Origin of the sequence: Halomonas maura, assembly GCF_030409305.1 — a bacterium.
In the GTDB taxonomy this organism is placed as follows: Bacteria; Pseudomonadota; Gammaproteobacteria; order Pseudomonadales; family Halomonadaceae; genus Halomonas; species Halomonas maura.
The window spans coordinates 57672-115342 of the sequence record NZ_JAUFPQ010000010.1 but is presented as its reverse complement, the minus strand read 5'-3'; the positions used below and the strand labels follow the sequence as shown (position 1 = coordinate 115342).

Annotated in this window: 45 protein-coding genes and 2 pseudogenes (2 of these 47 cut by a window edge); 40 read left to right on the top strand and 7 right to left on the bottom strand. The window is 65.6% G+C overall.

Annotated elements, in window-relative coordinates:
* Together QWY76_RS04900 and QWY76_RS04895 are read right to left on the bottom strand one after the other, a co-directional pair.
* Window positions 1-27: the start of a GGDEF domain-containing protein gene (locus QWY76_RS04900; RefSeq protein WP_290309990.1), read on the bottom strand. 909 nt of this gene lie to the left of the window's left edge; the window shows 27 of its 936 coding nt (coding positions 1-27); it begins with the start codon at window positions 25-27; the stop codon falls past the left edge of the window.
* The gene (locus QWY76_RS04895) at window positions 20-889 is read right to left on the bottom strand and encodes a hypothetical protein (RefSeq protein WP_290309989.1); all 870 of its coding nucleotides are present in this window, start codon (window positions 887-889) and stop codon (window positions 20-22) included. The genes QWY76_RS04900 and QWY76_RS04895 overlap by 8 nt, the downstream gene beginning before the upstream one ends.
* A gap of 93 nt (window positions 890-982) precedes the next feature.
* Between QWY76_RS04895 and QWY76_RS04890 the strand changes: the two genes are divergently transcribed.
* From QWY76_RS04890 to lipB, 11 genes are all read left to right on the top strand, one after another.
* On the top strand, window positions 983-2281 hold the full coding sequence (locus QWY76_RS04890) for a glutamate-5-semialdehyde dehydrogenase (RefSeq protein WP_290309988.1): 1299 nt from the start codon (window positions 983-985) through the stop codon (window positions 2279-2281).
* A gap of 29 nt (window positions 2282-2310) precedes the next feature.
* Window positions 2311-2937, top strand: coding sequence for a nicotinate-nucleotide adenylyltransferase (gene nadD / locus QWY76_RS04885; protein ID WP_290310049.1), 627 nt, complete (start codon window positions 2311-2313; stop codon window positions 2935-2937).
* 76 nt (window positions 2938-3013) lie between these two features.
* Window positions 3014-3382 (top strand): ribosome silencing factor, encoded by a 369-nt coding sequence (gene rsfS, locus QWY76_RS04880; RefSeq protein ID WP_290309987.1) that lies wholly within the window; start codon window positions 3014-3016, stop codon window positions 3380-3382.
* Complete coding sequence (rlmH, locus tag QWY76_RS04875; protein ID WP_290309986.1) at window positions 3379-3846, top strand: 23S rRNA (pseudouridine(1915)-N(3))-methyltransferase RlmH; 468 nt, start codon at window positions 3379-3381, stop codon at window positions 3844-3846. The genes rsfS and rlmH overlap by 4 nt, the downstream gene beginning before the upstream one ends.
* 33 nt (window positions 3847-3879) lie before the next feature.
* The gene (gene mrdA, locus QWY76_RS04870; protein WP_290309985.1) at window positions 3880-5805 is read left to right on the top strand and encodes a penicillin-binding protein 2; all 1926 of its coding nucleotides are present in this window, start codon (window positions 3880-3882) and stop codon (window positions 5803-5805) included.
* Window positions 5798-6952 (top strand): rod shape-determining protein RodA, encoded by a 1155-nt coding sequence (rodA, locus tag QWY76_RS04865; protein WP_435388951.1) that lies wholly within the window; start codon window positions 5798-5800, stop codon window positions 6950-6952. The genes mrdA and rodA overlap by 8 nt, the downstream gene beginning before the upstream one ends.
* Window positions 6953-6998: 46 nt before the next feature.
* Window positions 6999-8063 (top strand): lytic murein transglycosylase B, encoded by a 1065-nt coding sequence (mltB, locus tag QWY76_RS04860; protein WP_290309983.1) that lies wholly within the window; start codon window positions 6999-7001, stop codon window positions 8061-8063.
* On the top strand, window positions 8060-9076 hold the full coding sequence (locus tag QWY76_RS04855) for a septal ring lytic transglycosylase RlpA family protein (protein ID WP_290309982.1): 1017 nt from the start codon (window positions 8060-8062) through the stop codon (window positions 9074-9076). The genes mltB and QWY76_RS04855 overlap by 4 nt, the downstream gene beginning before the upstream one ends.
* Before the next feature lie 59 nt (window positions 9077-9135).
* Complete coding sequence (locus QWY76_RS04850) at window positions 9136-10353, top strand: D-alanyl-D-alanine carboxypeptidase family protein (RefSeq protein WP_290309981.1); 1218 nt, start codon at window positions 9136-9138, stop codon at window positions 10351-10353.
* Between the two features lie 83 nt (window positions 10354-10436).
* Complete coding sequence (locus QWY76_RS04845) at window positions 10437-10751, top strand: HP0495 family protein (RefSeq protein WP_290309980.1); 315 nt, start codon at window positions 10437-10439, stop codon at window positions 10749-10751.
* Window position 10752: 1 nt separating this feature from the next.
* On the top strand, window positions 10753-11388 hold the full coding sequence (gene lipB / locus QWY76_RS04840; RefSeq protein WP_290309979.1) for a lipoyl(octanoyl) transferase LipB: 636 nt from the start codon (window positions 10753-10755) through the stop codon (window positions 11386-11388).
* A 66-nt stretch (window positions 11389-11454) separates the two neighbouring features.
* On the opposite strand, the gene lipA is transcribed toward lipB, so the two are convergent.
* Both lipA and QWY76_RS04830 read right to left on the bottom strand, forming a co-directional pair.
* Window positions 11455-12513, bottom strand: coding sequence for a lipoyl synthase (lipA, locus tag QWY76_RS04835; RefSeq protein WP_290309978.1), 1059 nt, complete (start codon window positions 12511-12513; stop codon window positions 11455-11457).
* A gap of 155 nt (window positions 12514-12668) precedes the next feature.
* Entirely contained in the window at window positions 12669-13655 is a 987-nt protein-coding gene (locus QWY76_RS04830) for a LysR family transcriptional regulator (RefSeq protein WP_290309977.1), read from the bottom strand.
* A gap of 235 nt (window positions 13656-13890) precedes the next feature.
* On the opposite strand from QWY76_RS04830, the gene QWY76_RS04825 reads away from it, so the two are divergent.
* The 5 genes and pseudogenes from QWY76_RS04825 to QWY76_RS04805 all read left to right on the top strand — a co-directional run bounded on the left by QWY76_RS04825 (window position 13891) and on the right by QWY76_RS04805 (window position 23275).
* On the top strand, window positions 13891-14793 hold the full coding sequence (locus tag QWY76_RS04825; RefSeq protein ID WP_290309976.1) for a biotin carboxylase N-terminal domain-containing protein: 903 nt from the start codon (window positions 13891-13893) through the stop codon (window positions 14791-14793).
* Between the two features lie 126 nt (window positions 14794-14919).
* A pseudogene (locus QWY76_RS04820) lies at window positions 14920-17104 on the top strand (DUF3141 domain-containing protein); the annotation flags it as partial.
* Window positions 17105-18228: 1124 nt separating this feature from the next.
* Window positions 18229-20868 (top strand): type I DNA topoisomerase, encoded by a 2640-nt coding sequence (gene topA / locus QWY76_RS04815; protein WP_290309975.1) that lies wholly within the window; start codon window positions 18229-18231, stop codon window positions 20866-20868.
* A complete protein-coding gene (locus QWY76_RS04810; RefSeq protein ID WP_290309974.1) occupies window positions 20865-21329 on the top strand; it encodes a DUF6586 family protein in 465 nt (154 codons plus the stop codon). The genes topA and QWY76_RS04810 overlap by 4 nt, the downstream gene beginning before the upstream one ends.
* A gap of 353 nt (window positions 21330-21682) precedes the next feature.
* A complete protein-coding gene (locus tag QWY76_RS04805; protein ID WP_290309973.1) occupies window positions 21683-23275 on the top strand; it encodes an ABC-F family ATPase in 1593 nt (530 codons plus the stop codon).
* A gap of 40 nt (window positions 23276-23315) precedes the next feature.
* On the opposite strand, the gene QWY76_RS04800 is transcribed toward QWY76_RS04805, so the two are convergent.
* Window positions 23316-23768, bottom strand: coding sequence for an ion channel (locus QWY76_RS04800; protein ID WP_290309972.1), 453 nt, complete (start codon window positions 23766-23768; stop codon window positions 23316-23318).
* Between the two features lie 167 nt (window positions 23769-23935).
* Here QWY76_RS04800 and QWY76_RS04795 point away from each other — a divergent pair, with 167 nt between their 5' ends.
* From QWY76_RS04795 to QWY76_RS04785, 3 genes are all read left to right on the top strand, one after another.
* Window positions 23936-24400 (top strand): ferritin family protein, encoded by a 465-nt coding sequence (locus tag QWY76_RS04795; RefSeq protein ID WP_290309971.1) that lies wholly within the window; start codon window positions 23936-23938, stop codon window positions 24398-24400.
* Window positions 24401-25346: 946 nt separating this feature from the next.
* Window positions 25347-25961, top strand: a complete 615-nt coding sequence (locus QWY76_RS04790) for a L,D-transpeptidase family protein (protein WP_435388950.1) — start codon at window positions 25347-25349, stop codon at window positions 25959-25961.
* A 174-nt stretch (window positions 25962-26135) separates the two neighbouring features.
* The gene (locus QWY76_RS04785; RefSeq protein WP_263589292.1) at window positions 26136-26399 is read left to right on the top strand and encodes an Lpp/OprI family alanine-zipper lipoprotein; all 264 of its coding nucleotides are present in this window, start codon (window positions 26136-26138) and stop codon (window positions 26397-26399) included.
* Window positions 26400-26662: 263 nt separating this feature from the next.
* On the opposite strand, the gene QWY76_RS04780 is transcribed toward QWY76_RS04785, so the two are convergent.
* Both QWY76_RS04780 and mfd read right to left on the bottom strand, forming a co-directional pair.
* Window positions 26663-27730 carry a L,D-transpeptidase family protein gene (locus QWY76_RS04780; protein ID WP_290309969.1) on the bottom strand — a complete coding sequence of 356 codons (1068 nt, stop codon included), beginning with the start codon at window positions 27728-27730 and terminating at the stop codon, window positions 26663-26665.
* 183 nt (window positions 27731-27913) lie between these two features.
* Window positions 27914-31363 (bottom strand): transcription-repair coupling factor, encoded by a 3450-nt coding sequence (mfd, locus tag QWY76_RS04775; RefSeq protein ID WP_290309968.1) that lies wholly within the window; start codon window positions 31361-31363, stop codon window positions 27914-27916.
* Window positions 31364-31544: 181 nt separating this feature from the next.
* Here mfd and QWY76_RS04770 point away from each other — a divergent pair, with 181 nt between their 5' ends.
* From QWY76_RS04770 to QWY76_RS04670, 21 genes and pseudogenes are all read left to right on the top strand, one after another.
* Window positions 31545-33008 carry a glyceraldehyde-3-phosphate dehydrogenase gene (locus QWY76_RS04770; protein WP_290309967.1) on the top strand — a complete coding sequence of 488 codons (1464 nt, stop codon included), beginning with the start codon at window positions 31545-31547 and terminating at the stop codon, window positions 33006-33008.
* 294 nt (window positions 33009-33302) lie between these two features.
* Window positions 33303-34652 carry a Na(+)-translocating NADH-quinone reductase subunit A gene (locus tag QWY76_RS04765; protein WP_290309966.1) on the top strand — a complete coding sequence of 450 codons (1350 nt, stop codon included), beginning with the start codon at window positions 33303-33305 and terminating at the stop codon, window positions 34650-34652.
* Complete coding sequence (locus QWY76_RS04760) at window positions 34652-35878, top strand: NADH:ubiquinone reductase (Na(+)-transporting) subunit B (protein ID WP_290309965.1); 1227 nt, start codon at window positions 34652-34654, stop codon at window positions 35876-35878. The genes QWY76_RS04765 and QWY76_RS04760 overlap by 1 nt, the downstream gene beginning before the upstream one ends.
* Window positions 35878-36696: a Na(+)-translocating NADH-quinone reductase subunit C gene (locus tag QWY76_RS04755; protein WP_290309964.1), complete on the top strand. Its 819-nt coding sequence runs from the start codon at window positions 35878-35880 to the stop codon at window positions 36694-36696. Before QWY76_RS04760 ends, QWY76_RS04755 begins: the two co-directional genes overlap by 1 nt.
* A 2-nt stretch (window positions 36697-36698) precedes the next feature.
* Window positions 36699-37367, top strand: a complete 669-nt coding sequence (locus QWY76_RS04750) for an NADH:ubiquinone reductase (Na(+)-transporting) subunit D (protein WP_290309963.1) — start codon at window positions 36699-36701, stop codon at window positions 37365-37367.
* A gap of 1 nt (window position 37368) precedes the next feature.
* Entirely contained in the window at window positions 37369-37986 is a 618-nt protein-coding gene (gene nqrE, locus QWY76_RS04745) for an NADH:ubiquinone reductase (Na(+)-transporting) subunit E (RefSeq protein WP_290309962.1), read from the top strand.
* 64 nt (window positions 37987-38050) lie between these two features.
* A complete protein-coding gene (gene nqrF, locus QWY76_RS04740) occupies window positions 38051-39283 on the top strand; it encodes an NADH:ubiquinone reductase (Na(+)-transporting) subunit F (protein ID WP_290309961.1) in 1233 nt (410 codons plus the stop codon).
* Between the two features lie 184 nt (window positions 39284-39467).
* Window positions 39468-39725 (top strand): (Na+)-NQR maturation NqrM, encoded by a 258-nt coding sequence (gene nqrM / locus QWY76_RS04735; RefSeq protein ID WP_290309960.1) that lies wholly within the window; start codon window positions 39468-39470, stop codon window positions 39723-39725.
* A 432-nt stretch (window positions 39726-40157) separates the two neighbouring features.
* A pseudogene (locus QWY76_RS04730) lies at window positions 40158-40817 on the top strand (oxidoreductase dimerization domain-containing protein); the annotation flags it as partial.
* A gap of 707 nt (window positions 40818-41524) precedes the next feature.
* A complete protein-coding gene (locus QWY76_RS04725) occupies window positions 41525-43603 on the top strand; it encodes an acyltransferase family protein (RefSeq protein WP_290309959.1) in 2079 nt (692 codons plus the stop codon).
* A 30-nt stretch (window positions 43604-43633) separates the two neighbouring features.
* Window positions 43634-44680 (top strand): NAD-dependent epimerase/dehydratase family protein, encoded by a 1047-nt coding sequence (locus QWY76_RS04720; RefSeq protein ID WP_290309958.1) that lies wholly within the window; start codon window positions 43634-43636, stop codon window positions 44678-44680.
* Window positions 44681-44747: 67 nt separating this feature from the next.
* Window positions 44748-45524, top strand: coding sequence for a glucose-1-phosphate cytidylyltransferase (rfbF, locus tag QWY76_RS04715; protein WP_290309957.1), 777 nt, complete (start codon window positions 44748-44750; stop codon window positions 45522-45524).
* A 197-nt stretch (window positions 45525-45721) separates the two neighbouring features.
* A complete protein-coding gene (locus tag QWY76_RS04710) occupies window positions 45722-47047 on the top strand; it encodes an NAD(P)H-dependent oxidoreductase (protein WP_290309956.1) in 1326 nt (441 codons plus the stop codon).
* A gap of 13 nt (window positions 47048-47060) precedes the next feature.
* On the top strand, window positions 47061-47609 hold the full coding sequence (rfbC, locus tag QWY76_RS04705) for a dTDP-4-dehydrorhamnose 3,5-epimerase (protein ID WP_290309955.1): 549 nt from the start codon (window positions 47061-47063) through the stop codon (window positions 47607-47609).
* A 54-nt stretch (window positions 47610-47663) separates the two neighbouring features.
* A complete protein-coding gene (locus QWY76_RS04700) occupies window positions 47664-48683 on the top strand; it encodes a glycosyltransferase family 2 protein (RefSeq protein WP_290309954.1) in 1020 nt (339 codons plus the stop codon).
* 100 nt (window positions 48684-48783) lie between these two features.
* Complete coding sequence (locus tag QWY76_RS04695) at window positions 48784-49992, top strand: right-handed parallel beta-helix repeat-containing protein (RefSeq protein WP_290309953.1); 1209 nt, start codon at window positions 48784-48786, stop codon at window positions 49990-49992.
* Between the two features lie 570 nt (window positions 49993-50562).
* On the top strand, window positions 50563-51684 hold the full coding sequence (locus QWY76_RS04690) for a polysaccharide export protein (RefSeq protein WP_290309952.1): 1122 nt from the start codon (window positions 50563-50565) through the stop codon (window positions 51682-51684).
* 135 nt (window positions 51685-51819) lie between these two features.
* Complete coding sequence (locus tag QWY76_RS04685) at window positions 51820-54057, top strand: polysaccharide biosynthesis tyrosine autokinase (protein WP_353960390.1); 2238 nt, start codon at window positions 51820-51822, stop codon at window positions 54055-54057.
* A 120-nt stretch (window positions 54058-54177) separates the two neighbouring features.
* Window positions 54178-55500, top strand: coding sequence for a hypothetical protein (locus tag QWY76_RS04680; protein ID WP_290309951.1), 1323 nt, complete (start codon window positions 54178-54180; stop codon window positions 55498-55500).
* 62 nt (window positions 55501-55562) lie between these two features.
* Window positions 55563-56507 carry a glycosyltransferase family 2 protein gene (locus tag QWY76_RS04675; RefSeq protein WP_290309950.1) on the top strand — a complete coding sequence of 315 codons (945 nt, stop codon included), beginning with the start codon at window positions 55563-55565 and terminating at the stop codon, window positions 56505-56507.
* A 36-nt stretch (window positions 56508-56543) separates the two neighbouring features.
* Window positions 56544-57671: the 5' portion of a glycosyltransferase gene (locus QWY76_RS04670; RefSeq protein ID WP_290309949.1), read on the top strand. Its footprint extends 87 nt past the window's final position; the window shows 1128 of its 1215 coding nt (coding positions 1-1128); the start codon lies at window positions 56544-56546; its stop codon lies beyond the right edge, outside the window.

Genomic DNA, 57671 nt, shown 5'->3' with positions numbered 1-57671 from the left:
CGAGGCGTGGGGGCGACGCTCATCCATGCTGGGCGACCTCCTTGACCTCGAGGGGGGTGTCCTGGCACGCCAGGGCGCGCCGTTCCCGGATCAGCGAGCCCAGCCGGGGGAGGGCGACGACCCGGGCCGTGACCGGTTCCTCGATGGCGTCGAGCAACTGCTGGCGACGGGCCTCGGCTTGCTCGGTGTCGCGGTTGATCAACAGCACTCCCAGGGTGCGCCGGTCGAGCCGGTAGCAATGCTCGAAGCGCCGAGTCAGGCGACACAGGCGCTCGGCCAGCGGCCACAGGCGCCAGCGTGACGTCCTCAGCAGCAGCAGTTCGGCATGCACCCGTTCCTGGGTGGTGCGACGGCGCTCCCGCTGGAGGTCATGATGGAGCTGGTGGCCGGGCCAGATCGGCAGCCCCGGCACCAGGCGGGCGCGTTCGCGCATGCGGCGGCGCAGGGCCTGCAGCTCCAGCGAGCGCGACAGCCCCAGCAGCATGGTGCCGGCCAGCAACAGTCCCGTCAGGGCCCATTGTTCGGTGCCCAGCAGGTCGGGCAGCAGCGCCCAGCTCAGGATCGCCAGCAGGGCGTTGAACAGCAGCATCCAGCGGGGTTGGGGGAGCATCAACAGGATCGCCCAGGCCCACAGCCAGGTGAGGTGACGTTCAGGGGCCACCCACAGCAGGGCCGCCAGCAACAGGCCCGGCAGCAACTGCCAGGGCACGGTCGCCGGGTGTCGATGACTGAACTCGAGCTGGGTTGCGGTGACGCCGAGCCAGATCGTGGTCAGCCACAGCAGCAGCGCATCCTCGAGGGCGCCGGCACTGGCCGCCAGCATGGCCGTGAGGCCGGCCGCCGCCGCCAGGTTGATCCGCAACAGGCGGATTTTGTACTTGCTCTGCATGGTGACTTAGTATGGTCCCTTTCCCCGATTCGACTCGACCTTCGGTCGTGGCCGCCGATGCTGCGGCCCCCATTCCAGGAGACACTCTACGGCATGACAGCTCACGCCACCCACTCCGATCACGCCGAGGGCGTCGGCGACGTCGCCGCCTACATGCAGCGCCTGGGGCAGCAGGCCCGCGAGGCGGCCACCCGCATGCGGCGTGTCGACACCGCCGCCAAGAACGCCGCGCTGTTGGCCATGGCCGAGCGCCTGGGCGAGGCGCGGGCCGAGGTGCTGGCGGCCAACGCCCGCGACCTGGCGCGGGGCCGCGACAGCGGCCTGGATGACGCCCTGCTCGACCGCCTGGCCCTGGACGATGCGCGCCTGGACGCCATGATCGAGGGACTCGGCCAGGTAGCGGCCCTGCCCGACCCGGTGGGCGAGATCGATGGCCTGCACTCCCGGCCGAGCGGCATCCAGGTCGGCCAGATGCGCGTGCCCCTGGGGGTGATCGGCATCATCTACGAATCCCGGCCCAACGTCACCATGGAAGCGGCCAGCCTGTGCCTGAAGTCGGGCAACGCCTGTATCCTGCGCGGCGGCTCGGAGGCGCGGGAATCCAATGCCGCGATCGCCGCGTGCATCCGGGCCGGGCTCGAGCGGGCCGGGCTGCCCGAGGGCGCCGTCCAGGTGGTGGCCACCACCGATCGGGCCGCCGTGGGCAAGCTGATCAGCATGCCGGAGTTCGTCGACGTGATCATCCCCCGGGGCGGCAAGTCGCTGATCGAGCGTATCACCCGGGAGGCCAGCGTGCCGGTGATCAAGCACCTCGACGGCGTCTGTCACGTCTACCTCGACGCCACCGCGGACCCGGAGAAGGCGCTGGCCATCGCCGTCAACGCCAAGACCCAGCGCTACGGCACCTGCAACACCATGGAGACGCTGCTGGTGGATGCGCCCCTGGCCGAGTCGCTGTTGCCGCGCCTGGCGGCCGCCTATGGCGAGCTCGGCGTCGAGTTGCGCGGCTGCGAGCGCACCCGGGCGGTGCTCGAGACGGTCGCCGTGGCCACCGAGGACGACTGGGCGGCCGAGTACCTGGCGCCGGTGCTGGCGATTCGCGTGGTCGACGGCATCGACGCGGCCATGGCGCATATCGAGCGCTACAGCTCGCGGCATACCGATGCCATCGTCACCGAGAACTACACCCTGGCCCGTCGCTTCCTGGCCGAGGTGGACTCCAGCTCGGTGATGGTCAACGCCTCCACGCGCTTCGCCGACGGCTTCGAGTACGGGCTGGGCGCGGAGATCGGTATCTCCACCGATCGCCTGCATGCCCGCGGGCCGGTGGGGCTCGAGGGGCTGACCACCCGCAAGTACGTGGTGCTCGGCGACGGCCAGGTTCGGCAGTGACTGCGCTGTCCCATCCGCCCCGCATCGCCATGCTGGGGGGCACCTTCGATCCGGTCCACCTGGGCCACCTGCGCAGCGCCGTCGAGCTCCACGAGGCGCTGGGGCTGGATCGCGTGCACATGGTGCCGGCGGCCATGCCGCCGCTGCGCGACACCCCCCGGGTGGCCCCCGAGGAGCGCCTGAGCCTGCTGCGACTGGGGATCGGCGACACCCCGGGGCTGGTCGCCGACCCCCGGGAGTTGCGCCGCGAGGGGCCCTCCTACAGCGCCGATACCCTGGCCGAACTGCGCGCAGAGTACGGCCGCGAGGCCCGGCTGGTAATGGCACTGGGCCATGATGCCTTTCTGCGCCTGGCCGACTGGCATGCGCCCGAGCGGCTCTTCGCGCTGGCCCACGTAGTGGTGATCGATCGCCCCGACCACGAGGCGCGCCTGCCGGCGGCGCTGACGGCGCTGATCGGCCGGCGCGAGGTCGCGTCCTCGGCGGCGCTGATGGCCGCGCCCGCGGGGGGGCTGCTGCGCCTCTCGCTGCCCTCGCGGATGGCGATTTCCGCCACCGAGGTGCGTCACCGCCTGGCCACCGGCGCCAGCGTGCGTTACCTGCTGCCCGAGGCGGTGGAAGCGCATCTTCTGGCCCGGGGGCTGTATCGTCACTAGGCACTGCCACCTCGCGCTCAAGTCGGTACAATACAGTCATGACGACTTCCCGCTGAGAGGGGCTGACAAGAAGGGTATGCACATCGACGCACTCAAGACTCTGGTGGTAGACGCGCTGGAGGAACTCAAGGCCAGGGACATCGCGGTCCTGGACGTGTCCCGGCTGACCAGCGTGACCGACCTGATGGTGGTGGCCAGCGGCACGTCCAGCCGCCACCTGGCAGCACTTTCCGACAAGGTGATCCAGGCCGCCAAGGAGCAGGGCATGCCCCCGCTCGGCGTCGAGGGCGAGAGCGGAGCCGACTGGGTGCTGGTCGACCTCGGCGACGTGGTGGTCCACATCATGCTGCCCGAGACCCGCGACCTCTATGACCTCGAGCGTCTGTGGGCGGACCTGCCCAGTGACGGGGTCGCCCTGGAGGAAGAGGCGCACGGCACCCCATGAGGGTACGCCTGCTGGCGGTGGGCACGAAGATGCCCGACTGGGTGAGCCGCGGCGTCGAGGAGTATCGCAAGCGCCTGCCCCGGGACTTCGCCCTCGAACTCGAGGAGATCGCCCCCGGGGCGCGCGGCAAGAACGCCGATACCCGCCGCGCGGTGACCCAGGAGGCCGAGCGCCTGCGCGCCCGGCTGCGAGGCGACGAGCACCTGGTGGCCCTGGAGGTCGGTGGCCAGGCCTGGAGCACCGAGCAGCTGGCGCGCCAGGCCGAGGGCTGGCGCCTCGAGGGCCGTGACGTGGCCCTGCTGGTCGGCGGTCCCGACGGCCTCGACCCGGCGCTGTCGGCGGCCGCCGCTCAGCGCTGGTCGCTGTCCCCCCTGACCCTGCCCCATCCGCTGGTGCGCATCCTGCTCGCCGAGCAGCTCTATCGGGCCTGGACCCTGATGGTCGGCCACCCCTACCACCGCTGAACGGCCCTCGCGTCCCCAAGGATATCGTCCCGCATGCGTCAGCAACGCGACACCCTGAAGAACACCGAACAGGAGCTGCGCGTCTTCCGCTGGCGGGCGCTGCTGGCGGTCCTGGTGGTGATCATCCTGACGGGCCTGCTCGGCGGCCGGCTGTTCTACCTGCAGGTCGTGCAGCACGAGGTCTACAGCACCCGCTCGGAGAAGAACCGGGTCAGGGTGGAACCGTTGCCGCCGACCCGGGGCCTGATCTACGACCGCAACGGGGTGCTGCTGGCCGAGAACCGGCCCACCTACAACCTGACCCTGGTCCGCGAGCGGGTCGACGACCTGGACGAGACCCTGTCGCTGCTGGTCGAGCTGCTCGAGCTGCCCGAGGAAGAGGTCGAGGCCTTCCGCCTGCGCTCGCGCCAGCGCCAGCGGCCCTTCCAGCCGGCGCTGCTGATGAGCGACCTCGACGAGGCGCAGATCGCCCGGCTGGCGGTGAATCGCCACCGCCTGCCCGGCGTGGAGGTCGAGGCCCAGCTGCTGCGCTACTACCCCGATGCCGAGGACCTGTCCCACGTGCTGGGCTATGTGGGCCGCATCAATGCCGAGGAGCTGCAGACCCTCGACACCGGCGACTATGCCGGCACCCACTTCATCGGCAAGACCGGGGTCGAGCGCTTCTACGAGGACGAGCTGCACGGCCAGGCGGGCCTGCGCAAGGTGGAGACCAATGCCCGGGGGCGGGTGCTGCGGGAACTGGGCCGCACCGATCCGGTCCCCGGCGAGACGCTCACCCTGACCCTCGACAAGCCCCTCCAGCAGTTGGCCGTCGACCTGCTCGACGGTCGCCGCGGGGCCATCGTGGCGATCGCCCCCCAGAGCGGCGAGATCCTGGCCATGGCCTCGGTGCCCGGCTTCGACAGCAATCAGTTCGTTACCGGCATCGACGTGTCCTCTTATCGGGCCCTGCAGCAGGACCTCGACCTGCCGCTGTTCAACCGGGCGATTCGCGGCAGCTACCCGGCGGGGTCGACGATCAAGCCGTTCATGGCCATCACCGGCCTCAAGGAGGGCGTGATCACGCCCGACACGACCGTCTACGATCCCGGCTACTATCAGCTGCCCAACGACGACCGTCGCTATCGCAACTGGCTGCGCTGGGGGCACGGCCGGGTCGACCTGGAGCGGGCCCTGGCCGTCTCCAACAACACCTACTTCTATTCGCTGGCCCATGAGCTGGGCATCGACAGGATCCACGACAGCCTGGCGCAGTTCGGCTTCGGCCAGCGGGTCGCGGCGGACGTCGCCGGCGAGAGCCAGGCGCTGCTGCCGTCCCGGGACTGGAAGCAGGCGCGCTTCAACCAGCCCTGGTACCCCGGCGAGACGCTGTCGGTGGGCATCGGCCAGGGCTATCTGCAGATCACCCCCCTGCAACTCGCCACCGCCACGGCGGTACTGGCCAATCGCGGCGACTGGGTGCAACCCCGCCTGGCCCTGGAGATCGACAGCGAGCCGGTGCTCTCCGCGTTGTCGGAGACGCCCCCCGATATCGACCTGGCCAATCCGGCCTGGTGGGATCGCGTCTATTCGGGCATGGAGAAGGTGCTCTCGGGGCGTGAGGGCACCGCACGGCGCTCGGGGGCCGGCCTGGAATACCGCATGGCCGGCAAGTCCGGTACCGCCCAGGTGTTCTCGCTGGGGCAGGATCAGCGCTACAACGCCGCGGAGCTCAAGGAGCGACTGCGCGACCATGCCCTCTTCATGGCCTTCGCGCCGGTGGAGGACCCGCAGATCGCCGTCTCGGTGATCGTCGAGAATGCCGGGGGTGGCAGCAGCCACGCCGCGGGCCTGGCCCGCGAGATGACCGACTTCTGGCTGCTCGATCGCCAGGCGGGAAAGGCGCCGCTCGGCGCGGGTGAGGCCGGCGCCCCCGACGAATCCGCCACGGAGGGCGGCCGAGATGACGATGGTTGAGCTGACCCGGGGGCTGCGCGGGCGGCCCATCAAGCGCACCCTGAGCGGCATGTCGCGGCGGCGCAGCCTGTGGGAGCGCATCCACCTGGACCCCTGGCTGCTGGGCATGCTGCTGGTGCTGATGCTCTCCGGACTGGTGGTGCTCTACAGCGCCAGCGGCCAGCGGCTCGACGTGGTGATCGCCCAGGGCGTGCGCTTCGGGGTCGCCCTGGCGGGCATGGTGATCATCGCCCAGTTCACCCCCGCGACCCTGCTGCGCTGGGCCTTGCCGGCCTACCTGGCGGGGATGGCCATGCTGGTGGCGGTGGAGGTCATGGGCGACATGGGCATGGGGGCCCAGCGCTGGCTGGTGATCCCCGGGGTGGTGCGCTTCCAGCCCTCCGAGATGATGAAGCTCGCCATGCCGATGATGGTGGCGGCGTGGCTCAGCCGGCGGGCGCTGCCGCCCGGCTGGCAGGACCTGGCGGTCTGCGCCGTGCTGATCGGTGCCCCGGTGCTGCTGATCGCCCGCCAGCCCGATCTCGGTACCTCGCTGCTGGTGGCCCTGGCCGCGGTCTTCGTGATCCTGCTGGCGGGGCTGTCCTGGCGGGTCATCCTCGTGCTCGGTGGGCTGGCGGCCTCGGCGCTGCCGCTGCTGTGGATGAACATGCACGACTACCAGCGCCAGCGGGTGCTGACCTTCCTCGACCCCGAGAGCGACCCGCTGGGAGCCGGCTGGAACATCATCCAGTCGACCACCGCCATCGGCAGCGGCGGGCTCTGGGGCAAGGGCTGGCTGCAGGGCACCCAGTCCCAGCTGGAGTTCCTGCCGGAACGCCACACCGACTTCATCGTCGCCGTGCTCGGCGAGGAGTTCGGCCTGGTGGGCATGCTGGTCTTCCTGGCGCTGTACCTGATGATCGTCTGCCGGGGCCTGTGGCTGGCCGGCGCCGCTCAGGAGACCTTTGGCCGCCTGCTGGCGGGCAGCATCATCCTGACCTTCTTCATCTACGTGTTCGTCAATGTGGGGATGGTCAGCGGCATCCTGCCGGTGGTCGGCGTGCCGCTGCCGCTGGTCAGTTATGGCGGGACCTCCAGCGTGACCTTGCTGGCCGGTTTCGGTATTCTCATGGCCATCCATTCGCACCGCCGCCTGCTGCCGCGCTAGGCCGTTCCGAGCCGGTGGCAGGCAAGATGATTCAGGGAGAGATGGAATGACGGTGACGACGCTTTCACGGGGGCGCAGGACGCTGGCCCTGGCGCTGGGGGGGCTGCTGGCCCTGGCGGCCACGGGCGTGTCGGCGGGGGACTTCGATCCACGACGCGGCGAGGTCAAGGCGCTGGTGGACGAGGTGGCCGAGCGTGGCGTGGCCCGTGAGTGGCTCGAGACGGCGCTGGACCAGGCCGACTTCCGCCAGGAGGTGCTGGATGCCATGTCCAAGGCCGCCGAACACCACCTGGTCTGGCACGAGTATCGTGACATCTTCCTGGGCGAGGAGCGCATCGCCAAGGGCGTGGCCTTCCTCGAGGCCCATCGCGAGGCCTTCGCGCGTGCCGAGGCCGAGTACGGGGTGCCAGCGGAGATCATCACCGCCATCCTCGGCGTCGAGACTCGCTATGGGGAAGTGACCGGCGACCACCGGGTGCTGGACTCGCTAGCCACCCTGGCCTTTCATCACCCCCGACGCGGTGACTTCTTCCGCGGCGAGTTGGCCGCCTTCCTCGAGATCGCCTACCGGCAGGAGGTCGGCCCGGACAGCATCGAGGGCTCCTACGCCGGTGCCATGGGTTACCCCCAGTTCATTCCCAGCAGCTATCGCGCCTATGCGGTGGACTTCGACGGTGACGGCCAGCGCAACCTCTGGACCGACCCGGTGGATGCCATCGGCAGCATCGCCAACTACTTCGCCGAGCACCGCTGGCGACCCGGTGCGCCCGTCTATCACGAGGCCGAGGGACCGGCGACTCCGCCGGAGGGGATCGACTTCAACCAGGCGAAACCACCGTCGATGAGCGTGGCCGAACTGCGCGACCAGGGCATCACGCCCGGCGGCGAGCTGGCCGACGACACCCGCGTGGTACCGCTGGCGCTGGCCATGGCCGACGGCTCGACCCGCTACCGGCTCGGGCGCGACAACTTCTATGTCATCACCCGCTACAACCACAGTTACCTGTATGCCATGGCCGCGACCGAACTCGCCGAAGCGGTCGCCGAGGCCCGGGGCCGTCCGTCGGGCTGGTTCGAGTCGACCGTCGCCGATCGGGAGGCCAGCCAATGAGGGCCTGGTGGCTGGCCGCGCTGGCGGTCCTGTGGCTGGGTGGCTGTGCCGGGGGCGGCGGCAGCCGTCCCGCCGACGTCGATGGTGGCAGCGAGGCGTCGGCGACCACCGGCGACGGCGAGCGCTACGCCATGAGCAGCGATGCCTACCCCGAGGAGCCGCCGGACGTCAGCCGGGTGCCCGATGCGGTGCCGCGGATGGAGGCGCCCTCCCAGGCGGGCAATCGCTCCAGCTACGAGGTGTGGGGCAAGACCTATCACGTGCTGTCCGACGCCAGCGGCTACGAGCGACGGGGCACCGCTTCCTGGTACGGCAAGAAGTTCCACGGCTACGCGACCTCCAACGGCGAGATCTACGACATGTACAAGATGAGCGCCGCCCATCGCTCGCTGCCGTTGCCCACCTATGCGCGGGTCACCAACCTGGACAACGAGCGCTCGGTGATCGTGCGGGTCAACGATCGCGGGCCCTTCCACAGCGAGCGGGAGATCGACCTGTCCTATGCCGCCGCAGCGCGGCTGGACATCCTCGATCGCGGCACCGGCCGGGTGCGGGTCGAGGCCATCGATGCGCGCGACTGGCTGGCCCGCCACGGTGACGCCGCGGCCAGCCGCGACCAGCCGACGACGGCTGCCGCCGTACCGAGCGTCCGCGACCCCGCTGCCCCCGAGGCCCGTTCCGCCGATGCCGGGCGGGACGAGGGCGGCGGCGCGGTGAGTGCGGCCAGCGGGGCGGACGAGCCCGCCGCGCCCCAAGGCCCCGTGGACGGTGGCCCCGCGGGGGACCGCCCGATCTACCTGCAGGTGGCCGCCCTGGGCTCGGCCGACAATGCTCGCGCCCTCAAGGCCAAGCTCCAGGCCTCGCTGGATCGCCCGGTGCGCGTGGCCAGTGCGGCCGGCATGCACCGTGTCCAGGTCGGCCCCCTCGAGGGCTCGGCCCAACTCGATCCACTGCGCGGCGAGTTGCGCCGTGCCGGCTTCGACAAGGCCTTTGTCGTCGACGGTAACGAGTGAGCTCGGCGTTCCGTCATCGTCAATCGTTCACCCTGATGCACCCGAAGAGACCGCCATCCATGAAAGCCCTGCGTTCGTCCCGTTTCCGCCGGCTCGTGCCGGCCCTGTTGGCCTGCCTGTCGCTGGTGGCCTCACCGCTGTTGGCCCAGACGCCGCAGCCCCAGCAGCTTCCCAGGATCCAGACCATGATCCCGGCGGCGCCGCAACTGGCCGCGACCTCCTGGCTCCTGATGGATGCCGACAGCGGTCGCGTGCTCGCCCAGCACAACCCGGACGTGCGCCTGCCGCCGGCCAGCCTGACCAAGCTGATGACCGCCTACCTGGTGGAGCGCGAGCTTAACAGCGGCAATATCGCCCCCGATGACCCGGTGCCGGTCAGCGAGAATGCCTGGCGTACCGGTGGCTCGAAGATGTTCATCGAGGTCGGCGAGCAGGTGCCGGTCAGCGAGCTGCTGCACGGCATCGTCATCGTCTCCGGCAACGACGCCAGCGTCGCCATGGCCGAGTACCTGGCCGGGGGCACCGAACCCTTCGCCGACATCATGAACCAGCATGCCGCGCGACTGGGGATGACCAACACCCACTTCGTCAATCCGACCGGGTTGCCCGACGAGAACCATTATTCCTCGGCTCGCGACCTGGCGTTGCTGGCCCAGCACATCATCAACGACTACCCCCAGCATTACCGCATCTACCGCCAGAAGCAGTTCACCTACGGCGGGATCGAGCAGCCCAACCGCAATCGCCTGCTGTGGCGGGACGCCAGCGTCGACGGCTTGAAGACCGGCTGGACCGAGGAGGCCGGTTACTGCCTGGTGTCCTCCGCCGAGCGCGACGACATGCGCCTGATCTCGGTGGTCATGGGCACCGCCTCCGAGGAGGCCCGCGCCCGGGAGACCCAGAAGCTGCTGAGCTACGGGTTCCGCTACTACCAGACCCTCAAGCTGTATGACCAGGGCGCCGTGCTCAACACACCGCGCGTCTGGGGCGGCGACAAGAACGAGCTGCGCGTCGGCGTCGACCGCAATGTCTTCATGACCGTGCCTCGCAACCGCGATCAGGAGCTTGCCGCCAAGCTCGACCTCCAGGCGGACCTCACCGCGCCGATCGCCGCCGGCGAGACCGTCGGGCGCATGGAAGTGCGCCTGGGCGACGAAGTGGTCGGCGAGCGGGAGCTGCTGGCCCTGGAGGCCATCGAGGAGGGCGGTTTCTTCAAGCGCCTGTTCGACAAGCTGCAGCGCTTCTTCACCAACCTGCTGGGCGGTTTCTTCGACTGAGCCGGACCGGCGCCCACCCGCGCCCTTGGTGGCAGGGCGCGGGTTGAGTAGAATGGTCGGGTCTTCTTGCTGACGGGTGTGGAATGTCCGACAAGACCCTGCATGATCTTCGCCAGCCGTCCACCGGCCGTCGAGCCGGCAAGTCGCCGAAGATCACCTTTCCCTGCGATTATCCGATCAAGGTCGTGGGCGATGCCGCCGATGACTTCGCTGCCATGGTGTGTCAGGTGGTCACGCGTCACGCTCCCGACTTCGACCCGCGGTGCATCCAGGTGGTGCCGAGTCGCAACGGCCGCTTCCAGTCCGTGCGGCTGACCCTGCGGGCCACCGGCGAGGTGCAGCTGCAGGCGCTGTTCACCGAGCTCAAGGCCAGCGGTCGCGTGCACATGGTGGTCTGAGGTGGGGCCGCTGCAGGTGCATCGCCTGGGGCGCCGCCCCTACGAGCCCGTATGGCGGGCCATGCGCGACCTCACCGATGGCCGCGATCCCGGCACCCCCGATCAATTGTGGCTGGTCGAGCATGATCCGGTGTTCACCCAGGGGCAGGCCGGCAAGCCCGAGCACCTGCTGATGCCCGGCGACATTCCCGTCGTGCAGACCGACCGCGGCGGGCAGGTGACCTATCACGGGCCCGGCCAGCTGGTGCTCTACCCGCTGCTCGACGTGCGCCGCGCCCGGCTGGGCGTGCGCGACCTGGTGAGCGCTTTGGAGAACGCGGCCATCGCCCTGCTCGCCGGCTACGGGGTCGAGGCCCATGCCCGGCCGGATGCGCCCGGCGTCTATGTGGGCGAGGCCAAGATCGCCTCCCTGGGCCTGCGCATCCGGCGCGGGGCGAGCTTTCACGGTATCGCCCTGAACGTCGACGGCGACCTCTCGCCGTTCGCCCGCATCAATCCCTGCGGCTATGCCGGCATGGCCATGACGCGCCTGGTCGATGTGGCCTCATCCTCGCCGGGCGTGGACGCGGTCGCCGAGCGCCTCGCCGCCTGCCTGGCCCGGGAGTTGGGAAGAGAGCTGGTCGACGCGGAGCGCTGAGGCCAGACGCTGAACCAAAAAGCCCGAGGCACCGCCTCGGGCTTTTCCATGCCTCGCCGGTGAGCGTCAGCTTACGTTGCGCGTGGGAATGAGGTTGGGGTCGGGCGCCTGGCCCGGCACCTCGGCGGGAGAGGCCAGTTCCCGGCCCAGGTTGTTGTTCTCGAACACCCGGTCGGCCCGGTAGCTGGAGCGCACCAGGGGGCCGGACGGCACTTCCATGAAGCCCTTCTCCAGGCCCAGCTGGCGATAGCGCTCGAACTCCTCCGGGGTGACCCAGCGTTCCACCGGCAGGTGGTTGCGGGTGGGGCGCAGGTACTGGCCGAGGGTGACGATATCGACGCCGATGGCGCGCAGGTCGTCGAAGGTCTGGAGGATCTCGTCGTCGGTCTCGCCGAGGCCCAGCATCAGGCTGGTCTTGGTGATGACGTCGGGGCGATGGCGCTTGGCGTGGGCCAGCACCTCCAGGGTCTTGCGGTAGCCGGCGCGCGGGTCGCGCACGCGACGGGTCAGGCGCTCGACGGTCTCGACGTTCTGGGCGAAGACCTCGAGGCCGGCATCGACGACCCGCTCGATGGCGCTGGGCGCGCCGTCGAAGTCGGGCGTCAGGGCCTCCACCGCGACCTCGGGGGTGCGGGCCTTGATGGCGCGGATGCAGTCGGCATAGTGGCCGGCGCCGCCGTCGGGCAAGTCGTCACGGTCCACCGAGGTCAGCACGATGTAGCGCAGGCCCATCAGCTCCACGGACTTGGCGGTATTCTCCGGCTCCTCGGTATCCAGCCAGCCCTTGGGGTTGCCGGTGTCCACCGCGCAGAAGCGACAGGCTCGGGTGCACACCGAACCCATCAGCATGATGGTGGCGGTGCCGTTGCTCCAGCACTCGCCCATGTTGGGACAGTGGGACTCGGCGCAGACGGTGCTGAGCCGGTGCTGGGAGACGTTCTTCTTCACCGCGTCGAACCGCTCGCCACCGGGGATCTGGGCTCGCAGCCACTTCGGCTTGCGGCCGAGGGCCGGGCTCTCCTCGGCCTGCTGGCGTTGCTTCATGCCATCCTTGATGGCGGTCGCGCCGTGTTCATTGCGATATTTCTCACCGCTGGACACATGCTTGGAGGTGTTGTTGCTCATGAGCTGGAAGCCTCTCCACTCGGCGGCTGGTCGCCAGGCGTGTGCGTCGCGGGTCATCCGGTCACGGCAAGCGGGGGACGGCCGGCGACGGGCGTGGCGTGTATCGGTCTTGGCGCGCTAAGTTACCATATCCGCGGCTCGGCTGGACAGGCGACTCACTCCGTGGCCTCGGGCAGGCAGGCCACGTCGTGACTGGGCAGCGGGGCGGGGACCGCACTGAAGTGGGTCTGCAGCTCGTTGAGGTGATCGCGCACGAAGCGCAGGAAGAGCTCGGTCACCGGGGTGGGGAAGCGCTCCCGGTGATAGACGGTGCACCAGGAATGGCGCAGCGGGAAGCCGGGCAGGTCGAGCGGCGAGAGCAGCCCGGCCTCGAGCTCCAGGCGTACCGCCAGGCGCGGCAGCACGGCGACCCCGAGCTGAGCCATGACGCCCTGCTTGACCGCCTCGTTGGTGCCCATCTCGATGGCATGGGCCAGCTCGACGTCCTGCTCGGCGGCGAGTTCCTCCAGGGCGCCCCGCACCCCGGAACCGGGCTCGCGCATCAGCACATAGTGGCGGGCCAGGTCCTCCAGGGTCGGCCGGTCGGCCGCCAGCAGGGGGTGGCCCGGCCAGACCACCGGGATCATCTCGTTGTCGAGGATCGGCATGAACACCAGGTCCTCGTCCGCCGGTACCCGGGCCATGATCACCAGGTCATCGCGTTGCGCGGCCAGTCGCTCCAGGGCCTGGCCGCGGTTGCACACGCGCAGGCGGATCTGGACGTTGGGGTAGTGGGCCCGGAAGCGCGCCAGCAGGTGCGGTACCACATACTGGGCGGTGGACACCGCCGCCAGATTGAGCTCGCCGCTGATGGTGCCGTCGAGGTCCGACAGGCTCATCTGCAGCCGGGCGACCTGGCCGAAGATGGCCCGCACCGAGGCCGCCAGGGCATCCGCGGCGGGCAGGATGTGCAGGGTGCGCCCGGCATAGCGGAACAGCGGCTGCCCCAGGGCCTGTTCGAGCTGGCGGATCTGGGCGCTGACCGCCGGCTGGGTCAATCCCAGGGCCTCGGCGGCCCGGGAATAGGATTGACGTTCATGAACGGCGCGGAAGACCTGGAGCTGGCGGAAGGTCAGGCGGTTGAGCAGTCTGGGTGTGGTCATGGCATCGTCCAATGGGGCGGGGCGCGGTACCATCCTGGCATGCCGTGCCGACATGCGCGTGCGCTGTGCCGGAGGTTCGTTGAACAGATGGCGAGCGTATCGGCCCGTCGGGCAAGCCGCCACGACGAGGCATGGCAACGCCGCCTGGCGGCCCAAGGGGCCGCGAGGATTCTACCGTCAACCTCTCATACAGGACACCAGCATCGCCTGTCTCTTGCAACCATCCGGAGTGATCATGTCAGGATCCCCCCCCGCCGTTTCCCGTCTGCTGGTCGTCGCTGGCGGCCCCGGCGGCCTGCGCCTGCGCCAGGCCTGTGGCGAGCTCGGCCTGACGGCCATCCTGGCCGACGGCAGCGCCGAGGCGCTGGTGGCCCGTGCCCGGGAGGCGGGTTGCCAGGCGTTGCACCCCGGCGAGGAGGACGCCGCCGAGCAGTTGGCACTGGCCGAGGCCTGTCGGCGCGCCGGCCTGCGCTTCCTCGGCCCGCCGGCCACCCTGCTGGGGGCCATGGCCGAGGGTGGGGGCATGCGCCAGCGGATGCGCGAGGCCGGCTTGCCGCTGGCCGCGGCGGCGGGGCGGGAGCTGCGGATGTCCCTGCTGGCCGACGGCCAGGGCCGGGTGGTCTACCTGGCGCCGCGACAGCGCCTGCACGAGGCGCTCTCGGTGGCGCCGCTTGGCTGGCTGACCGCCGAGCGCGGCGCCTACCTGGGGCGCCTGGCGGGGCAGGGCGTCGCCGCCCTGGGACTGACGGGCCTGGTGGAGGTACGGTTTCGCGTCGACGGCAATCGCCTGGGCTTTGCCGCCATGGCGCCGGGGCTCACCGGCGAGGAGGCGCTGGACGAGGCCCTGACCGGTCTGGATCCGGTGGTCGAGCAGCTGCGGGTGCTGCTCGGCGGGCGACTGCGGGAGCGCCAGCCGCGACTCGCGCCGCAGGGCCATGCCCGGCTCTGGCACCTGTCGTTGCTCCCGGCGACCAGACTGAGCGGCGGGCCGGGGCTGCGCCTGGACCGGGCGCGCGGCGAGGGCGGCGCCCGCCTGCTGGCCTGGGGGCGCCGGGCCGAGGAGGCTCGCGACCGGGCACGGCGGGGGCTGGTCGAGCTGCTGGGCGAGGCCGAAACGGCACGCCTGGCCCTGGCCTGAGCCCAGGCGCGTCGAGACAACGGCCTCGCCGGGCGCCGATTTTTTCGCTATATTGCACTGCAGCAAAGACGAGTCTCACGCGGCGAAGAACCTTCGCCTTCCCATGGCCACCCATGGAGTCCAATGATGAATGCCCTGATGCCGACCCTGCCGCCAGCCGCGCTGTCCTTCATGGATCCCTTCGGCTTCGGTCGCGCCGCCTTCGACTACTGGCGCGACGCCATGGAGCGCAGCACCCTCTACCTGGATGTCATGCGCCAGCGCGGCAACCAGTACCTCGAGCATATCGAGCAGACCAAGCCCAATGTGCTGGGCTTCGAGGCCGAGGTGCTGCTGGACGGGCGTGACCTGCCGCGCCCGGTAAACTACGAATTGCTGCGGATCCTGCCGCCCCAGGCGATGCAGACCGACCCGCAGATGCGCCCCTTCGTGGTCGTCGATCCCCGTGCCGGCCATGGCCCGGGGATCGGCGGCTTCAAGCCCGACAGCGAGCTTGGCGTGGCCCTGCGCGCCGGGCATCCCTGCTACTTCATCGGCTTCTTGCCGTATCCCGTGCCGGGCCAGACCGTCGAGGACGTGGTCGAGGCGGAGGTCGCCTTCCTTCGCCATATCATCGACCTGCATACCGAGACGGCGGAGAAGCCCATGGTCGTCGGCAACTGCCAGGCCGGCTGGCAGATCATGATGGCGGCGGCCCTGGAGCCCGAGGTGTTCGGCCCGATCCTGATCGCCGGCGCGCCGCTGTCCTACTGGGCCGGCGAGCACGGCCGCGCACCGATGCGCTACACCGGCGGGCTGACGGGCGGCACCTGGGTGACCGCCCTGCTCGGTGACATGGGCGCCGGGCACTTCGACGGGGCCTGGCTGGTCCAGAACTTCGAGCGCCTCAATCCGGCCAATACCTGGTGGAGCAAGCAGTATCGGCTCTACGCCAACGTCGATACCGAGGCCGACCGCTACCTGGAGTTCGAGCGCTGGTGGGGCGGGCATGTGGTGCTGGGCGCCGAGGAGATCCAGTACATCGTCGACAACCTGTTCGTCGGCAACCGTCTCTCCACCGCCCAACTGGTCACCTCGGACGGGCGTCGCATCGACCTGCGCAACCTGCGCTCGCCGGTGGTGGTGTTCTGCTCCCGGGGCGATGACATCACGCCGCCGCCCCAGGCGCTGGGCTGGATCCGCGATCTCTACGAGGACGCCGACGACATCATCGCCAACGAGCAGACCCTGGTGTACTGCGTCCATGACACCACGGGCCACCTGGGGATCTTCGTGTCGGGCAGCGTGTCGCGCAAGGAACACGCCGAGTTCACCGCCAACATGGACTACATCGACGTGCTCCCGCCGGGGCTCTACGAGACCTCGATCTCACGGGCCGAGGATCGCCCCGATGCCGAGCTGATCGAGCGCGACTACCTGCTCGAGTTCGAGACCCGCAGCATCGAGGAACTCGACCGGGAGATCCAGCATCGCCCGGAGGACGACCGACGCTTCGCCACGGTGGCGCGCATCTCCGAGATCAACCTGGGCCTCTATCGCCTGTTCGTGCAGCCCTGGGTCCGCGCGCTGGCGACCCCGCAGGCCGCCCACTGGATGCGGCTGATGCACCCCAACCGCATGGCCTACCGGCTGCTGTCGGATCGCAACCCGCTGATGGTGCCGGTGCCGGTGATGGCCGAAATGGTGCGCCGTGAACGCCACGAGGTGGGTCAGGACAACGTCTACCGAGCCGTGGAGGGCATCCTCTCCAGCCAGATCACCCACGTCTTCGACGCCTGGCGCAACCTGCGTGACCGGGCCGGCGAGCGGGTCTTCCTGGATCTCTATGGACAGCCGCTGCTGCAGACCCTGGTCGGCCTCGGCGGTGACGCCCATGTGCACCGCCGTCGCCCCGGCGCCGAGCCGGAACACCGTCGCTTCGTCCAGCGCCGCCGCGAGGAGATCCATGCGCTGGTCGCCGAAGGCGGCAGCCACGAGGCGGTGATGCGCTCGGTCATCCATGTGCTGGGCGGCGCGCCCGCCAGTGACGAGCGCAATTTCAAGCGCCTGCGGGCGTCCCGTGCGGAGCTCGAGCCGGAGATCCGCCTGGCCGACTTCAAGCAGCTGGTGCGTGAGCAGTTCTTTATCCTCGACCAGGATCACCAGGCGGCGCTGGCGGCGATCCCGACGCTGCTGGCGGGGCAGAGTGCCGAGCAGATCGAAGGGCACCTGGCGCATATCGAGCACGTACTGGCGGCCAGCGGCGAGCTCAGCGAGCACGCCGCCGAGCGCTTCGCGCATATCCAGTCGCTGTTCCGTCAGGCCAAGCCGGCGGTTGGCCGACAGGGTGGCGGCCAGGGCCCGGCCTCGGCGTCGCCCGAGGGGGATCGGGCGGAGCCGACGGTGATCGAGAGCCGGTCCGTCGATAGCACGGCGGATGAGGCCGAGAAGGATACTGCCCAGCCGGCCAAGGCGTCGCCGTCCGCCGCCACGCCGGCCGAGCCCGCGAAGGAGGCTGCCCAGCCGGCCAAGGCGTCGAAGACCACCGCCAGCCCGGCCAAGCCCTCGCAGGCGGCTGACCAGCCGGCCGAGTCCCCGAAGGAGACCGTTCCGCCGGCCGAGGCGTCGCAGCCCGCTGCCACGCCGGCCAAGACGTCGAAGACCACCGCCCGAACGGCCAAGTCCCCGCAGGCGGCCGGAACGTCGCAGCCCGCTGCCACGCCGGCCAAGGCGTCGAAGACCACCGTGCGCTCGGCCGAGCCCTCACAGGCGGCCGACCAGGCGGCCGAGGCGTCGCAACCCGCTGCCACGCCGGCCAAGACGTCGAAGACCACCGTGCGCTCGGCCGAGCCCTCACAGGCGGCCGACCAGGCGGCCGAGGCGTCGCAGCCCGCTGCCACGCCGGCCAAGACGTCGAAGACCACCGTGCGCTCGGCCGAGCCCTCACAGGCGGCCGACCAGGCGGCCGAGGCGTCACAGCCCGCTGCCACTCCGACCGAGCCCGTGAAGCAGACCACCCCGCCGGCCAAGACGTCGAAGACCACCGCCCGCACCGCCAAGCCCTCGCAGGCGGCGGACCCGGGGGCCGAGGACGCCGGCACGGCCGAACCGGCGGCCGGCAGCACGGCTTCCGACAAGCCGGCCAGCGGCCGGCGTGGCAGCACGGCTCGCAAGGCCAGCCCGCGCCGCCGCAGCCCGGGCAAGCAAGACGACTGAACCGAGTCCGCCCGGTTGCCACCTCGCCCCCGCCGGCCTGCCGGCGGGGGCGTTTCGTTGTCATCCCAGGCTTGTCGCCGTGGAATCAGCGGTCTAGGGTCATAGGCTCGGCCTGGTCGTGACTGGCGCGATGGCCGGCGCTGGGGTAGGGTAAGCGCATTTTTCACCCGTCGAGACTGGGCGGGCCGAAACCGTCCGGCGCGGGCCCGCAGGCTCGCGCCTACAGAATTGTGGAGCACTATGGGCAAGTCACTGGTCATCGTCGAGTCGCCGGCCAAGGCCAAGACGATCAACAAGTATCTCGGCAACGACTTCATCGTGAAGTCGAGCGTGGGGCACATTCGTGACCTGCCGACCAGCGGCTCGGGCAAGGCGGCCTCGGACCCCAAGGAACGGGCGCGCCAGGCCGCGGCGACCCGCAAGATGTCCGCCGAGGAGAAGGCCGAGTATCGCCAGCGCAAGGCCCACGACCAGCTGATCCGGCGCATGGGCATCGATCCCGCCCATGACTGGGAGGCCAACTACGAGGTCCTGCCCGGCAAGGAGAAGGTGGTCGCCGAACTCAAGAAACTCGCCGACAAGGCCGACACCGTCTATCTCGCCACCGACCTTGACCGCGAGGGGGAGGCCATCGCCTGGCACCTGCGCGAGACCATCGGCGGCGACGAGGCGCGCTATCGGCGTGTGGTGTTCAACGAGATCACCAGGAACGCCATCCAGGAGGCCTTCGAGGATCCCGGCCAGCTGAACATGCCGCGGGTCGAGGCCCAGCAGGCGCGCCGCTTCCTCGACCGGGTGGTGGGCTTCATGCTCTCGCCGCTGCTGTGGGCGAAGGTCGCCCGTGGCCTGTCCGCGGGACGGGTACAGTCGGTGGCCATGCGGCTGATCGTCGAGCGCGAGCGCGAGATCCGCGCCTTCGTCCCCGAGGAGTTCTGGGACGTGCACGCCGACCTGCAGCCGGCCGACGACGCCGAGGCCTCGCCGGTGCGCTTCGAGCTCGTCCGCCAGGACGGCAAGGCCTTCCGGCCGACCTCCGAGGCCGAGACCCTGGAGCGCATCGCCGCGCTGCGCCAGGCGTCTCTCGCGATCACCTCGCGGGAGGACAAGCCCACCCGCTCGAAGCCGAACGCCCCCTTCATCACCTCGACGCTGCAGCAGGCCGCCAGCGGCCGGCTGGGGTTCTCGGTGAAGAAGACCATGACGCTGGCCCAGCGCCTCTACGAGGCCGGCTACATCACCTACATGCGCACCGACTCCACCAACCTCTCCGGGGAGGCGGTGGCCGGCGTGCGCGACTTCATCGGCGAGGAATACGGGGCCCGCTACCTGCCCGAGGCCCCCAACCGCTATTCCAGCAAGGAAGGCGCCCAGGAGGCCCACGAGGCCATCCGCCCCTCCGAGGTGACCCGCCGCGCCAGCGACCTGGCCGGCATGGAGCGCGATGCCGAACGCCTCTACGAACTGATCTGGCGCCAGTTCGTGGCCTGCCAGATGACGCCCGCCGAGTATCTCTCCACCACCCTGACGGTGGAAGCCGACGGCTATGAACTCAAGGCCAAGGGCCGCGTGCTCAAGTTCGACGGCTACACCCGGGTCATGAAGCCCATGGGCCGCAAGGACGAGGATCAGTCCCTGCCGGACCTGGCCGAGGGCACGCCCCTGCGCCTCGAGGCCCTGGATCCCCAGCAGCACTTCACCAAGCCGCCGGCCCGCTACACCGAGGCGAGCCTGGTCAAGGAACTGGAGAAGAAGGGCATCGGCCGGCCGTCCACCTATGCCGCCATCATCTCCACCATCCAGGACCGCGGCTACGTCAAGCTGGAGAACCGGCGCTTCTATGCTGAGAAGCTCGGCGACATCGTCACCGAGCGCCTCAAGGAATCCTTCCCCGACCTGATGGACTACTCCTTCACGGCGCGCATGGAGGATAGCCTGGACGAGGTGGCCGAGGGCGAGCGCCGCTGGCGCGAGCTGCTCGATGCCTTCTACGCGGAGTTCCGCGAGGAGCTGGCCCAGGCCGAGAGCGAGGAGGGCATGCGCCCCAACCAGCCGGTGCCCACCGATATCGACTGCCCGAGCTGCGGGCGCAAGATGCAGATCCGCACCGCCTCCACCGGGGTCTTCCTGGGCTGCTCCGGCTACAACCTGCCGCCCAAGGAGCGCTGCAAGACCACCATCGACCTGCTGCCCGGCGACGAGGCGGTGGCGGCCGACGCCGGCGAGGACGCCGAGACCGATGCCCTGCGGGCCAAGCATCGCTGCCCCAAGTGTGGCACCGCCATGGACAGCTACCTGATCGACGAGACCCGCAAGCTGCATATCTGCGGCAACAGCCCGGACTGTGACGGCTACGAGGTCGAGCAGGGCAAGTTCCGCATCAAGGGCTACGACGGGCCGACCATCGAGTGCGACAAGTGCGGCAGCGAGATGCAGCTCAAGTCCGGGCGGTTCGGCAAGTACTTCGGCTGCACCAACGAGGCCTGCAGGAATACTCGCAAGCTGCTGCGCAGCGGCGAGGTGGCGCCGCCCAAGATGGACCCGATCCCGATGCCGGAGCTGGCCTGCCAGAAGGTCGAGGACCACTACGTGCTGCGCGACGGGGCGAGCGGCCTGTTCCTGGCGGCGAGCAAGTTCCCCAAGAACCGTGAGACCCGTCCGCCGCTGGTCGCCGAGCTCAAGGCCCATGCCGAGGAGCTTCCCGAGAAGTATCGCTACCTGCTCGATGCGCCGAGCGAGGATCCCGACGGACGGCCCGCCCAGATCCGCTTCTCGCGCAAGCTCAAGGAGCAGTTCGTGATGACCGACGACAACGGCAAGGCCACCGGTTGGAAGGCGACCTACGTCGATGGCCGCTGGCAGGTGGAGGACAAGCGCAAGTGACGCCCCGTTCGCGTACCAACCAGCTGCTCTACCAGGCCGAACTGCTGCTGGCGGTGCCGCCCGGCGACGACGAGCATCGCGAGGCCCGGCGCATGGCCGGCGAGGAGGGGGCCCTGGCGCTGCTGGAACTGGCCCTCGAGTCGCTGCTGCGCGAGGTCTCCGAGCATGCCGCCCTCGAGGGCCACGACTGGCGCGAGCTGCTCGCTCCCGAGGGGACGCCGCTGGCCGAGCTCGAACGCTTGCGCAGCCTGGCGGCCCGTCCCGAGAGCTGGCTCGCCAGGCTGCTCGGCCGCCTGGAGGCCCTGCATTCCAGCGAGGGCGTGGCTCGCCGCAGCAGCGGCGCCGCCCAGGGGCTGATCGCCGTGGGCAGCGCCGCCGCCCTGCACGAGGAACTCGCCGATTGCCTGGCCGAGGCCAAGCGCGAGATCGCCGCGTTGCGCGAGACCAGCGAGGAGTGGTAGCGGGGCCGGCGGTGGCCAGTGCGCTGCCCGGCTTCCAGGGTTGTTGCCGCTGTGTTTGAAGAGGGGCGCCGGGGACAAGCCGAAGAGGAGGCCCTACGCCGGGGGTGAGGAGCACGGCTCCGAACGGGCTGGCCATGGATGGCCAGCACCGGACCTGCAAGCGGAGCGGGACGCAAGAGCGCCGCAGGGCGTCGGTAGCGTACATGGAGGTATTCACAGCGCCTCCTCGCAAGCTGGTCGACGGATCAGCAGATACTACTATCTGATCGCAATGGCCCGGCTTCGCCAGGGGGTGAGAGATGCCGCCATAACCGGTACACTCTCGCCCCTTTTCCCCTGACCGGACCCCTCCCTTGATCGCTACCGCCAATGTCACCATGCAGTTCGGGGCCAGGCCCCTGTTCGAGAACGTCTCCATCAAGTTCGGCCGCGGCCACCGTTACGGCCTGATCGGCGCCAACGGCTGCGGCAAGTCCACCTTCATGAAGATCCTCGGCGGCGACCTCGAGCCCTCGGCCGGCCAGGTGATGGTCGAGCCGGGGGCCCGGCTCGGCCGGCTGCGTCAGGACCAGTTCGCCTTCGAGGACGAGCGGGTCATCGACACCGTGATCATGGGCAACCGCGAGCTCTGGGAGGTCGCGGCGGAGCGCGAGCGCATCTACTCGCAGCCGGAGATGAGCGAGGCGGATGGCATGGCGGTGGCCGACCTGGAGGTGCGCTTCGCCGAACTCGATGGCTACACGGCCGAGGCCCGGGCCGGCGAGCTGCTGCTGGGGCTGGGCATCCCGCTGGCCCAGCACGGCGGGCCGATGAGCGCGGTGTCGCCGGGCTGGAAGCTGCGCGTGCTGCTGGCCCAGGCGCTGTTCGCCGACCCCGACGTGATGCTGCTCGACGAGCCCACCAACCACCTGGACATCAATACCATCCGTTGGCTGGAGGAAGTGCTCAGGGCGCGCAACAGCACCATGATCATCATTTCCCACGACCGCCACTTCCTCAACAGCGTCTGCACCCACATGGCGGACCTGGACTACGGCGAGATCACGCTGTTCCCCGGCAACTATGACGACTACATGACCGCCGCCACCGCAGCGCGCGAGCGCCAGCACGCCGACAACGCCAAGAAGAAGGCCCAGATCGCCGAGTTGCAGGCCTTCGTCAGCCGCTTCTCGGCCAATGCCTCCAAGGCCAAGCAGGCGACCTCCCGGGCGCGCCAGATCGACAAGATCAAGCTCGAGGACATCAAGCCCTCCAGCCGGGTGAGTCCCTTCATCCGCTTCGAGCAGGGCCGCAAGATCCACCGCAACGCGGTCAACGTCGAGGCGATCACCAAGGGCTACGGCGACGCCGCCCCGCTGTTCGAACGCCTCTCGCTGACCGTCGAGGCCGGCGAGCGCATCGCCATCATCGGCCCCAACGGCATCGGCAAGACCACCCTGCTGAAGACCCTCGGCGGCGAGCTGGCGCCCGACGCCGGTGAGGTCCGCTGGACCGACAGCGCCGAGCTCGGGGTCTTCGCCCAGGATCACGCCGACGACTTTGCCAACGACGCGACCCTGTTCGAATGGATGGCCCAGTGGACCGATGGCGGCGAACAGGTGGTGCGTGGCGCCCTGGGGCGCATGCTGTTCTCCAGCGACGACATCGACAAGTCGGTGAAGGTCATCTCCGGTGGCGAGGCGGGGCGCATGCTGTTCGGCAAGCTGACGCTGACCCGGCCCAACGTGCTGCTGATGGACGAGCCCACCAATCACCTGGACATGGAATCCATCGAGGCCCTCAACCTGGCGCTGGAGCACTATCCGGGCACCCTGATCTTCGTCAGCCATGATCGCGAGTTCGTCGCCTCGCTGGCGACACGCATCATCGACATGGGCGAGGCGGGCATCAGCGACTTCACCGGCAGCTACGACGACTACCTGAGGAGCCAGGGGCTCCACGGCTAGCGAACGGACTCGGCTCCCGGGCGGCTATGCGGCCCCGGGGTCAGTGGCGGTCGTTCCAGTGGCGCTGCATCTCGAGGAAGGTCAGCGACGCCGACCAGGTGATCAGCATGAAGCCGGTCAGCGACTCGGTGCCCATCAGGAAGCGCAGCGGCCCCTCCGGGTACACGTCCCCGTAGCCCAGGGTGGTGTAGGTGATGGCCGAGAGGTAGATGTAGTCGAGGCCATCGACGATCGAGGCGCCGGCGACGCTGGCCGAGGTGGTCGCCACCAGCCACCAGGCCGTCAGGCCGAACAGCCAGATCTCCACCACATGGGCGCCGAGCAGGCCGAACATCAGGCCCAGGAAGCGCCGCCGCCGGGTCGGGGAGGTGCGCCGCATCAGGCCGCTGAGCACACTCGATACCTCGTAGTGCAGCAGCACGCAGATCACCACCAGGATCAGGGTGGCGCCCGCCGCGGTCAGGTGGCTGATATCGAGCAGGGCATCGGTCAAGGGCGCCTCCTTGGCGGTGGGATCGGGCGGAGCGGTCGGCTCCCATGGCCTTGATCTGCATCATCCCGAGGTGGCCTCTCTCGGCTAGGATATCAGTAGCAACCCCCATCGGGCACGGCGAGGGCATCGGGCCCTGGCCGTGACGTCGCAGCAGGCAGGAGGTAACCATGCGCTTCCATCAGGTCCGCGAGCTGGTGAGCTGGGCGGCCGACTACCATGGCCGGCTGCAGGCGGCCTACAGTCGCCTCGCCGGGGGGGAGGTGACGGAGCGGGTCCGGCTCGCGCTGGAGTACCTCGCCGATCACGAGCGAAGCATGCAGCGGGATCTGGAAGCCTACCTCGACGACGGCAGCGATCATCGCCCGGTGCTCGACGCCTGGTTCGACGATCCCAATGACTTTCCCCATGCCCCGGTCCTCGAGCGGCTGCCGGGCGCACTGGGCGTCAGCGGGGTCGCGGATGTGCTGGCCACGGCGCTCACCATGCACCGCACCCTGCAGGACCTGTATCACCAGCGTGCCGACCGGGCCGGTGGCCGGGAGGAGCGCGAATTCTTCACGGCCCTCGCCGAAGGCCAGGATGCCGAGGTTCGCCGCCTGACGCGGGACATGCAGCGCCTCGAGGACTACTGAGCAGGCGACGTTCGGCGCCGAGCTGTCCAGGCTTGGGGGCGGGTTCTGTCCATTCGCCCCCTGCCAGGCGTGCCCATGCGCCAGTCCCCGCCGCCTTTCCCGTCACCGCCTCCCGCGACCCTGCTGCCCAGCCTCGCGACGCTGATCGACACCCCGTCCGCCGGCGATGGGGTTCTCGAGGCCCATGCGGCGGTATGCCGGATGACGTGGCTGCCGAGGGGGAGACGGGATAGCCTGCGGCATCGACGGTGCCGCGCTCGACGTCCGTCACCAGCCGGGTCGGCGCGGTGTCATTGGGCGCGTAGCGTGCGGCGTGGGTCGGCGTCATGTTGTCCACCCGCCCGTTCACCGCGTCGATGGCCGCCACGCAATGGCCCTGGCCCATGGTCCAGGAGCGGGTGCCGCCGGACAGGCTGCTGGCCAGCAGGTAGCCGACCTGGGCGGGGACCCTGTTGAGCGCGCCGCCGCTGTGTCCCTGGGGCGCGGACTTGAAGGCCTCGGCGGCAAGCACGCCGCCGTCGAGGCGCAGGCGTCGGCAGTCGGTCACGTGGGCCACCAGCCACATGCCCATGCTGGCCAGCCGGTCCGCGGCGTGGCACCGCGCCAGCCAGCCCCGGTGCGGCGTGGCGTACGGCGCGTGGTGGGCGAGCAACTGGGCACTACGCGCTCGGCTGTTGGGGGCGTGGCGAATCACGTCGAGGCCCCGGGCCCGGCGCGCCAAGGGAGAGGTGTCGGTCCTGTCGGCCTTTGGCGACAGGGAGGGGCTGTGACATGGAGGTGTCTCTCCTGGGCAACGGCGACAAGCGATCGGGATGTCTCCCCAGCCGAGTTGTCTGCTGCCCCAGGGCCAAGAAGGGCCCAGCGTCCCCTGACAGGGACGCTGGAATACGCTATAAAGGCGCTCTCGCTTTCCATCCACGATGCTTACATGACGAACAAGGTGGAGATGCCCGTCCTTTCCCGTCGCCGATTCGGCCTGCTGGCCCTGACGGCCCCCCTCTGGCCATGGGCCACCGCCGAGGCCAGTCCGGCCCTGATGAACGACCTGCTGGCGCAGGCCACGTCACCGCGCTATCCCAGTGAACTCTGGGTACTGGTCGACGACCGCGAGTCCTCGCTCAGCCTCTACCGCGGCGAGGCACGGCTGGAGCACTATGCGCCGATCTCGCTGGGACGGGGCGGCGCCAAGCCCCAGCGCGTGAGCGGCGACCGGGCCACGCCGCTGGGCGAGTTCCGGGTGAACCGGTTCAACCGCCACAGCAAGTTCCACATCTTCGTCGGCCTGGACTATCCCACGCCGACCCATGCCCGGATGGCCCTGGCGTCGGGGCTCTATAGCCAGCAGGACTATGACGACTACTTCTCCTACTACCGTCGCCACGGTTCGCCTCCCCAGGAGACGGTGCTGGGGGGCTATATCGGCATTCATGGAGTCGGGGTCGGCGATCCCGAGATCCACCGTCGCTTCCACTGGACTAACGGCTGCGTGGCCGTCACCGATGCTCAGGTGGAACGACTGTCGTCGATCATCGACATTGGCACGCGGGTCGTGATCCGCTAGGCTTTACATGCGCTAGGGACGCTCTAGTCGGTAGACAAGCGTTGTGTCTTGCTAGAACAGCGTTTGACTCCTGTGACACGCAGCTTATATTGCTGCAGGAAGACCTGCATTTGCAGGAAGCCTGTTCTGCAGGCATCACCAACGCAGTACCAAGGAAGACCCAAGGAGAACACCATGACTATGAAGACCACTCTGAAGCTGACCGCCGCTGCTGCCTCTCTCGCCGTACTGGCCGGCTGTGCCTCTTCCAGCGCCCTGGAAGAAGTCCGCATGACCGCCGAGTCCGCTCAGGCCGACGCCGCCGAAGCGCGCAGCATCGCCACCCAGGCACAGAACACCGCCAACCAGGCCCAGCGCGACGCTCAGGCGGCTCTGCAGATGTCCCAGCAGAACCGTGAAGAGATGAACCGCATGTTCGAGAGTTCCATGCGCAAGTAATTCCGGATCACTACGCCAGGCATGCTGCCTGGCGATGTGGTATCAGAAACCACCCCTCACGCGAGGGGTGGTTTTTTTGTGCTCATTGCCCTTGGCGTGACCCGAGGGGCCGGTCCTGCGGGAGGGCCGGTCCGAGGTGTCGGCGATGGCGCCGCCAGGCGCCCGAGGTGTCTCCCGCCGCCGCTGCGCGGCGGATCGCGCCGCCTGCGGCGCTCCCACAACGGCCTCATCACCTGCCATCTTCCGTGGGAGCGCCGGTGCCGTCAGCTCTGCGGCGGTAGCTGGTCGTACAGGCTCGGCCGGGCGGCGATCAGTTCCAGGCGGTCATACAGGGTGTCCGGGGCCGGTGCCGGTTCGGCGGGCGCGGGGGCGGATTCGAGCGCCACCGGCATGCCGCCGGGGATCTCCACCACCTCGCGCAGCCGCGAGTAGTCGACCGGGTACTCGAGCCCCTCGATGCTGGCATCGACCTGGCCCAGTGCCTCGGTGACCCGCTGGATGCTGGTGCCCTGCTCATCGTCCAGGTAAGGGTAGGCCTGGACATAGAGGGTGCCGTCGGACCAGCCCAGCTTGAAGCTCTCGTTGATCAGCCGCACCTGGGTGCCCACCGCGATCTGGTCGAACAGATGCTCCACGTCCTGCGGCAGCATCCGCACGCAGCCGTGGGAGACGCGCATGCCCACGCCCTCCGGCTTGTTGGTGCCGTGAATGAGGTAGCCGGGGATGCCGAGGCGCATCTTGCGGGTGCCCAGCGGGTTGTCGGGGCCGGCCGGCACCACGCTGGGCAGGGGGTCGCCGGCCTCGGCGTGCTCGCGGCGGATGGACTCCGGCGGGTACCAGGCCGGGTCCTCGACCTTCTCGGTGATGGTGGTGTTGCCCAGCGGCGTCTCCCAGTCCTGGCGGCCCACCCCGAGAGGGTAGGTCTGGACGATGCGCGGCTGGCCTTCCTCGGCCGGGGGATAGTAGTAGAGGCGCATCTCGGCGACATTGATCACGATGCCGTTACGCGGCGCGTCGGGCAGGATGAACTGGCCGGGAATCGTCACCTCGGTGCCTTCGCCGGGATACCAGATGCTGACATCGGGGTTGGCGCGCACCATGGCCCGGTAGCCGATACCGTACTCATGGCCGATATCGATCAGGGTGTCCTCCTTGTCGGCTTCGACGGTCGTGACCTCACCGATCAGGTCGCCTTCCTCGGGCAGCACATAGTAGCCGCGAGGCAGGTCCTCGTTGGCCTGCAGGGGGACGGCGAAGGCGGTGCTCAGCCCGAGCAGCAGGGTGGTGCGGGTCAGGGCGCCGCGTAAAGAGGATGCGGTCATGGTGGTCATGGTCTCGGGTCGGAGGTGTCATTGGGGCCGACCCCATCCGTGGGGATCGGCATTGGCGTTAGAGTGCCCCAGCCGGTGCCGGTTCGCCAGTAGGGCATCCCGTGTTAGCGAGGGGCAAGGCATGAGGGGGAGGTCGCGAGGCGGCTATCGCCCCTGTCGCCTTGCCCATCACTGCTCACCAGGTCATGCCGCTTCGGCCTTGCGGTTGAGGGCATCGAGCAGCTGTTCCACGACGGCGAAGCGAGCCGCCTCGTCGGCCATGTCGGCAGTGAAGCGCAGGGTGTCGGCGCCCTCCAGGCGATAGCGTTGCGGCTCGCGCTGGATCAGCTCGACCAGGATCAGCGGGTCGACCCGGGTATGGCCAGCGAAGATCACCCGGCCCTTTTCCGGGCCGGCCTCGAGGCGCGCGATGCCCAGGCGCTCGGCGCGCTGGCGTAGCCGGGTCTGGCGCAGCAACGTCTTGACCGGTGCCGGCAGCAGGCCGAAGCGATCGATCATCTCCACCTGGAGCTCCTTGAGCTCGGCCTCGCTCTCGGCGCTGGCAATGCGCTTGTACATCACCAGGCGCTGCTGGACGTCATGCAGGTAGTCGTCGGGAATCAGCGCCGGCAGGTTGAGGCCGATCTCCACGCCCTCGTCCAGGGGCGCCTCGATGTTGGGTGTCTTGCCCTCGCGGATCGCCTTCACGGCGCGATCGAGCATCTGCATGTAGAGGCTGTAGCCGATCGCCTCCATCTGGCCGCTCTGCTCGTCGCCGAGCAGCTCGCCGGCACCGCGGATCTCCATGTCGTGGCTGGCCAGGGTGAAGCCGGCGCCGAGGTCCTCGGCCTGGCCGATGGCCTCCAGGCGCTTGACGGCGTCCCGGGTCATCGCTCGCGGCGGCGGGGCCAGCAGGTAGGCATAGGCCTGGTGGTGGCTGCGGCCCACCCGGCCGCGCAGCTGGTGGAGCTGGGCCAGGCCGAACTTGTCGGCGCGCTCGATGATGATGGTGTTGGCGCTGGGCACGTCGATGCCGGTCTCGATGATGGTCGAGCAGACCAGCACGTTGAAGCGTTTGTGGTAGAAGTCGGACATGACCCGCTCCAGGGCGCGTTCCGGCAGCTGGCCGTGGGCCACGGCCACCCGGGCCTCGGGCACCAGGCCGCGCACCGTCTCGGCGGCGGTCTCGATGGACTTGACCTCGTTGTGCAGGAAGTAGACCTGGCCGCCGCGCAGGATCTCGCGCAGCAGCGCCTCCTTGATCACCGCCTCGTCGCGCTGCTGGACGAAGGTCTTCACCGACAGCCGGCGGGCCGGCGGCGTGGCGATGATCGACAGGTCGCGGATCCCGCTCATGGCCATGTTCAGGGTGCGCGGGATCGGCGTGGCGGTCAGCGTCAGGATGTCCACCTCGGCGCGCAGGCCCTTCAGGCGCTCCTTCTGGGCGACGCCGAAGCGGTGTTCCTCGTCGATGATCAGCAGGCCCATGTTGGGGAAGCGCATCGACTTGGAGAGCAGCTTGTGGGTGCCGATGACGATGTCGGCCTGGCCCTCCTCGATGCGCTTCAAGGCAGCGCTCTGGCCCTGGCCGGCGGTGAAGCGGGAGATCAGTTCGATGTTCACCGCGGTGTCGGCGAAGCGGTCGCGGAAGTTCTCGTAGTGCTGGCGCGCCAGCAGGGTGGTGGGCACCAGCACCACCACCTGGCGGCCCGAGTGCACGGCGAGGAAGGCGGCCCGCATGGCCACCTCGGTCTTGCCGAAGCCGACGTCGCCGCAGACCACCCGGTCCATCGGCCGCAGGGCGGTCATGTCGCCCAGCACCGCCTGGATGGCGACGCGCTGGTCGGGGGTCTCCTCGAAGGGGAAGCTGCCGGCGAAGCGGGCGTACTCGGCGTCGGGCGGGGCGCAGGCGAAGCCTTCCTTGGCCTCGCGGCGGGCATAGACGTCGAGCAGCTCGGCGGCGGTGTCGCGGATCTTCTCGGCGGCCTTGCGCTTGGCCTTTTCCCACTGCTCGGAGCCCAGCCGGTGCAGCGGCGCCAGCTCCTCGTCGGCGCCGGCATAGCGCGAGATCAGGTGCAGGCTGTCCACCGGCACGTAGAGCTTGGCGCCGTCGGCGTATTCCAGCGACACGAACTCGGCGGCCTGGCCGCCGGCCTCGAGGGTCTCCAGGCCCCGGTAGCGCCCGACGCCGTGGGCCTGGTGGACGACCGGCGCGCCGGGCTTGAGCTCGGAGAGGTGGCGGACGGCCAGCTCGCTGTCGTCGGTGGCCTTCTCCCGGCGACGGCTCTGGCGCACCACCTCGCCGAACAGCTCGGTCTCGCCGATCACCGCCAGGTTGGGCGATTCCAGCCACAAGCCGGCCTCGATGGCGCCCTCGGTGATGGCGGTGCGCTCGCCGGTGGCGAGGAAGGCGGCGAAGTCGTCGACATGGGGCAGGGCGATCCCCAGCGGCGCCAGCGTCTCCTCGAGGGCCTCGCGTCGGCCGCGTGACTCGGCGACGAACAGCACCCGGGCCTCGGGATGCTCGTCGAGGAAGGCGGCCAGAGCGGCCAGGGGCTGCTTGCCGCGGGCGTTGACCGTGACCTCGGGAGGCGTCCGGGCGGCCGGCACCCGGGCATGGCGATGGGCCGGGTCGTCGGTGAGCTCGACCCGCGGGTGGCGCTTGATGGCGCCGAAGGCCTCGGCCACCGGCACGAAGGCCCGGTGGGGCGGCAGCAGCGGCCGGGTGGGGTCGACGCCGAGGTTCTCATAGCGACTCTCGATGGCCGCCCAGTGGTGTTCGGCGGCGTCGAAGGTCCCGGGGAGCAGGGCGATCCGGGTCCCCTCGGCGAGGTGCTCGAACAGCGTGGCCGTCTCGTCGAAGAACAGCGGCAGGTACTGCTCGAGCCCGGGGGAGGGGATGCCCTTGAGGGCATCGACGTACAGCGGACACTGGCGGGGGTCGACGTCGAACAGCGTCTCGAAGCCTTCCCGGAAACAGGCCACGGCCGAGCGCGACAGCGAGTACTCGTGGGCGGGCAGCAGCTCGACCCCCGCCACCTTGTCCTGGCTGCGCTGGGTATCCGGATCGAAATGGCGCAGGGTGTCGATCTCGTCGTCGAACAGGTCGATGCGCAGGGGCGACTCGCTGCCCATGGGGAACAGGTCGATCAGCGCACCGCGCAGGGCGTACTCGCCGGGCTCGAAGACCGTCTCGACGGCCCGGTAGCCGGCCCGCGACAGGCTCTCCCGGAAGCGCTCGCGGTCCAGGGTCATGCCAACCTCGAGGGTCATCACCCGGCCGGCGATGTAGTCCACCGGCGGCAGGCGCTGCATCAGGGTATTGATCGGCACCAGCACGATGCCGTGCTCGCCGTCCTGCAGGCGGCGCAGGGTGCGCAGCCGAGCCGAGACGATGTCCTGGTGAGGCGAGAAGCTGTCGTAGGGCAGGGTCTCCCAGTCGGGGAAGGGCAGCACCGGCAGGCGCGAATAGAAACCCAGTTCGCCCTCCAGGCGCTGGGCCTGGGCGGTGTCGGCGGTCACCACCAGCAGCGGCGCGTCCTCGGCCAGGTGGGCCAGGGACAGCGCCGTGGCGCTGCCGGGAGGCGTCTGCCAGTAGAGGGTGTCGCGCAGTCCCCGGGGGCGCGCGGGATCGAGAGGCGAGAAAGTCGGCATGGCGTCGCTTGCGTCGTGTCGAAGGGGTGACTGCCGGCATCATACCAGCCCGAGGGGGCCATGTAGTGAAACGCGGATTCCTGTAAAACCCCTACAGCGCCTGCGACCATCCCGTGATTGCCCTGGCGAACGGGGCCCCGGATAATACGCTCGTATCTCCATTTCCATAGAGAGGCCTCTCGTGAGTCAGCAACCCCTCGATACCGTGTTCCAGGAATGGCATGACAACCAGGCGATCGCCGAGCAGATGATCCCGCTGATCGGCAGCCTCTATCGTCACCACAACGTCGTGACCACCCTGTATGGCCGCTCGCTGTTCAACCGCAGCGTCATCCGGATCCTCAAGGACCATCGCTACGTTCGCAAGATCGAGGGAACCGAGCTCTCCGTCAAGGACACCTTCCCGCTGGTCAAGGCCATGGCCGAACTCAACCTGGCCCCGGCCCACGTCGACGTCGGCAAGCTGGGCGTGGCCTACAAGAAGCGTGGCGGCGGCGATGCCGTGGCCTTCCTGCGCGAGGAGCTGGCCGAGATCGTCGACGCCCATGACCCCCAGGCCGGTAACGGCGAGCCCAAGGACGTGGTGCTCTACGGCTTCGGCCGGATCGGCCGCATCCTGGCCCGAGTGCTGGTCGAGAAGGCCGGCGGCGGCAACCTGCTGCGCCTGCGCGCCATCGTGGTGCGTGGCCGCGGCGACATCGCCAAGGACCTGGAGAAGCGCGCCAGCCTGTTGCGCCGCGACAGCGTTCACGGGCCCTTCGACGGCACCATCAGCGTCGATGCCGAGGCGCGCACCCTGACCGCCAACGGCAACGTCATCAAGGTGATCTATGCCGATTCGCCGGCCGAGATCGATTACACCGCTTACGGCATCGACAACGCCGTGGTCGTCGACAACACCGGTATCTGGCGCGACGAGGACGGCCTGGGCCAGCACCTGGCCTGCAAGGGCGTGGCCAAGGCCCTGCTGACCGCCCCGGGCAAGGGCGACGTCAAGAACATCGTCTACGGCATCAACCACCAGGACATCAGCGACGACGACCGCATCATCTCCGCGGCGTCGTGCACCACCAATGCCATCGTGCCGACCCTCAAGGTGCTCAACGACGAGTATGGCATCGTCCATGGCCACGTCGAGACGGTGCACTCCTACACCAATGACCAGAACCTCATCGACAACTACCACAAGGGCGACCGCCGCGGCCGCAGCGCGCCGCTGAACATGGTGCTCACCGAGACCGGGGCGGCCAAGGCCGTGGCCAAGGCACTGCCGGAGCTGGGCGGCAAGCTGACCGGCAACGCCATCCGCGTGCCGACTCCCAACGTCTCCATGGCCATCCTCAACCTGACTCTCGAGCGGGAAGCCGACGTCGCCGCGCTCAACGATTACCTGCGCCGGATGTCCGTCGACTCCACCTTCCAGAAGCAGATCGACTACGTCGACTCGCCGGAAGTGGTCTCCACCGACTTCGTGGGCAACCGCCATGCCGGCATCGTCGATGCCCAGGCGACCATCGCCAACGGCAAGCATGCCGTCCTCTATGTCTGGTACGACAACGAGTTCGGTTACAGCTGCCAGGTCATCCGCATCCTGCAGCACATCTCCAACGTCAGCTTCCTCAAGCTGCCGCGTACCCAGGGCTGATGCCCTGCCGTCCCCGCCGCCCGGCGGGGGCGGCGCTTCCTCCCTCTGGCCCTAAGGCCGCCTTCCTCAACGCTTTTTTCACCCTCTGCGACACTTCGTCCCTTGTCGCGGCGACCCCTTTGCGACCTTATGGCAGGTGGTCATCGCATTGGCTTCTCTTTATAATACCGGGGATTTTTCGGGGTGGTTCGAGCTCGCCTCGGGCCCGACTGGTAACATTCTGACAAGCCATAGAATTCTAATCCATTCGCACCCCTTTCCTTCGTATATCCGATCCATCAACTGGGCGAGACTATGATCGAAGTCAAGAAAGGCCTGGATCTCCCCATCACGGGAGCCCCGGAGCAGCGCATCGAGGATGCGCGTCCGGTGCGCCACGTGGCCGTCCTGGGTACCGACTATATCGGCATGAAGCCGACCATGGAGGTCCGGGAAGGGGACAAGGTCAAACTGGGCCAGCTGCTCTTCACCGACAAGAAGATCGACGGCGTGCGTTTCACCGCGCCGGCCGCCGGCGAGGTCGTCGCGATTCACCGCGGCGAGAAGCGCAAGCTGCTGTCGGTGGTGATCAAGGTCGACGAGGCCGAGGACGCCCTGGAGTTCACCGCCCACGGCCGTGACAAGCTGGAATCCCTGGAGCGTCAGGCCGTGGTCGACCAACTGGTCGAATCCGGGCTGTGGACGGCGCTGCGTACTCGTCCCTATTCGCGCACCCCCGCCATCGATGGCACGCCGGAGGCCATCTTCGTCACCGCCATCGACACCCACCCGCTGGCCGCCGATCCCGCCGGGATCATCAACGAGCAGCCCGAGGCCTTCGAGGATGGCCTCAAGGTGCTCGCCAGGCTAACCGAGGGCAAGGTCTTCCTGTGTAGCGCCCCCGACACCCGGTTGCCCGGCGGCGACGTCAAGGGCGTGCAGGTCGAGACCTTCGGCGGCCCGCACCCGGCCGGCCTGGTCGGTACCCATATCCATCACCTCTCGCCCGTCGCCCTCCACAAGCGCGTCTGGCACATCGGCTACCAGGACGTCATCGCCTTCGGCAAGCTGTTCGCCCAGGGCCGGCTCGACGTCAGCCGGGTCGTGGCCGTCGGCGGCCCGCGCGCCGAGCAGCCGCGCCTGCTGCGCACCCGCCTGGGCGCCAGCACCGATGAGCTGCTGGCCGGCGAGGTCATCGAGCCCGAGGATACCCGGGTGATCTCCGGGTCGGTGTTCTCCGGTTTCACCGCCGAGGGCAGCCTGTGTTTCCTGGGCCGCTTCCACAGCCAGCTCAGCCTGCTCGAGGAAGGCAACAAGCGTGTCTTCATGGGCTGGATGTCGCCCGGTGCCAACCGCCACTCGGTGCTCGGCATCTACCTCTCGAAGATCAAGGGCCTGCGCAACTATGCGCCGACCACTTCCACCAACGGCTCAGAGCGTGCCATGGTGCCGGTGGGGGCCTACGAGGAAGTGATGCCGCTGGACATCCTGCCCACCCAGCTGCTGCGCTCGCTGATCGTCGGCGACATCGAGACGGCGATGCAGCTCGGCTGCCTGGAGCTGGATGAGGAGGACCTGGCGTTGTGCACCTACGTGTGCCCCGGCAAGTACGAATACGGTCCCATCCTGCGTGACAACCTCACCATGATCGAGAAAGAGGCCTGATGATGGGTATCCGACAGACACTCGAGAATATCGAGCCGCACTTTCACAAGGGCGGCAAGTACGAGAAGTTCTACCCGCTCTTCGAAGCGGTCGACACCATCTTCTACACGCCGCCGAGCGTGGCCAAGACCACCGCCCACGTGCGCGATGGCATCGACCTGAAGCGCATCATGATCACGGTCTGGCTCTGTACCTTCCCGGCCATGTTGTTCGGCATGTGGAACGCCGGCTGGCAGGCCAACCTGGCCATCGCCGACGGCTTCAGCGCCATGGGCGGCTGGCGTGAGGCCATCGTCATGACGCTCGCCGGCGGCCATGATCCGGGCAGCCTGTGGGCGAACTTCGTGCTCGGTGCCACCTATTTCCTGCCCATCTATCTGGTGACCTTCGTGGTGGGCGGCTTCTGGGAAGTGCTGTTCGCCATCAAGCGTGGTCACGAGGTCAACGAGGGCTTCTTCGTCACCTCCGTGCTCTATGCCCTGATCCTCCCGGCCACCATTCCGCTGTGGCAGGTGGCGCTGGGCATCACCTTCGGCGTGGTGATCGGCAAGGAGATCTTCGGCGGTACCGGCAAGAACTTCCTCAACCCGGCGCTGACCGGCCGTGCCTTCCTGTACTTCGCCTACCCCGCGCAGATCTCCGGTGACGCGGTGTGGGTGGCCGCGGACGGCTTCACCGGCGCCACGCCGCTGTCCACGGCCTTCCAGAGCGGCATGAGCGTGCTGAGCGAGCAGTACAGCTGGTGGGATGCCTTCCTCGGCTTCATCCCGGGCTCGGTGGGCGAGACCTCGACGCTGGCGATCCTGATCGGCGCCGTGGTGCTGCTGTGGACCAAGATCGCCTCCTGGCGGATCATGCTGGGCACCTTCCTGGGCATGGTGGCGACCAGTGCCCTGTTCAACCTGATCGGCTCCGACACCAACCCGATGTTCGCCATGTCCTGGTACTGGCACCTGGTGGTGGGCGGCTTTGCCTTCGGCATGGTGTTCATGGCCACCGACCCGGTGTCCGCCTCCATGACCAACCCGGGCCGGCTGATCTTCGGTGCCCTGATCGGTGTCATGACCGTGCTGATCCGCGTGGTCAACCCGGCGTTCCCGGAGGGCATCATGCTGGCGATCCTGTTCGCCAATCTGTTCGCCCCGCTGATCGACCACTTCTTTGTTCAGGCCAACATCAAGCGTCGGATGCAGCGCACCGGCGTGCCGGCCGAGGAGACTGCCTGATGGCACAGAGCAACAACTCCATCAAGAAGATCCTGACGGTGGCGTTCGCACTTTGTATCGTGTGTTCGATCATCGTCTCCACCGCCGCGGTGGCGCTGCGCTCCAAGCAGCAGCTCAACCAGGAGCTGGATCGCAAGACCAACATCCTGGCCGTGGCCGGGCTCTACGAGACGGGCACCGACGTGGAGGTGGCCTTCCAGGAGATCACGCCGCGGGTGGTCGATCTGCGCACCGGCGAGTACACCGACCAGTTCGATGCCGAACAATACGACAGCTTCCAGGCGGCCAAGGACCCGGCGCAGTCCCGCACCCTGTCGGGGGAGAAGGACATCGCCGGCCTGTCGCGCCAGGAGAACTACAGCACCGTCTACCTGGTGGGCGACCCGGACGATCCCGAGCAGGTGATCCTGCCGATCCGCGGCCAGGGCCTGTGGGGGCTGATGCGCGGTTACCTGGCGGTGCAGGGTGACGGCAACACCATCGAAGGCATCACCTTCTATTCGCACTCCGAGACCCCGGGTCTCGGCGGCGAGGTCGACAACCCCCGCTGGAAGGCCCAGTGGGAGGGCAAGCAGATCTTCGCCGAAGGCGACGACGTCCAGCCGGACATCGCCCTGGTCAAGGGCGGTGCCAGCGCCGAGACCGAGGTCGATGCCCTGTCCGGCGCCTCGCTGACCAGCAAGGGGGTGACCAATCTCCTGCGGTTCTGGCTCAGCCCCGAGGGCTTCGGCGAGTACCTCGCCCGGTTCCGCAGCGGCGTCGCCCAGGACGAGGCACAGGGCGCGGCCACCGACCTCGACGAGACTGAAGGAGCCTGATCATGTCAGCACCGACTCCCAAGGGCGTCCTGACGACGCCGATCTTCAAGAACAACCCCATCGCGTTGCAGATCCTTGGCATCTGCTCCGCCCTGGCGGTGACCAGCAGCATGAGCGTGTCGCTGGTGATGTCCCTGGCGGTGATCTTCGTCACCGCCTTCTCCAACCTCTTCGTGTCGCTGATCCGCAACCACATCCCGTCTTCGATCCGCATCATCGTGCAGATGACCATCATCGCCTCCCTGGTGATCGTGGTGGACCAGATCCTCAAGGCCTATGCCTATGAGATGTCCAAGCAGCTGTCGGTGTTCGTCGGCCTGATCATCACCAACTGCATCGTGATGGGCCGTGCCGAGGGCTTCGCCATGACCAACACTCCAGGCCTGTCGTTCCTCGACGGCATCGGCAACGGCCTGGGCTATGGCTTCATCCTGATGACCGTCGGCTTCGTGCGTGAACTGCTGGGCTCCGGCAGCGTGTTCGGCGTCACCGTGCTGGAGACCGTGCAGAACGGTGGCTGGTACGTGCCCAACGGCTTGCTGCTGCTGCCGCCGTCCGCGTTCTTCATCATCGGCCTGATCATCTGGGTGCTGCGTGCCGTCAACCCGGAGCAGGTCGAGGAGAACGAGTTCCAGATGAAGGAAAACACCCAGCCGAAGGAGGCCGTGTAACATGCAACACTATCTGAGCCTGTTTATCGCCTCGGTCTTCGTCGAGAACATGGCCCTGGCGTTCTTCCTGGGCATGTGCACCTTCCTGGCCGTGTCCAAGAAGGTCTCCTCGGCCATCGGCCTGGGCATCGCCGTGGTGGTGGTGCTGGTCATCACCGTACCGGTGAACAACCTGCTGCTGACCTTCCTGCTCAAGGAAGGGGCCCTGTCCTGGACCGGCATCAGCGGGGCCGAGAACATCGATCTCTCCTTCCTCGGCTACCTGAGCTACATCGGCGTCATCGCCGCCATCGTGCAGATCCTGGAGATGTTCCTCGACAAGTACGTGCCGGCGCTCTACAACGCCCTGGGTGTCTTCCTGCCGCTGATCACCGTGAACTGCGCGATCCTGGGGGCGACCCTGTTCATGTCCGAGCGCAGCTACAACTTCGGCGAGTCCGTGGTCTATGGCCTCGGTGCCGGGGTGGGCTGGGCGCTGGCGATCACCGCCCTGGCCGGCATTCGCGAGAAGCTCAAGTACAGCGACGTGCCGGCCTCCCTGCAGGGCCTCGGGATCACCTTCATCACGGTGGGCCTGATGTCGCTGGGCTTCATGTCCTTCTCCGGCATCCAGCTCTGAGACGGCTTCCCGGCGGCGCGCCGCGCCGCCGGTGACCAGGCAACGCAAGCAATAGGAAACCGACATGGTTGATACAACAGTCATCTTGCTCGGTGTGGTCATGTTCACCGTGATCATCATCGGTCTGACGGCGGTGATCCTGGCCGCCCGCAGCAAGCTCGTCAGCACCGGGGATGTGACCATCGAGGTCAACGGCGATCCCGATCACACCCTGACCACCCAGGCCGGCGGCAAGCTGCTCAACACCCTGGCCGCCAACGGCATCTTCCTGTCCTCCGCCTGCGGCGGCGGTGGCTCCTGCGCCCAGTGCAAGTGCCGCGTGGAGGAGGGCGGTGGCTCCATCCTGCCCACCGAGGAGTCGCACTTCACCCTGCGCGAGAAGAAGGACGGCTGGCGCCTGTCCTGCCAGGTCCCGGTCAAGCAGGACATGAAGATCGAGGTCCCCGAGGAGGTCTTCGGCGTCAAGAAGTGGGAATGCGAGGTCATCGAGAACCCCAACGTCGCCACCTTCATCAAGGAGCTCAACCTGCGCCTGCCCGAGGGCGAGGAAGTGGCCTTCCGCGCCGGCGGCTACGTGCAGCTGGTGGCGCCCCCCTACGACATCAAGTTCTCCGACTTCGATATCGAGGAGGAGTACCGGGGCGACTGGGAGAAGTTCGGCCTGTTCGACGTCTCCCACAAGAACAGCGAGGAAGTCATCCGCGCCTATTCCATGGCGAACTACCCGGAAGAGAAGGGCATCCTCAAGTTCAACATCCGTATCGCCACGCCGCCGCCCAACACCAGTCACCCGCCCGGCCTGATGTCCACCTATGTCTTCAACATGAAGCCGGGTGACAAGGTCACGGTGATGGGGCCCTTCGGCGAGTTCTTCGCCAAGGACACCGATGCCGAGATGGTCTTCATCGGTGGCGGTGCCGGCATGGCGCCGATGCGCAGCCATATCTTCGACCAGCTCAAGCGTCTCGACTCCAAGCGCAAGATCACCTTCTGGTACGGCGCTCGTTCCTGGCGCGAGACCTTCTACAACGAGGAGTACGACAAGCTGGCCGAGGAGCATGACAACTTCGACTGGCACCTGGCCCTCTCGGACCCGCAGCCGGAGGACAACTGGGAGGGGCCGACCGGCTTCATCCACAATGTCCTCTACGAGAACTACCTCAAGGACCATCCGGCCCCCGAGGACTGCGAGTACTACATGTGCGGGCCGCCCATGATGAACGCCTCCGTGATCAAGCTGCTGCTGGATCTCGGCGTCGAGCCGGAGAACATCATGCTCGACGACTTCGGCGGCTGATGCCGAGTCGTGAGACCACGCGGGCCGGCCCTTCGCGGCCGGCCCTCGTCGGTTCCGCTGCCCGATATGCCGATCTCTCTAGGGTCGGCATATCCGGCACCGGAGACCCGATCCAGGATCACCACCGCCTTCCCCTTGTCCTACCGGCTAGGGCCCCTGACAGCGATTTCCCTGGAGACAGCAGATGAGCACCTTTCTCGTGGTACTGGCCTTCATGCTGGTCATCATGGCCGCCATGGCCGTCGGCGTGATCCTCGGCCGCCGCCCCATCGCCGGTACCTGCGGTGGCCTCAACAAGCTCGGCCTCAAGGAAGGCTGTGAGGTCTGCGGCGGCAAGGACGAGGTCTGTGACGAGGAAAATCGCAAGCGCCAGGGCAGCGCGCGTCGGCGCAGTGACGAGAGCCGCGGGGCCGATCTGGGCTATGATGCCACCAAGCGGTGACAGGGCGTCGCCCGGAGCCGTAGGCGACAAGTGAGTCGGCCGGATAAGTCCGCGAAGCGGACGCATCCGGCGTGTGTGGGCGGCCGGCCTGTCGGATGCGCTCGCAGGACCTACGGCTGACGCTAGGCATGAAGGTTGAGGGGTGGAGCGCAGTGTATGGCGCGACCCGCCGCGCAGCGGCGCTAGGGCATGCCTCGGGGCCTCGGATGCCTAAGGCGCCTGGCGCCGCCATCGCCGATGCGTCGGACCGGCTCTCCGCCGAAGCGTCGAGCCGGCGCTCCGGCAACAGGTTCGGGACGTCGCTGTGTCTGTGGGCGCAGCGGGCTGCGCGATCAGAGGGCGTTGAGCCCGATCAGTTCACGCGTCGAACCCCGTACTTCCCCTGATCATCTGGTGATCGGCGGCGGGTATGCCCCGATCTTCTCCGGCCTCGGTGTCACGCTGTACCTGGAATCCGGCGAGTGGTTGCCTGCCGGTGCCTCCCTGTGGGTCCAATGGGTGGACCGACAACACCGATGAGCAGGGCCTCGAGACCATCGGCCTCGAAGCCAACGGCCGCGGCCAGTTGCCGGTCGACGAGCACTATCGCACTGCCTTCCGCACATCTACGCCGCCGTCCGTCATCGGCTGGCCGAGCCTGGCCAGTGCCGTCTACGACCAGGGACGCAACGCCAGTGACGAACTGCTCGACCGTGACTGCCACTATGTGAGCGATGTGCCCACCGGCATCTACATCATCCCCGAGATCAGTTCCTTGGGCCGTAACCAGCGCGAGCTGACCGAGGCCCGCGTGCCTTACGAAGTCGCCCAGGCATTCTTCAAGGATACCGCCCGGGCCCAGATCGCCGGCGACACCGTGGGGATGCTCAAGATCCTATTCGACCAGGACGCCCTGGAAAGCGACGGCATTCACTGTTTCGGCGACCAGGCCTCCGAGATCGTCCATATCGGCCAGGCGATCCTGCAGCAGGAAGGGGAGCCTGACACTCTCACGGACTTCGTCAGCACCACCTTCACTATCCCGCCATGGCCGAGGCCTATCGCGTGGCGGAGCAGAATGGGCTGAATTGCCTGTTCTGCCCCGGTGCCTGATGCGTTCCCCGGCCGGTTCGATCCCATCCCCCCCGCGATTCCCCGGCTGTCCTCTCAAGAGGGCAGCCTCTTCGCCGTGCGTTCATCGCGCCGTGGACGTGCCCGACGCGCCATCGGCCCTTCCAGTAGTCGCCTCAGTCGGACGTAGACCATAGGCCACGCGTCCAAAGCATGACTTCACGTCGGGTGGCGTATGAAAAAAACCAGTTACGCAAGAAAGAAATACGTTTAGTAACATTAGGTAAGAAAAAGTTAACAATTCGAATGCAACCGGCATCTACTTAATGATGGCGCGGTCGTGGGTGGCCGTGTAAAGCCAGCAGAGTCGTTCCGACGGCAAAGCAGGGCCAAGGCCTGGGAACACCATGAGACGATGCCTTGTTCGATGCTATCAGGAGAGGCCTGCGTATGGCAGTTTGAGTATTGTCCGACAAGTCCACGAGCGAAGGCTAGGCCCGTTCCCGGCAGGCCAATGCATTTCGCATTTCACACATCCAGGTGAGTCACAAGGCAAAAAACAGTGAAAAGCGGACTGTGTTCGCACTCGAGTTTGCAGTTAGTCAATGATTGACCGGACTCGGTCACGAGTTGGTCGTTAACGCCGTGTTGCCGAGTTCAGGCACTTTTCCGACATGGCCTGGCGAAGCTGAATCATCATGGGGGCGAGATCATGAGGATACGAAGCCAAGGGCCGGAGTGAAGGTATCATGACGACGAAATACAGGCCAGAAGTCGATGGCTTGAGGGCAGTGGCTGTCATACCTGTCATCTTGTTCCATGCCGGCTTCGAGTGGGTCAGTGGCGGCTATGTCGGAGTCGATGTCTTCTTCGTGGTGAGCGGCTATCTGATTACCAGCATCATCTACGGCGAAATACTCAAGGGAAGTTTCTCGATCGTCCACTTCTACGAGCGGCGAGCGCGTCGAATTCTTCCTGCTCTGTTCTTCGTCACGCTTATCTGTCTGATTGTTGCCTGGTTCTGGATGCTGCCGGAAGAGTTCGAAAGCCTGAGTGAAAGCCTGATCGCCGTCAATCTTTTCGTTTCCAATATCTACTTCTGGCAGGCCCTGGACTATTTCGCTGGGCCGGCGGAGATGCAGCCCTTCCTGCACACCTGGAGCCTTGCCGTGGAGGAGCAGTTCTACCTGTTCTTTCCGCTGTTCATGTTGATCGTGGCTCGTTTCAGGTACGGAATGATGCTCAGTATCATCGCCCTGGGGCTTCTGGCCAGCCTGTCGCTCGCCCAGTATGGGGCGAATCATCACTCCACCGCCAACTTCTACCTGTTGCCGACGCGTGCCTGGGAGTTGTTGGCCGGCTGTCTCATCGCCATCTACATGCACGATCACAGGATTGCCCGTTCCTCGCTGGTCAGCCGGCTGGGCGGCAGTATCGGCCTGGTCATGATCCTGTATGCCGCCATCACCTTCGATAAGACGACTCCATTTCCCAGCCTGTGGACCTTGATTCCCGTGTCGGGGGCGTCGCTGGTGATCCTCTTTGCCAATGGTAACGATGTCGCCGGGCGCCTGCTCTCCTGGAAGCCGGTCGTCGGCGTCGGGTTGATCAGCTATAGCGCCTATCTGTGGCATCAGCCCGTCTTCGTCTTCGCCAAGGAGCGCAGTCTGGGGCCGGTCAGCGACGGACTGCTCTTGTGGCTCAGTGTGCTCTCGATTCTTCTTGCCTGGTTTTCCTGGCGCTTTGTCGAGCAGCCATTCAGGAACCGTCGCAATTTCACGCGCGCCCAGATCTTCAAGACAGCTTTGGCGACATCTTGCCTGATGATCGGTATCGGCACGTACGGCCTACAAGCACAAGGCATTCCCTGGCGATTCGGTGAAGATGTAGAGCGAATCGTCAATGTGCGTATGACGAACAGTCAAGTGCCTGAGGAATGCAATGCCACCGAAGGCAGATTCCTGAGAATCGATGAGACCTGCGAGTACAATGAAAACGGCGAGAAAGTCGTGGCTATCTGGGGCGATAGTCATGCAACGCCGCTGGTCAGGCCAGTGGCTAATAGAGTCGAAACACTGGGCATGAGGGTGAAGATGCTGGTATATACCAACTGCCTGCCCATCGCTGGAATCACTCGTTTCGATGAACCGGATTGTGGAAAGTTCAATGACCAGGTCATGGACTATCTGTTAGGTAATGATGATGTCGAGTTGGTGATCATGATGGGCCGGTTTCCGCTCCAGATCGAAGGTGAAGTCTTCGATAATGGAGAAGGAGGTATCGAGGACGGAAGGATCATAAAGGCCATACCGGCAGAACAGGAGAGTGTCGCGTACCGTGATGATGAGCGAATTGATATCGTTGGGCAACGACTCGTATCAACAATCGATCGCCTGGTCGATGATGGCAAGCGTGTCGTGCTGTTCTATCCGGTACCGGAAGTGGGATGGGATGTTCCCTATCTTCTGGCCAAGGAAAGGATCTATGGCATCGAGCGTCAGGCACCACTATCGACCAACTTTGCCCGCTACAAGGAGCGTGTCGCCAGCTCGTACCGGCAGTTATCCAGAGTGGAGGACCATCTCAATATCCTGAAAATGGAACCGTCAGCTCTGTTGTGTGATACGTACCTTCCCGGTCGATGTGCAACTCACTTTTATGAACATATCTTCTACTACGATGACAATCATCTGAGCGTCTTGGGGTCTTCGATGCTCGTTGATCAGATGTTCCGAGAGATGCGGAACAGGGGGTGGATGAACGAGCAGCAATTGAAACTCACCCAACTGGGTGAAAATGACAAGTGGACAGATGAATCGATGCCTTGATCCTGAATGGCCTGCAAGGAAGGGAATGACATGAAGATACTGGTTATTGGAAATATGGGGTATGTCGGCCCTGCAGTGGTGAGAGAACTGGCCAGGCAACATCCACAAGCCGAACTGCATGGCTACGACAATGCCTATTTCGCGCACTATCTGACCGGGGTCGATTGCCTTCCGGAGCGATACCTGGCTCGCCAGTATTTCGGCGACATACGCGAGTTGCCAGACGGCATGCTCGAGGGCTACACGGCGGTGGTACAACTGGCCGCCATCTCCAATGACCCGATGGGGAGTCGTTTCGCGGAGGTCACGCGAGATGTCAACCAGGAGGCGACCGTGCGCATCGCCAGGCAAGCGGCCACGGAAGGCGTCAGCCACTTCGTATTCGCCTCCAGCTGCAGTGTCTACGGGGTGGCCAGCGGTGAACCGAGAAAGGAGACGGACCCCTTGTCACCGATGACGGCCTATGCCAAGTCCAAGATCGGCACCGAGCAGGCGCTCCAGGAGATCGAAGGAGACATGGTCATTACCAGCCTGAGATTTGCCACCGCCTGTGGCATGTCCGCCCGCCTGCGGCTCGATCTGGTGCTCAACGATTTCGTCGCCTGCGCCCTTTCCCGGAAGCAAATCAGCGTGCTGAGCGACGGCACCCCGTGGCGGCCCTTGATCGATGTCAACGACATGGCGCGCGCCATCGACTGGGCCGTGGCGCGTCCGGCCAGTCAAGGGGGCCGAATCCTCAGCGTCAACACCGGTTCCAGCCAGCGCAACCATCAGGTGCGCGACCTGGCCGAAGCCGTGGCCGGGGCGATACCCGGTACGACCCTGAGCATCAATGAGCAGGCGGCGGTCGACAGCCGATCCTACAAGGTCGATTTCAGCCTGTTCGAGACCCTGGCACCGGACCATCAACCCAGAATGACGTTGCATGATTCCATTCAGGGCTTGGTCGACGGGTTGACGCGCATGGAGTTCGCCGATGCCGATTTCCGCCTTTCCTCCCTGATGCGCCTGAAGGTCCTCGAGGATCATGTGGACCAGGGCCGTCTGACAGACGCCCTGACGTGGACAAGATCATGACAGGCTGGCATCGACCATGATGCCGATTCCGGTAGCCAATACCAACAACCGAGCAGGAGTAGAGATCATGAAAGTCGTCATCCTGGCAGGTGGTTTCGGCACTCGTCTGAGCGAGGAGACTTCGATTCGCCCCAAGCCGATGGTCGAGGTCGGCGGGCGGCCCATTCTCTGGCACATCATGAAGAACTATGCCCATTTTGGCTTCAAGGACTTCGTGATCCTCGGCGGCTACAAGGTCGATTATATCCGCAACTACTTTCTCAACTACCGCGGCAAGCAGACGGACTACACCATCGACCTGAAGACGGGGCGGGTCGAATGGCTGAAGGGCGTCAGCGAGGACTGGACCGTGACCGTGCTGGATACCGGTGCGGACTCGTTGACCGGCGGCAGGATCAAGCGCGCAGCACCATTGATCGGCGATGAAACCTTCTGCCTGACCTACGGTGACGGTGTCAGCGACGTGAACATCCAGGCCCTCGTGGCGGCCCACCGTGCCTCGGATTGCTGGTGTACCCTCACGGCGGTGACACAGCCGGGACGATATGGAGCCTTGAGGCTGGATAAGGCGGGCAGTCACGTCAAGGCATTCCGGGAAAAGGGTGCCGTGGATGGGGGGCTGATCAATGGAGGCTTCTTCGTCTGTGAACCCGAGGTGATGGACCTGATCGATGATGACCGCACGACATGGGAAAACGAACCGATGGAGCGCATGATCGAGATGGGCAAGCTAGGGTATTTCCATCATCAGGGTTACTGGCAAAGCATGGACTCGCTGCGTGACAAGATGGTGCTCGAAGCGAGCTGGGCGGATACGCCCCCCTGGAAGCTCTGGGCAGACTAGTGGTGCGATAACACGAATGAATCTTTGGCAAGGAAAGGATCAATGAGCCGCGGCGGTACGCAAGAGAAAGCGGACAATTGAGCATCATGAGTGGGCTCGCCATTCGCTGATCCTTGATGTTGCATGGCCGAGGGCAGGCGCGTCTCAGACATTGCCTAGACCTCTTTCAATATCCTCCGCCACTTTGTGAGGCGACCATGATAATCGTAGACACAGCATTAGCGAAGAGAGCCGCGGACAACCAGCCGATTCGCGTGGGCTTGATCGGGGCGGGGTTCCAGGGCAAGGGGATCGGCCTGCAGATCATGACGGCAACACCCGGCATGACGCTTTGCGCGGTGGCCAACCGGCACATCGAGTCGGCCATCCAGGTCTTCGCCCAGGCAGGCCTCACGCCAGAGCAATGCGATACCAGTGCGCAGATCGAGTCGGCCATCGCCAGAGGCCAGCCTGTGGTCACGGAAGATGCCAATGCCATGGCCATGGCAGAGGGCCTGGATGCCATCATCGAAGTGACCGGCTCCATCGAGTACGCGGCACTGGCCATCCTGTCGGCCATCACCAGCGGCAAGCATGTCATCCAGATGAATGCGGAACTCGATGGCACCATCGGGCCGATCCTCAAGCGCAAGGCCGATCAGGCCGGGGTCATCTATACCTTCTCGGACGGCGATCAACCCGGCGTGCAGATGAATCTCTATCGGTTTGCCCAGGGCCTCGGGATCAAGCCGGTGCTCTGCGGCAACATCAAGGGACTCCACGATCCCTATCGCAATCCGGCCACCCAACGCGCCTTCGCCGAACGCTGGGGGCAGAAGCCGGCCATGGTGGCCTCGTTCGCCGATGGCACCAAGATTTCCTTCGAACAGGCCATCGTTGCCAATGGCACCGGCATGCAAGTGGCCCGCCGTGGCATGCTAGGACCGGATTTCTCGAAGGGCGACCCCAATGCGCCACTGATTCCCATCGAACAAACCGTCTCCTCATTCGCCCCCTATCTGAACACCTCGAGCACCGGCCTGGTGGACTATGTGGTAGGGGCCCGTCCGGGGCCGGGCGTATTCGTGATCGGTACGGTGGAAGACCCTCGACAGAAGCACTATCTCGAACTCTACAAACTCGGCAGGGGACCCTATTACTGCTTCTACACTCCCTACCATCTGTGCCATCTCGAGGTGCCGACCTCGGTGGCACGGGCCGTACTGTTCAACGACCCGGTATTGGCGCCACAAGGGGCCCCGAGGGTCGGGGTCGTCGCCATGGCCAAGAAGGATCTATCGGAAGGAGAGCGGATCACCGAATTCGGCGGATTCGAAGTCTATGGGGTGGCGGAGAATACCGAGACGATTTGCCGGGACAACCTGCTGCCCATCGGCTTGGCTCTCCACGCCACACTGCGGCATCCCGTCAGGAAGGATACGCTTCTGACCATGGATGATGTCCGGGTGCCGGAAGGCCGGCTGGTCGACCGCCTCTACGGCGAGCAGGTCCGGATCTACTCTGGGACAACGACACCCGCCTAAGGGAAGCCACGCTATGAAATTCACCGAGACGAACCTCAAGGATGCCTATCTCATCGAGCTCGAGCCCCGCGGTGATGATCGGGGGTTCTTCGCCAGGACAATGTGCCGCGATGAGTTTTCCCGAAGGAGGCTGGATAGCGATTTCGTTCAGCAGAATACTTCCTTCTCGGTTCAGCGTGGCACGCTCAGGGGACTACATTTCCAGAAACCACCGTACGGGGAGGATAAGCTGGTTCGCTGTCTCAATGGCGCCATTGTCGATGTCATTGTCGATATCCGTGCAGATTCCGAGACATACATGCAGCATCAGATGTTCGAGCTGACAAGTCGGAATCGTCTTCAGCTCTACGTCCCAAAGGGGTTTGCGCATTCTTTCATGACCCTGGAGGACAATACCGAGGTCAGTTATCTGGTGACGTCCTATTATGCTCCCCAGGCTGAAGATGGTCTTCGCTATGATGATGAGGCGCTGGGAATCGAGTGGCCGCTTTCGGTAACGGTCGTTTCGGATAAGGATACTAGATGGCCCCTGATAGCCGAGCGTCATGGTGCTCTTTACTGATACTGGATGTCTGGGACATGTAGACATCAGGCGCCACTTTCCAAGGGAGAGCCCATGATGACTAGGGTAATAGCCGTCGTATTGACCTACAATCGCAAGGAACTGCTTCATCAGTGTCTCGAGGCCATCCAGGCGCAGACACGACCCTGCGATGACATCATCGTCATCAACAACGCCAGTACGGATGGCACGCTGGAGATGCTGAATAATGCAAGCCTTTCCGATATAAAGATCTATACGCTCAGGGAGAACAAGGGGGCAGCAGGTGGGTTCAATCTCGGTTTTCGCGTGGCCTATGACAATGGTGCCGATCATGTCTGGATGATGGACGACGATGTGGTTCCCGAACCCACGGCATTGGAAGCATTGTTGGATGCCGATGCCCTGCTCGAGGAGAAGCGTACTCCCAGGAGCTATCTCATCTCGATGGCCTATTCCGAAGCCGGAAAGCTGACCAATCTACCTTTTCTCAGCGAACGGCATAAAACTCGTTGGCCGCAGTATCTCGAGCATGGTCTGGTGGCGGTAGGTAGTAGTACCTTCGTGTCGATTCTGGTCCCGCGTCGCATCCTGGAAGCATACGGGCTGCCGATCGCCCAGATGTTCATCTGGGGTGAAGATGCCGAGTTTACACTCCGTATCACCCGTGAGGCACCCGGCTACCTGGTGGGGGACAGCAAGGTCGCCCACCTTCGCGCTGGCACCGGCGGTATCAGCATCCTTCCCGAGACCAATCCATCAAGAATCACCTACTACAGTCATTTTGTCAGGAATAATATCTTCCTGGCGCGCAAGTACAAGACGCGCCGGCGGCTCGCCTCGGTACTCTGGTTCAATCTGATGCTTGTGCTCAAGCTGCTGCACAGGAAGGAGCCGGGCAAGGCGCGGATCGTGCTGAAAGGCATGCTTCAGAGCCTCTGCTTTTACCCTCGGGCCGAGCCAGTACACGCCACCTATGACGATACGTGTATCGAATTGTCCGTTACAGCGCCAAATGATGTGCGAAGTGCAAGGCCGGTCTCCAGGAACGCGGACGAGAAGCTGGTGCTAGTGAATCACTCGTCTTCTTCCTGAGAACGTAGTGGGGGCGAGGCGGCATCTCGAGTTCCAATGTCCAGGGCCCGCAACGCCGAAATGCACGTGGACGTGCTTTACGCCTACCAGGAGCCAGCTCATGTCACTCGACTCCCTCACGGATACTGACAATGCCCTTCTGGCAACTGCCGGGGTGTCATCGGTCACGTCCCCGAAGCACGCGGCGGCGCCCGGGATACGCCCCAGACCGGCGATTCTCACCACCAGCCAACTGGGCATGGCGCCCAGCGGCGATCCGGTGACCGATCATCGACATCTCCAGCGCTTTCTCGATGATATCGCCACGGACAGGGTGGTCGGGGTGATCGAGGCGGGACACTGGTTCGTTCATCGCAAGTTGCGACTGCATGATGGCCTTCGCCTGCATGGTCAGGGAATGACCAATACCGTTATCGAAGCGCGTCCCGAGGACTGGCTCGAGGACAGGTATATTCTGATGCATCTCGATGTCGGGGATATCCTTCATGAGAGTGGTGTTGTGCTGTCTGACTTCTGTCTTATCGGTGCCGACAAGCGCACAAGCGACAACGGCCCCCTACTGCGGCTGGAGGGAGTCTCTGACTTCCTGATCGAGCGGGTGCGCTGTGAGGATGCCTCCAGTTACGGCATCTTCGTAACTGGCTACGGGATGGGGGACTTTACCAACGATATTCACAGTGACTTCTGGAACTCGACGCATCGTGGCGTTATCCGCCAGTGCCGGGTCTTGCGTGGGCAGGTCGGTATCGGCTGCGAAGGTGGGGCACAGAATGTCCTGATCATGGCCAATCATACCGATGGTCAAGCGCTACATGGTTTCCGTCTCGCCTCTGCCTATGATACCCAGCTTATCGCCAACAGCGCGATCAACACGCGAAACGCCTACTGGATCGATCGACACGATGGAATCCATGTACTGCACAACGTGGCCAGCCAGGTCGAACGTGGCTGCGTGTATGGCGGCTTTCACCAAAAGCGGGACGGTCGCATCTCTAGAGGCTTATGGATAACTGGCAATCGCTTCACTTCTTCGGCCGCCACGATTACCGATGCCTATCATGGAGATGCCGACAAGTTTACCCGGATCGTCAAGATCAAGGACAACGTGCTCGAGGGAGGTCATGTGCGCCTGCTATGGTCGCGGCAGGTCGATATCCAGGGCAACGATGGTGATGGCCGCAATGCCATCATCACCTCCCACGAGGTCAGTGGCTTCATCGGCAACAACTTTCTGCGGCTGCGCAACACCTCGGATGCCGTGATGGACCTGGGCAGGAATATCGATGCTATCGACCCTCCCGCCCGCTGAGCACAAGCTGTCTGGCTGGAAAGGGGCTTTCTCGTGCATTCCGGCACGACGGAAATGACTAGTTTTCTCCTTCTGAACAGCCCATTCCTCGCCCATATCCATTCGATTGTACTTCTGGTGAGCAGGCATCACGTTCCTTTAACTTTGGTTTTCTAGAAATGCCTTTTATTACAAGATGATGAAATCTGTCTGGGGTGACATGGACTGTCAGTCTGCACTATGACGGCTCAGTCTTTAGAGATGAGAAATTCCACCCTTACGACAGTTCGTGATATTTGTAATTTTGTGTAATGATGATTATTACCCTGTGGATGTTGGGGGTGAAGCTGCAACTCATCGAGTGTGATGATGCCACTCATGGAAGATGTCATTGGTGACTGTTAGCGGGCGAGTGTTTCTCTCGGCACAATCACGCAGCGCGCATAGTGAACATCTGGCACTTTCTACTGGGCATCGGGCAAAGGCACCACGGAAGAGATCGGTCGGTGAAACGCCGATGAATGAGAAGGGTGGGCCACTGGACTCCAAAAGAGCACTCGGAATTTCTTGAGAGCGAGGGAGAGGAAGACCATGAACAAGCTGACACGCAGCACCTGCTTGGCTGTCGCACTGCTTCCTGTGAGCCTGGTGGGAGGTTGTTCTCTGGCACCTGGTGGCCATATCGATTATGAGGCGCAGGAAATGAACCTGGATAGCCAGGTGGATATCGTGTCGATCACGCCGCAACTGATTTCCAACTATCGTGCCGAGAATGGCGCCACGAAGGCGCAGTCCATGTCGGCCGAGATGATACGCGAGATTGAGGAATATCAATACCTCGTCGGACCGGGTGATGTACTGAATATCATCGTCTACGATCATCCGGAATTGACCATTCCGGCGGGTAGCGAACGCAGTGCGGAAGAATCGGGTACCCTGGTCCATGCCGACGGCACTATCTACTACCCCTATATTGGCAACATCCAGGTTGAGGGGAAGACCGTCAACCAGATCCGACGCACCCTCACCCAGCGTCTGGCGACCTATATCGCCGAGCCACAGGTCGAGGTGAATGTCGCGGCCTTCCGCTCCAAGAAGTACTACATCAGTGGCGAGGTCGAGGCCCCCGGCACACAGCCCATCACCAATGTTCCCATGACCGTGCTGGACGCGATCAGCGAGGCGGGGGGGGCCACCGATAATGCCAACTGGCACAACGTCACTCTGACGCGCAATGGCCAGGAGATGACGCTGTCTCTCTACGACATACTGAAGAAGGGTGACCTGACACAGAATTCCCTGATGCAGGCCGGTGACGTGCTACATGTCTCCTCGGCAGAGAACCAGAACATTTCCGTGCTGGGCCAGGTGCGCAACCCAGGCAATGTTCAGGTGGGTAGGGAATACCTCAGCCTCACCGATGCCCTGTCTCGCGCCGGGGGCGTCGTCGAGAATCGTGCCGAGCCCTCCGGTATCTTCGTGATTCGGGCGAAGCCACAGGGCAGCGAGAAGATGGCGACCGTCTTCCAGCTCGACATCTCCAATGCTGTCGCCCTCAACATGGGGTCCTATTTCCCGCTCGAGCCTCAGGACATCATCTACGTGACGTCTGCGCCGCTGGCTCGCTGGAACAACGTCATCAGTCTGCTGCTGCCGTCCATCAGCCTGCCCGGTACGGTGGCGGATACGACCAGCGATGTTGGCAACCTCTGATCCACTCGAGCCACCTCGTGTGATGGCAACCTTGTGCATCGGCTCATCCAGGCGCGCGCATGAGGTTGCCATGATACCCGCGGCAGGGTCTTCCAGAGCGGTGTTTCGCCGCACCCTTCCAAGGATGACATCAACATGACCAGTCTACATACGAACACCATGGTGCCACCCCGCCAAGGGATGTCTCCTGCGTCCAGCATGCCCCATGGTGAAGAACATCTCGATCTGGGACGCCTGCTTGGCATCCTGATCGATAACAAGTGGAAGATTATCCTGATGACCCTGTTGTTCGGGATCGCCGGGTTCGTCTACTCGCAGCTCGTCACTCCAATCTACCAGGGTGATGCCCTCGTCCAGGTCGAAAGGGCCGGTGGCAATACCGGCGCCGACGAGATCGCCGCGATGCTTACCGAAGAAGAGCCGAGGACGGCGGCGCAGGTGGAAATCCTGCGCTCCCGGCTGATCATCGGACAGGCGGCCAGTCAACAGAAGCTGGACATCAGCGTCGCACCCGTCGTCTTCCCCGTGGTCGGTAACGCCATCATCCGCCACGAGATCCTGCGTCCCGCCTTCGCCGAGGGCCGGCCCGAGGTCTGGGGCGGCGAGAGCATCAACGTCGAATCGCTGAGCGTCGATCCGGAACTCGTGAACCAGCCGCTCACCCTGGAGGTGGCCCAGGACGGCGGTTATCGGCTCCTCGGTATGGAAGAGGAGGTCCTGTTGACTGGTCGGCCCGGCGAGCGGTCCGAGGCCAGCACCCCCTGGATCGAGATCCGGGTCAGCGAGATCCAGGCGCCGCCCGGGGCCCGGTTCACCATCGTCAAGCGCAGCCCTCAGGGGGCGATCAACAGCCTCAAGAGTCGCTTCAATGTCCTGCAGAAGGGTGAGAGCGATACCGGTGTCCTGGAGTTGATCCTGACCGGTCCCGATCGTGCCGAGGTGGAGGCGTCGCTCAATGCCATCGCCGAGGTGTATCTGGCGCAGAATATTGCCCGTCAGGCCGCCGAGGCCGAGAAGAGCCTGGCCTTCCTCGACGAGCAGTTGCCGCGGGTGCGGGAGCAGCTGGTCGAGGCCGAGAATCGACTCAACGACTACCGTACCGAGCAGGAGAGCGTCGATCTGAGCCAGGAGACTCAGAACGTCCTGACCAGCATGGTCGACATCGAGAGTCGCATGAACGAGCTCGAGATGCAGGAATCCGAGTTGTCGCGGCGGTTCACTCCCAATCACCCGGTCTATGCCGCCCTGCTCGACAAGAAGGCCCAGCTCCAGCGTGAACGGGCCAACCTGGAAGAGCGTACCAGTCACCTGCCCGAGACCCAGCAGCAGATCCTGCGGATGACCCGTGATGTGGAGGTCACCCAGCAGATCTATGTGCAGCTGCTCAACCGCATGCAGGAGCTGAACATCGCCAAGGCCGCCACCGTCGGTAACGTGCGCATCATCGACTTCGCCATGGTCAAGCCCTGGCCGATCAAGCCGAGGCCGGCGCTTATCTTGGTCATCGCCATGCTGGTGGGGCTGCTGCTGGCCATTTGCCTGATCCTGCTACACGGGCTGCTCAGCAAGGGCGTCGAGAGCGCCGAGCAACTGGAGGATCTCGGCCTGCCGGTCTATGCCACGGTGCCCCGCTCCCTTGATCAGATGAAGCTCGTCAAGCGTATCAAGTACCGCAAGGACAAGCTCTCCAAGCATGCCATCGGAAGTTTCCTGGCCAAGTCCCATCCCACCGACATGGCGGTGGAGGCGATCCGGGGGCTACGGACCAGCCTGCACTTCGCCATGATGGACGCACGCAACAACTGCATCATGATCACCGGCCCGAGTCCGGGGATCGGCAAGAGCTTCATCACCATCAACCTGGCCTTCGTCTGTGCTCAGGCGGGGCAGAAGGTGCTGGTGATCGATTCGGACATGCGCAAGGGCAACTTGCACCATACCTTCAAGGACAAGTCCGAAAAGGGGCTCTCCGAGGTGATCTCCGGCAAGCTGGCGGCCGAGAAGGCCATCCGTGCCTCCGACGTGCCCGGTCTGCACTACATGACACGTGGCGTGGCACCGCCCAACCCCTCCGAGCTGCTGATGCGTCAAGAATTCGCGGAGATGGTGCATGAGGTCAGCCAGGCCTATGACCTCGTCTTCATCGACACGCCGCCGATCCTGGCCGTCACCGATGCCTCCATCATCGGCAAGGTGGCCGGCACCTCCCTGCTGGTCGCGCGCTTCGGTGTCAACCCGCTGCGCGAGGTTCGAATTGCCGTGCGTCGCCTGGAGACCACCGGGGTCGAGGTGAAGGGCTGTATCCTCAACGCGATCGAGAAGACCGCCGCCATCAGCTATGGATACGGTTATTACAACTATTCCTATAAATGAAAGCAGAGGCTCGGAGCGGAACAGTTTCTTGTTCCGCCCCGAGCCTCAGGTAGGAGAGCATCACACCGGCGATGCCAGTGAATCCCAGGGTGGATTACCGTGAAATTTACAACCAGAACCATGGACGTCGACAGCTTTCGAGGGGGGCTCCGGTACATCCACGGGGTGACCTATCGAAATATCATCATGTTGACGCTGTTGCTGTATCTCTACCTGTTGAGCCCCTATTTCGATGTGGGTGGTATGCTGATCCACGGCGGCATGATCGCAACCTTCCTTTTTTTAATCGTTCAATATCGCCTGCTCATCAATTCATTGCAACAGGTGTCCCTGCTGATCACGCTCATCGGGCTGTGTCTGTTCTGCTTGTATAACCTGATCCTGATTATCGTCTATATGGAGGCCTTCAGCACGTCCTTCCAGAACTATATGATTCAGGTGGGTGTCTATATTCTGCTGGGATTTGTCCTGGCCCTCTATCTGATCGACAAGGCACTCGATCTGGATCAGGCACTGACTCTGTGCTTCAGGCTGATCACCTTCGTGGTCTTCATCAACGCCATCATCATCCTGGTGGAGTATCACTTTCCACCGTTTCGTCAGCTCGTGGAATCCGTTCTGTACCAGCAAGAGAACTCCAACATCAACTATCTGACTCGAGAGTATCGCCTTCGGGGTATCGCCTCGGGAGGGGCGGCCAATCTCTCCCTCTTCCACGGCATGGTACTGGTGCTGCTCCAGGCCCTCTATATCAAGCGCAAGATCAGCTTTCTCTACTTTATAGTGGCCTCGGTGACCATTTTTACCTCGCTGCTATTCATCGGTCGCACCGGTATCGTGGTCGGTTTCATCGGCATTGTTCTGTTTCATTTGTTCAATCTTATGCTGTCGCAGCATCAGGCTTCCCTGCGACGCATTATTCTCTATATAAGCATTTCGGCCATCGTGGTTATCGCCCCACCGATGTTCGCCATATTCTTTCCCGATAGCCTGCTGGGCTACTCCATCAGCTTTCTTTACGAGGGCGCCGACGGAATTCGTCAGGAGGGAACGGTCACCACCGTGGCGAGCATGTTCGACATGACAGCCCACTGGACGAAGCTGGTGTTTGGCGTGGGGGCCCATGGAGGAGATTTCAGCCTGCAGAGACATGTGGATGCGGGGTATATGCGGATGTTTACTGCCCTGGGGATCCCGTTGGCCGTGCTCTTCTATCTGCTGATCGGCTATCTTGCCCGGTTCGTGCTGATGATGACCCATTACAAGAGCCTGTGGATCGTCATCATGATCATCATGTTCATCGCCGAGATCAAGGAGCCGTTCATCTTCAAGGGGTATTCGGCAAGGCTGATGTGGATGTTGATCGGCATGGGAATCTGTTACACGTTCTGTTCGCCTTTCTCTGATGAAAAGGCGCAACCAACGTTGAAGAAAGATGCATAATCTTTGTCTGAAAAGTCGGCGAGCGAAAGCACTTCTCAGGTATTGCCTAGAGGGAGATCATCATGCGGCCACTCGTCAGTGTCGTCATTCCCGTCCACAACAAGGAAGACTACGTATCACGGGCCCTGCAGTCCGTGCTCGACCAGGGCTATCGTCAGCTTGAGGTACTGGTCATCGATGATGCCTCACGGGATGATAGCCTGGCCCGCGTCGCCTCCTTCGACGATGCCCGGATCCGGGTGCTGCGCAGGGAGTGCCCGGGGCCCGGTGGCTACGCCGCGCGGAACCTGGGGATCCAGCAGGCCCGCGGTGACTGGGTCGCCTTTCTCGACGCCGATGACGTCTGGCTGCCCGACCATCTCGACGCGTCGATGGGGATTGCCGTCCGCTATCCGGAAATCGCGCTCATCAGCGCGGCGCGTCTGCTGCAGCGCGGCGGTCGGCAGCAACTGGACGCCTTCGCCGAGCGCTTCATGTCCCGGGGCCCCCAGGTGCTCCATCTCACGGATTACCTGAAGCAGGCCTGCCAGGGGAGGCGTGCCATCGGCACCAACTCGATCCTGATCAAGCGGGCCGCGCTCGATACCCATCGGATCTTTCCCGATGGCCGCACGCAGCGTTCCGGCGATCTCTATGCCTGGGTAGAACTGCTGGCGAAGTTGAAGTACCTGGTCTGGTCGCCCCATGTCGCCTCCGTCCACCACGGGGACGTGATCGGCGTGTCCCGCAACAATATCCCGTCCATCGCGCTCTTTCGCGATATGGTCATGGATCTCCGCCCGCTCACCAGCCAGGAGGACGAGAAGTGGCTGAAGCTCTACGCCAACCAGATGATCAAGTATGCCTGGCTCGAGCAGAAGAAGAAGCGTGAGGCGCTGCCGGTCTCGGCACTGCCCGGTGCCTTCTACTGGACGCATGGCCGGGGGTATTGCCTGAAGTGGACGATGCTCTCCCTGGTGCCCTTCGGGGTCCTCGAATGGCTGAAGCAGCACACGCCGGCCGACTGAGGCCTGCCGCCATCTCGCCACGACAGGGAGCCCTGCATGCGTATCGTCCATGTCATCACCAGCCTCTACCCCGGTGGCGCCCAGTCGGCCCTCTGCCGGCTGTGCACTGGCGACACTCGCCATCGCCACACCGTCATCGCCATGCTCGGCGGCGGTACACTGGAGGAGACGCTACGCGATCATGGTGTCGAAGTGCTGTCGCTGAGCTGCTCCCGCCTGGGGGGGCTGCTCGCCGGTACCGTGACCCTCTTCAGGCACCTCAGGCGGTTGCGCCCGGATCTCGTCCAGACCTGGATGTACCATCCCGACCTGGTCGGGGGGCTCTGCGCGCGCCTCGCTGGCATTCGCCACGTCTGCTGGGGGATTCGCCATACCGCCCTGGAGTCGGGGCAGAGCTCACGCTCATCGATCCTCGCGGCCAGGCTCTGCGCGCACCTGTCGGGGAGGGTTCCCGACCGCATCGTCTGCTGCGCCCATGAGGCGGCCGAGCTGCATGCCTCGCTCGGCTATCGTGCCGACAAGCTGGTGGTGATCGCCAACGGCTACGACCTCGCCGACTTCCGGCCCCGCGAGGACGCCGCCGCGCAGCGCACCGCGCTGCTGGGTGCCGACGCTGGCCGGCCCGTCCTGGGCATGGTGGGGCGCTTCAATGCCCAGAAGGACCACCGGAACCTCCTGCAGGCGCTGGCCGAGGTGCAGGCCTGCGGCCACGATTTCCTGTGTCTGCTGGTCGGTGCACGCCTCGATGCCGACAACGCCGAGCTACGCGGCTGGATCGACGAGCGGGGCCTGGCGTCGCGGGTCCGCCTGTTGGGCCTGCGCTCGGACATCCCGCAGCTGATGAACGCCCTCGACCTGCACGTGCTCTCCAGCGCCTTCGGCGAGGGCTTTCCCAACGTGATCGCCGAGGCCATGGCCTGCGGAACGCCCTGCGTGGGCACGGCGGTCGGCGACACCGCGCGGATCATCGACGAGACCGGCTGGGTGGTGCCACCCCGAGAATCGACGGCGCTCGCGGCGGCGATCCAGGCCGCGCTTCACGAGCGCGAGACGCAACCGGCACGCTGGGCCGAGCGGCGTCAGGCCTGCACCCGTCGCATCGCCGATCACTTCACCCTCGAGCGGATGGTGGCTGCCTTCGACGATGTCTGGAGCGAGTGCCTT

Excerpts from the sequence above, each read along its gene's own strand:
- QWY76_RS04895 (WP_290309989.1), bottom strand. The coding sequence starts at position 889 with ATGCAGAGCAAGTACAAAATCCGCCTGTTGCGGATCAACCTGGCGGCG.
- QWY76_RS04890 (WP_290309988.1), top strand. The coding sequence starts at position 983 with ATGACAGCTCACGCCACCCACTCCGATCACGCCGAGGGCGTCGGCGAC.
- nadD (WP_290310049.1), top strand. The coding sequence starts at position 2,311 with ATGCTGGGGGGCACCTTCGATCCGGTCCACCTGGGCCACCTGCGCAGC.
- rsfS (WP_290309987.1), top strand. The coding sequence starts at position 3,014 with ATGCACATCGACGCACTCAAGACTCTGGTGGTAGACGCGCTGGAGGAA.
- rlmH (WP_290309986.1), top strand. The coding sequence starts at position 3,379 with ATGAGGGTACGCCTGCTGGCGGTGGGCACGAAGATGCCCGACTGGGTG.
- mrdA (WP_290309985.1), top strand. The coding sequence starts at position 3,880 with ATGCGTCAGCAACGCGACACCCTGAAGAACACCGAACAGGAGCTGCGC.
- rodA (WP_435388951.1), top strand. The coding sequence starts at position 5,798 with ATGGTTGAGCTGACCCGGGGGCTGCGCGGGCGGCCCATCAAGCGCACC.
- mltB (WP_290309983.1), top strand. The coding sequence starts at position 6,999 with ATGACGGTGACGACGCTTTCACGGGGGCGCAGGACGCTGGCCCTGGCG.
- QWY76_RS04855 (WP_290309982.1), top strand. The coding sequence starts at position 8,060 with ATGAGGGCCTGGTGGCTGGCCGCGCTGGCGGTCCTGTGGCTGGGTGGC.
- QWY76_RS04850 (WP_290309981.1), top strand. The coding sequence starts at position 9,136 with ATGAAAGCCCTGCGTTCGTCCCGTTTCCGCCGGCTCGTGCCGGCCCTG.
- QWY76_RS04845 (WP_290309980.1), top strand. The coding sequence starts at position 10,437 with ATGTCCGACAAGACCCTGCATGATCTTCGCCAGCCGTCCACCGGCCGT.
- lipA (WP_290309978.1), bottom strand. The coding sequence starts at position 12,513 with ATGAGCAACAACACCTCCAAGCATGTGTCCAGCGGTGAGAAATATCGC.
- QWY76_RS04830 (WP_290309977.1), bottom strand. The coding sequence starts at position 13,655 with ATGACCACACCCAGACTGCTCAACCGCCTGACCTTCCGCCAGCTCCAG.
- QWY76_RS04825 (WP_290309976.1), top strand. The coding sequence starts at position 13,891 with ATGTCAGGATCCCCCCCCGCCGTTTCCCGTCTGCTGGTCGTCGCTGGC.
- topA (WP_290309975.1), top strand. The coding sequence starts at position 18,229 with ATGGGCAAGTCACTGGTCATCGTCGAGTCGCCGGCCAAGGCCAAGACG.
- QWY76_RS04795 (WP_290309971.1), top strand. The coding sequence starts at position 23,936 with ATGCGCTTCCATCAGGTCCGCGAGCTGGTGAGCTGGGCGGCCGACTAC.
- QWY76_RS04790 (WP_435388950.1), top strand. The coding sequence starts at position 25,347 with ATGCCCGTCCTTTCCCGTCGCCGATTCGGCCTGCTGGCCCTGACGGCC.
- QWY76_RS04785 (WP_263589292.1), top strand. The coding sequence starts at position 26,136 with ATGACTATGAAGACCACTCTGAAGCTGACCGCCGCTGCTGCCTCTCTC.
- QWY76_RS04780 (WP_290309969.1), bottom strand. The coding sequence starts at position 27,730 with ATGACCACCATGACCGCATCCTCTTTACGCGGCGCCCTGACCCGCACC.
- mfd (WP_290309968.1), bottom strand. The coding sequence starts at position 31,363 with ATGCCGACTTTCTCGCCTCTCGATCCCGCGCGCCCCCGGGGACTGCGC.
- QWY76_RS04765 (WP_290309966.1), top strand. The coding sequence starts at position 33,303 with ATGATCGAAGTCAAGAAAGGCCTGGATCTCCCCATCACGGGAGCCCCG.
- QWY76_RS04760 (WP_290309965.1), top strand. The coding sequence starts at position 34,652 with ATGATGGGTATCCGACAGACACTCGAGAATATCGAGCCGCACTTTCAC.
- QWY76_RS04755 (WP_290309964.1), top strand. The coding sequence starts at position 35,878 with ATGGCACAGAGCAACAACTCCATCAAGAAGATCCTGACGGTGGCGTTC.
- QWY76_RS04750 (WP_290309963.1), top strand. The coding sequence starts at position 36,699 with ATGTCAGCACCGACTCCCAAGGGCGTCCTGACGACGCCGATCTTCAAG.
- nqrE (WP_290309962.1), top strand. The coding sequence starts at position 37,369 with ATGCAACACTATCTGAGCCTGTTTATCGCCTCGGTCTTCGTCGAGAAC.
- nqrF (WP_290309961.1), top strand. The coding sequence starts at position 38,051 with ATGGTTGATACAACAGTCATCTTGCTCGGTGTGGTCATGTTCACCGTG.
- nqrM (WP_290309960.1), top strand. The coding sequence starts at position 39,468 with ATGAGCACCTTTCTCGTGGTACTGGCCTTCATGCTGGTCATCATGGCC.
- QWY76_RS04725 (WP_290309959.1), top strand. The coding sequence starts at position 41,525 with ATGACGACGAAATACAGGCCAGAAGTCGATGGCTTGAGGGCAGTGGCT.
- QWY76_RS04720 (WP_290309958.1), top strand. The coding sequence starts at position 43,634 with ATGAAGATACTGGTTATTGGAAATATGGGGTATGTCGGCCCTGCAGTG.
- rfbF (WP_290309957.1), top strand. The coding sequence starts at position 44,748 with ATGAAAGTCGTCATCCTGGCAGGTGGTTTCGGCACTCGTCTGAGCGAG.
- QWY76_RS04710 (WP_290309956.1), top strand. The coding sequence starts at position 45,722 with ATGATAATCGTAGACACAGCATTAGCGAAGAGAGCCGCGGACAACCAG.
- rfbC (WP_290309955.1), top strand. The coding sequence starts at position 47,061 with ATGAAATTCACCGAGACGAACCTCAAGGATGCCTATCTCATCGAGCTC.
- QWY76_RS04700 (WP_290309954.1), top strand. The coding sequence starts at position 47,664 with ATGATGACTAGGGTAATAGCCGTCGTATTGACCTACAATCGCAAGGAA.
- QWY76_RS04695 (WP_290309953.1), top strand. The coding sequence starts at position 48,784 with ATGTCACTCGACTCCCTCACGGATACTGACAATGCCCTTCTGGCAACT.
- QWY76_RS04690 (WP_290309952.1), top strand. The coding sequence starts at position 50,563 with ATGAACAAGCTGACACGCAGCACCTGCTTGGCTGTCGCACTGCTTCCT.
- QWY76_RS04685 (WP_353960390.1), top strand. The coding sequence starts at position 51,820 with ATGACCAGTCTACATACGAACACCATGGTGCCACCCCGCCAAGGGATG.
- QWY76_RS04680 (WP_290309951.1), top strand. The coding sequence starts at position 54,178 with ATGGACGTCGACAGCTTTCGAGGGGGGCTCCGGTACATCCACGGGGTG.
- QWY76_RS04675 (WP_290309950.1), top strand. The coding sequence starts at position 55,563 with ATGCGGCCACTCGTCAGTGTCGTCATTCCCGTCCACAACAAGGAAGAC.